Source organism: Tumebacillus avium (genome assembly GCF_002162355.1).
GTDB lineage: Bacteria > Bacillota > Bacilli > Tumebacillales > Tumebacillaceae > Tumebacillus_A > Tumebacillus_A avium.
In genome coordinates, this window is sequence record NZ_CP021434.1 from 1289654 (window position 1) to 1344841 (window position 55188).

The following is a 55188-nucleotide window of genomic DNA, read 5'->3' on the forward strand; positions in this document are numbered from 1 at the left end:
TTCATCACCTTGTTCGCACAGGAAGCGGGCATTGCCAACGTCGGTTGGTTCTTCCTCGCCAATGCGGTGATGCTGATGCTGGTGCGTCCGTTTTCCGGCAAGCTGTTTGACCGCAAAGGGCACCAGTGGGTGCTGTTGCCGGGCGCTGTGTTTACGGCGGCGGGGCTGCTTTTGCTCTCCTACACCGACAGCCTGCCGATGCTGATCCTGTCGGCCGTCTGCTATGGCATCGGTTTTGGCGCGATCCAGCCATCGCTCCAAGCCTGGACGATCAACCGCGTCCCGCCCCACCGCCGGGGTGCGGCCAACGGCACCTACTTCTCCGCCTTCGACCTCGGCATCGGCGCAGGAGCCATCCTGCTCGGCGCGGTGGCGAAACTGACCTCCTATGCGATCATGTACCGCCTCTCCGTGCTGCTGGTCGTCGGGTATCTGGTGGCGTATGTGGTGTATCTGGTGAGGGGAGTGCAAAGATAAAAAAGACCTTGTGCGTAAAATTATGCACAAGGTCTTTTCTTTGATATTCAAACCGTGGACAATGTCCGTTTCTTTTCTTCCAAGTATTGTAGTTGCCTTTTGAATACTTCTTCTCTTGGGACATACTTCAATGTTCCTTTCTTTAGCAGGGCATCAACCTTTTTCACTTTTTTAGTAATTTCCCTCTGTCTCTTTTCATTCTTAATTTCAACTTCAATTCCTTCCACCTCAAACGGATCACCGATAAAATCCTTGTGAACGAAGAACATGTTTTGAATAAGGAGGTAATTATCGTACTTGCTAATTTCCGGTACATGATGCACAAGGTCCTTCTTGGTTCGGGACAACTCTCTGTATTTTCCATTTTTGTCATCATCTTTTGAGATTGGAATACAGCAGTATGAATCCGGGAACTTTTCATCATTCAGTACTAGTAAGAGAGTCGGGCGACCATTCTTGACTGGTATGTTGTACACGCTCCAGTCACATACTTGATAGAATTCTTTTGACAATTTGTACACCTTAAACTTAGTAGCCATTTCGAACAACTTCCTTCCGAATTTTATTTTTCCTACAAACAAAAAAAGAGAAGTAGGTAAGTATCACCTACTTCTCTTTCAGTATACCGCTTTTTTCATGCAAGCACTACAAAAAAATTTGCAAAAGTCATGCAAATTTACCTATCCGTTTTGTTTGAGTTGCATACGGACCAGCAACAAATTTACGCATCCGTTTTGTTTGAGTTGCATACGGACCAGCAACAAATTTACGCATCCGTTTTGTTTGAGTTGCATACGGACCAGCAACAACTTGACACAATAATATCACGTCAGGGCAACTTTCACAAGCACAAGTATTTGGAAACAGCTTCCCTAGTGATGCATCTTGTTCTAAGATAACATGATTACGCTTTAAGTATACACCATTCGAGATCATTATATGCACTCAATATCAAAAGGTGAAACGAACGTTAGGTTTTATACCTCCACTTCATACACATCCACAGTCGGAGACAGGCCAAGTTCGCGGCGCGTTTCGAGGCAGACCTGGATCGCCTCCCTGATGTTGGCCAAAGCGTCTTCGAGCGTTCTCCCTTCTGTGACACAGCCGGGAATCGATGGGCATTCCACGACGTACATCCCTTCTTCATCTTGCGTGACGATCACCTGATATTTGGCCATGAGCGGTTCACCGTCCGTAACATAGAGTCTTGTGTTACGTTTATGATGCACATGTTGCACAGATTCCCAGACATTCAGGTTCATGTTGACCGCACCTTTCGTATCGCTATTTAGTTTTGTATGATCTTTTCGCCAACTGCTACACTTTCCCTGCCGCTATAACCATAATGTTTTGCACTTGGAGCCGCTGCCGAATCGCCTCTGCAAACGTCAGCGCGTGGGGGCCGTCGCCGTGGATGCAGACGGTGTCTGCAAGGACTGTGCCATCGCGCACCAGGCGGATGACTTGGGCGGCGGCGAGGGCCGGGTCGTGGATCAGGGCGCCTGGCTCTGTGCGTGGGGTGAGGGTGCCGTCCGGTTGGTAGGTGCGGTCGGCGAAGACTTCGTGGGCGGTGCGCAGGCCGGTTTGCTCGCCTGCCTTGACGAGCTGGCTGCCGGAGAGTCCATACAGGATCAGCTCCGGGTCCACCGCGTATACCGCTTCGGCGATCGCGCGGGAGAGCTCCGCATCTTTTGCCGCCATGTTGTATAAGGCCCCGTGCGGCTTCACATGCTGCATCTTGCCGCCGGATGCTTTGACAAAAGCGTTCAAGGCACCGATCTGATAAAGGGTCATGTCATATGCTTCCTGTGGCGAGACGGCCATGTTCCGCCGCCCAAAGCCGACGAGATCGGGCAGGCCGGGGTGCGCGCCGATGGCGACTCCTTGGGCCAGCGCCATCTCCACCGTCCGGCGCATCACCGACGGATCGCCCGCATGGAACCCGCAGGCGATGTTCGCCGACGTCACATACGCCAAAATCTCCTCATCCCGCCCCAGCTCATACACGCCAAAACTCTCGCCCATGTCACAGTTCAGATCCACTCGCAGCATCTCTCTGCCCCTCCTTTTTTATCTCCGAAGCGCCAGCCCAACCCGCAGTTGCGCCAAGTCCCGCTCCCTTTGCAAAAGCGCCGCTTGCGCCACCTGCAGCGACACTTCCTGAAAGCGCACCTTTGCGCCCGGCCTGACTCCTGCCAGCACAGGCAAATCCACCATGATCACCTGCGCGATCCTCGGATAGCCGCCCGTCGTCTGGCGGTCGGCCATCAGCACGATCGGATTTCCCTCCACCGGCACTTGCACCGTGCCCATCGTCACCGCTTCCGAGATCATCTCGCGCGGCGCAGACAACTTCAGCGTCTCCCCCTGCAAGCGATACCCCATGCGGTCCGACTGCGGCGAGACGGCAAACTCCGCCTGAAACAGCCGCTCGCGGCTCGACTCCGCAAACCAGTCAAACTCCCGCCCCCGCGTCACGCGCACCACCGGGTGCTCCGCATAGGCCGGCAACAACCCCGCCGCCGGAAAAATCGGCTCCGCTGCCCAAGCCGCATCGCCTGCACAAGCCGAACTGCCTGCCCCACCTGCACCGTCTTCCCCAGTCGCACTTCCTGCCTGCGCCCGCAGCCTTGCCATCCGCACCTTCTGCTGCGTACTCATCTCGCCCACCGGCAACACATCCCCTTCCCGCAGCGCCCGACCCTCCAGACCGCCCAGACCTCCCCGCAAAAAGGTGCTCCGGCTGCCCATCACCTCCGGCACCGCCAAGCCGCCTGCGACCGCCAGATAGGCTCGGCACCCAACGACCGCCCGTTTCAGTTCCAACACGCTCCCCTCCTGCACCCACACCGGCTGCCACGACGGCACTTCCACCCCGTCGACCACAGGCGCAAAATCGCCTCCGCAAATAGCGACCAGCCCTTCCTGCCGAAACAGCAGCTTGGGCCCGGTCAGCGTCACTTCCAGCCCGGCTGCCCGCTCCGCATTCCCGACCAGCAGGTTTGCCACGCGCAAAGCAAACGCGTCCATCGCGCCGCTGACGACCACGCCCTGCTGCTGATACCCGTACCGCCCCAGATCCTGCACCGTCGTCAAAAGCCCGGCCTTCTGCACCTCCAAACTCACCGTCCGTCCACCTCCCACGCCGCAAACTCCTCGTGCGAAACCGCCCGAAAGCGCACCACATCTCCGGCCTGCAGCACGCTTGGCACCTCCCGTTCTGGCCGAAACAGCGGCATCGGCGTCCGCCCGATCAACTGCCAGCCGCCCGGCGTTTCCAGCGGATAGACCCCGGTCTGTTTCCCCGCGATGCCCACACTCCCGGCTGGAATCGCCAGCCTTGGCGTCGCACGGCGCGGTGCCGCGACCTTCTCCGACAGCCCGCCCAAATAAGGAAACCCCGGCGCAAACCCGATCATATACACCAGATACTCACCACTGGTGTGGATCGCGACCACTTCTTTCTCCGTCAGCCCATTATGCGCCGCCACAAACCCCAAGTCCGGCCCCATCTCCCCGCCATAACAGACCGGAATCTCGACCACCTTTGGTGCAAAAGCCACGTCAGCAGGCAGCGACCCCAGCACGTCTTCAATCAACACGCAGACCTGATCATAACCCCCGTTCAAAACAACCGGATTATAATACACCGTCACCGAAGCAAACGCCGGCACGACCTCCACCAGCCACGAAAACGCCCTCGCCTCCAAGCTCCGCGTCAGCACCTGCACCCGCTGATGCGTCGCGCTGTCGATCCCGTCGCCCAGCTTCACTACCACCGCCGCGTCTCCCAGCGGGAACAGCTCATACCTGAAACCCATCCCCACACTGCACCCCCTCCCGTCAACTCAACATCATCCAACCTGCAACCTGCAACCTGCAACCTGCAACCTGCTCCAACCCGCATCCATCCGCACCTATTTCCAAAAATCTTACCACCGAACCGACCGACCTGCATAGCCAGTCCCGAACTCTGTTACAATGAAAAGAACTCACCTCTGAAAGGAGCCGATCCCTATCATCATCAAAGAATTCCGCGAGTTCGCAACCAAAGGCAACATCTTCGACTTGGCCATCGGTGTCGTGATCGGGGCCGCATTTGGCAAAATCGTCACTTCGTTCACCAACGACATCCTGATGCCGCCGATTGGGCTTTTGCTGGGCCAGGTTGATTTTTCCAACCTGTACATCAATCTGTCGTCCACCTCCTACGCCTCGCTCGCCGAAGCGCAAAAAGCGGGAGCGCCGACGATCAACTACGGGCTGTTCATCAACAACGTCCTGGACTTCCTGATCATCGCCTTTACCATCTTCCTCGTCATCCGTCAGCTCAACAAGCTCAAGCGCAAAAAAGACACCCCTGCAGTTGCGGCCGCCGACCCAACGACCAAAGACTGCCCCTACTGCCTCGAAACCATCCCGCTCAAAGCCACCCGCTGCGGCCACTGCACCTCCCTCCTCGAAGACCCCCCTGCTTCTACTCACCCTTGAGACCCAACAAAAAAAGCGGAGCCACCGGCTCCGCACACTCCTTAATAAGAAATCAAAGCCGCCATCAAAATCCCCGAAGCAATGCTCAGCCGCGACGTAAAAATCCCCACTGACACATTGCCCTTTGGAATCTCCGAAACGACCTTAAACGGCGTCACCAACTCAAACAGGTAAAACACCGCCACTTGGAACACCGTCCCCAGCACGCCCCAGATCACCAAGTCGACCAGATTGACCGAATGATACACCGCCGATGCCAGCACGATCGCCAGACCGATCACCTTGCCGCCCAGATCATGCGCCGCCGCCTTCGCCGCGTTCACCTTCCTCGGGTCATTCACATCTGCGCCTTCCGCCACCAAACCGTATTCCTTATAAGGCGTCGTGATCATAAACACGAACAATCCAAAGCCCAGAATCGGCAGCGCCACCCCTAAATAGATCAAAAAGTTCAAAATGCCTTCCCACTGCGACATCAAAAAAGCCTCCTCTCAACAGTCAACTATTCTTTAATACCTACGGGCAAAAAGTACGACAAATTCCCCGTGATCTTCCCGCCAATTCTCGCATTGATCGCCGAAGCCTTACCGCCGATCCAAAACGATCCCCAGAGCAGATGCCCCCGATACAGACCTTTCAGCGTCTGCACCTCGACCGTCTCCATCTCGACCAGCTCCTGATAGATCATCGGCTGCTCCCAATAAAACTCCTCAACGTCCTGCTCAATCGGCTGCCCGTCAGCAGCAAACAGCGACACCGCCCCGCCTTCGCGTCCAAAAATCGGTTTGGCAACAAACGCCTTCTCACCCAAAAACCGATTCTCCAAATACGTCGGCAGCATATACCGCGCAATCACAGCGTGCTCATCCTCCGTAAAAAACTGCCCCTGCTCATGCAAATTCCAGATCAGCGCCTGCAGCGCCTTCGTCTGCGCCACAAACCCGGACGGCGGATTGATAATCGCCAAGCGCCCCTCTGCGATCAACCGCAAAACATGCTCCCCCGTCGGGTAGCCGTCCTCATCGCGGTCTTCCACCAGCTTCTCCAGCGCATGCAGCCGGTACAAAACGTCAACCGGTACCATCTCCTCGCCTTCCAGCGCATACAACAGATCATCCTGCACGCGCAGATCGGCCAAAGCGACAAATTTCCCGGGCAATCCTGATGCATCCAACAGATACTTCGTTGTCCCGGCATCTTCCTCATGCCAGTCCAGCGCCGAAAACCAGATTCGCTCCACCGGCCGCCCTTCCCGCGCATACGCCGCCGTGATCTCGCCAAACGCTTTGGCAAACTGCCCGGCCATGCCTTCGTTCGGATTCTGCACCCCGTAGTGCGCGCAGACCCGCCCGTTCACATGGAACGCTTCCACAATCCCCGTCGGCGTGTCCGCGTTCAGTTCCAGCATCTTCAAGCCGTCTTTCGTCGGCGCAAAGTCAAACCGCCCAACCACCGTCGCGTGCGGCACCGGCATGCTGACCCGCACGGCGGCCAACGCTTCCGGCGGAATGCCCAGCTCCAGCAGCAGCTGATCCTCGCCCTGCTGAATCACCCCAACCATCTTCGTAAAAATCGCCCCGAGCCGCTCCGTCGCCTCTGCCATCTCCTGCCGCTGTTCGGCGGTGATCAGATGCAGACCGGCTAGCGCATACTCTTCTCCGTACATCCAGTCCCACGTAAAAATGCCTTCCGCTTGCAAAGACTGATAGATCTGCTCCCGACGCATTTCGTAGTTCATGCCAGGCTCCGCTTACGACGAGCTCGACTTCGAAGACGACCCGATGCCGCCTTTCGACCCGGAGGAGACCCCGGTATTCGAACCAGATGTCGACTTGCCCGGGGACACGACCGACCCCGTCCCGGAGCTCGACTTCGGCGGGGTCACCGTGCTGCCCGAACCGTTCTTCCCGGTACCGGAGCTGCTGCCCGAATTGGCCCGTTTCGCCGAGCGATACACCTTGCCGTCATTGCCCGGATAATACCCTTTTTTGTAATACTGCTTGTGGCTGCCAATGTAAATAAACCCGTACGAGTGGTCCACCACATTGTCGCTGTCATCGCAGTAGCCGTTGTCATCGTCGTCGTAGCAGATGCCTTCCTGCTGCTGCACGACCGTATCATCGTCACCGCACCCGACAAGCGCCGTGCCCGCGACCAATACCGTCGCTGCAAACAAACTGACCAGCTTGGTCGTTTTCTCCATTATCGCTCCCCCTTCCACTCCGTCGGTGTTCCATAAAACACATACACTTGGCGGTCCTCATCCACTTCGGTCGAGGAGCGCTCCCATTCGCGCCCGCCCAGGTACAGATAATTCGCCTGCAAATGCAGCAGCACATCGTCTTCCGATTTGAACTCATACGTATGAACCAATGGATAAATAACAGTACCATCCTTATATTCTCGAAGCTCCAGACGAATGCCTGCCTGTTGCGCCAGCGGGTGCAGCGTCGAATCGATCACCTGCTCATCATCCGCCGCTTCCACATAGATCACATGCACATCCGCTTCGATCGCTGTCGATGTCTTGTTGTAAATCGTGCGTTCCTTCACAAAATAATCGCAGGCAAAGCGCATCAAGATCTCCCGCTTCTCCACCGCATCATACGCATAAAGCACGGGAAACTCCTGCCGTTCATCAAGCAGCCGATACTCCAGTTTCGCCATCCTTGTTCCCCTCCTCCTGTCTATCTTTCATATACGTACCATCCCCCAAAAGGATGCAAGGAAAAACACGAACATTCAGGGAGCCAATATCTCCTTTTGTTCACTTTCCTCTTGTCAACGCTTGCACACCTGTGTTAAATTGTAAGAGGAAAGAGCACGCAAGACAATAACAAGTACCACCACCTCGTATAATCGTGGGAATCGGCCCACAAGTCTCTACCGGATGACCGGAATCATCCGACTACGAGTGAAAACGCTTCCCCAACTCAGGCTAATTGGCGAACAATAGCCCGGAGGGACAGGTTTCACTTGTGATCACAAGCGGACCTGAACTTTCCGGGCTTTCTTGAAGTTTTACACACCTTTGCTTGTTACTGAGGCCATGCGTCTCATTAACAATATAGATGCATCCCTCCCCAATGTTGGGCCCTTCCTTTGCGAGAGAGGAAGGGCCACTTTTATTTTCTCGCTATGCCCGCATCGCGTTGGTGCTGCTTGTCCCGTTAAACGTGGACGCACCATCCCCCGTCACACCGCCGCCCGAGCCGGACATCGACGTTTCGGTCGAACACGAATTGATGCTCCCGACGTTGCCAAAAATCACATTCCCGCCGGAAATCGTTTCAATCTTGATCGCCATCTTCTATCACCTTCCTTTCTATCAGCATATGAAAAAGCGCTAGACACAGACACGGCTTGTACCGTGATACAATAGCAGTAATCTTGCAAAGACTAGAGGTGAAGCGGATGCAAACACTCAAAGCCTGGTGGCAAGGAATCTACGCCTGGCTGGTCGACCGCCCCTATGCGGCCGGCACGCTGATCCACGGACGCTACCGGATCGAACAGGTGCTGGGCATGGGCAGCTACGGCATCACCTACCTCTGCCTCGATGCGGCGGCCAACACGCGCTGCGTGCTCAAACAAGTGCGCCCAAGCAAGCTTGGCAGCAACAAAGGGCAGCCGGTGTACGAGTATGAGATCGCCGTGCTGGAACAGCTCGACCACCCGCAGATTCCCAAGCTGCTCGACCGCTTCACATACGATCGGCAGCTTTTTTTCGCGATGGAACTTGTGACCGGACCGAACCTGGAAGACCTGATTTTTGAAGAAGGGCGCACGATGTCGGAGCCAGAGGCGCTGCTTGTGATCCTGGAGCTGCTCGACATCGTCGAGTATCTGCACAGCCGCGAGCTGGTGCACCGCGACATCCGCATCCCGAATGTCATTTTGCAAAACGGCAGCCTGCACCTGATCGACTTCGGCCTCGCCCGCTATCTTGGCGATCCGGCGACCTATATCGAAGACAATCTCGATGCCTACGTCTGGGAAAAACAAATCAAGCGCGAAGTTGCATTCAAAAGCGACTATTGGGGCCTCGGACACTTTTTGCTGTTCCTCCTCTACACGACCTTTTCCGCGCCTGAGGTCGAAGATGACACGCGGACATGGGAAGAGGAGCTCGACCTGCACCCGGCGACGCAACGGCTGATCCGGCGCCTGATTCAAATCGATCCACCCTATGAAAATGCGGAAGAGCTGCGCCGGGATCTCGAAGCTGCTTTTTCCCTGTCATCTAAAGTTCACAATTCAGATAGCAAACTGCGCTATAATAAAACTATCTGAATTTTAGGAGGTGGAGTCCCGTTAGCGGGACGATTCGTTGGACAGTACAGTCTTAAGCACGACCCTTAATCTGTTTCTTGTTGTGTTTCTCGTGTTTCTAAATGGATTCTTTGTGGCTGCTGAGTTTGCCATGGTGAAGATCCGGGAGAGCCGGATTCAGCAGTTGGTGATGGAAGGCAACAAACGCGCGCTGGTGGCGCAAAAGCTGGTCTCCAACCTGGACGCCTACCTGTCCGCCTGCCAGCTCGGGATCACGCTGGCCTCGCTGGGTCTCGGCTGGATCGGGGAACCGGCGATCGCGCATCTGATCGAAGGGCCGTTGTCGACAGTCGGCGTGCCGGCGATCGCCATTCACACGGTCGCGTTTATCATCGCCTTTGCGATCATCACCTTCCTGCACATCGTGCTCGGGGAGCTGGCACCGAAGTCCATTGCGATTCAGAAATCGGAAGGAACGGTTTTAAATATTGCGGCGCCTTTGATCTGGTTCCACAAGCTGATGTACCCGTTCATCTGGGTGCTGAACGGGACGGCCAACTGGCTGCTCCAGCTGATCGGCCAGCAGCCGGCATCCGAAGCGGAAGCGGCGCATACGGAAGACGAGATCCGCATCCTCGTCTCACAGAGCCACCGCAGCGGCCTGATCGACCAGACGGAGAAAGTCCTGTTTGAAAATGTATTTGATTTCGCCTCCCGCATCGCCCGCGACATCATGGTGCCGCGCATCGACATCGTGGCGATCAGCGTGGACGATACGCTCGATGAGATTTTGACCAAAGTCGAAGAGGAGCAGCTCACCCGCTATCCGGTCATCGACGGGGACAAAGACAATATCATCGGGTTCCTCAACCTCAAAGACCTGTTCATCCGCTACAAGCGCGCCGACAAGTTCGAACTGCACCGCATCTTGCGCAAAGTCACGTTTATCTCCGAATCGACGGAGATCTCCAGCGTCCTGAAGCAGATGCAGAAGAACCGCACACAGCTCGCCATCGTCGTTGACGAGTATGGCGGCACGGCCGGGATGATCACGATGGAAGACATCATCGAAGAGCTGGTCGGCGAGATTCAAGACGAGTACGACAACGAGCATCCGCCGGTGGTCTATCTGCCGGAGCAGGGTTACTCGGTCGAAGGCCGGCTGATTCTCGAAGAGATCCAAGACTTGCTCGGCACAAAGATCGAGCATGAAGAAGTCGATACGCTCAGCGGTCTGATCTACACCCTGCTTGGCAAAGAGCCGAAAGTTGGGGACACCGTGCAGTACGAAGGCTTCGAGTTCAAAATTGAAAAAATGGAGGCTCACCGCATTGTGCGTGTGAAAATCTGCCCAATTCAGGAAGCGACCTCATAAGAGGTCGCTTTTTTGTTCATTCTATAGACAACAACCTATATGTTCTGGAGGCTTACACATGTCTGACATCATGGAAGCTGTTACGAATGTGCTGAAGTCGCTGATCGACGACGAGCCCAAGCCGCCCTTGCATGTGCTGGAAGTCGGCAATTGCTGGGCCTACCTGGCCTACCTCGGCGATGCGGTGACCGTTTCTCAGCAGGCGTTGAATATGACGACCGATGAAGACCTTAGCGGTGCGATACATGAAGAACTGAAACTGATCGAGATGCAAAAGAGCAAACTGCAGGCCTTTATGATCGATGAAGGCATCCCGCTGCCCCCGATGACCGAACAAGTGCCGAAATGCCGACAGGATGAAATCCCCCTCGGCGTCAAACAGACCGACTATGAGATCGCCAACGCCTTGTCGCTGAAGATCTCCCTCTCGATCGTCGCCTGCGCCAAAGCGATCTCCGAAGCGGTGCGCGTCGACTATGGCATCATGTTCACCCAGTTCCTCGGCCAAAAGATCGTCTACGGCACCAACCTCCGCACGATGATGAAAAAGCGCGGCTGGCTGAAGATCCCGCCTTACTACGTGCCGCCGGGTCGCCCCCAGAACTAAGCATGTGTATCGGGTCGGAAAATAAAAACAAGGGGCCGTTGCGGCACCTTGTTTTTATTTTCTGAGGGATGGGCAATCTAACAGTACAAATGCTCATTCACTAGGAGACGGTATGCACTACTTAGAATGGTCGATCTTAGCTGCTTCTTGGATTGTTGCGATTGGTTTGCTGGTGCGCTTTCTTCCCAAATCCAAACTTCCCGATGCTTGTGTGATCTTTTTAGTCTGTCAAGCTGTGACCTGGGTGGGGGGGCTGATTGCCGGGGAGATGGAGTTGGTTCAATATCCGGTTCGGATCATGAAATCGAATCGAACCAGCGCGGAGTTCGAGTACCTGTTTCTGCCGGTATTCTGTATCGTATTTACCTTGTATTATCCCGCACAGAAAAGCAAAATAGCACAATGGCTGTATTATGTCCTGTATACCTCAGCGATTACCGTCGTTGAGGTGATCTTGGAGCGGTATACCCTGTTGATCAAGTACACAGGTTGGAAGTGGTATTGGACGTTTTTGACGGTGATGGCTACGTTTTATCTGACACGCAAGTATTATCAGTGGTTTGGCAAGAAACCAAACCAGGCGAAATGATAGGTGGCAGCAAACATGGCGCTTGAATGGAAAGTTCTGTTTTGGACATCGGTCGCAATGATTCTCTTGGCGTGGTGGTTGGTGCCTCGCGACAAGATCAGGGATTTTCAAATCCTCTTTTTGTTCGCGCAGGCTTATACCTGGCTGGCACTTTTGATCTTGGTTGAAATCAAATGGATACGCTTTCCGGTGCGTGAGTTTCCTCATGCTTCCGAAACCGGATTTACGATGCATTTTCTCATCTACCCGGTGATGGGGGCCTTGCTCGTTCTTTTTTACCCGGAGAAGAGATCGCGGATGCTGAAAGGCGCCTATTATCTGCTCGGGACAGGCGTGGTGGTGTTGGTCTCCTTCCTGATCCAACGGTATACGAACTATATGGAGTGGATGCAGAGCCGGGTGATTCACTTCGCAGTCTGCTTGCTGTATGTGGTCGGCACGCATGGATTCTACCGTTGGTTTCGCAATGCCTATTGGTCGAAAACGCCAAAAAAAGAGGGAGCCTAGGCTTCCTCTTTTTTCGTGTGCGATGGCAGCGCTCTTAGGAGCTGAAGAAGCCGATCGAGGTGAACTTCTTCTTGTAGTGCTTGTGGCCGTAGCCGCCGTGCTTCTTGTAGTCGGAAGAGCTGTACTTTTTGTAGCCGAACTTGCGCTTGTAATCGGAAGAGCTGTAGTGGCGGTGCTTGCTGGAACCCAGCAAGGAACGGATGATCGCTTTAAACAGACCCATGTCAGGTAGTCCCCTCTCTGATTGTGCGTGCTGGTGTGCGTTCGCTTAGCGTCTCTTCTTCTTTTTCTTGGAGCTGGAGTCGGAGTTGTCGATGATGATGTCATCTTCATCTGCCACCGTCAGCGTGTGGGTGTTGTCAGCTTTGATCACCAGCTGCATCACCGACTGACCCGGCTTCTCCACAATGGTCAGCTGTTTGACGTCGTATTCGCCGTAGCCTTTGACGTTCAACTCGTAGTCATTGTCTTTTACTTCATGCACCGCCTGGGTGACTTCATACGTGCCCGGCTTGAGCTTTTTACCGCCCATGCAGGATGCCAGCGCGATGACAATAATCAGTACAATCAACACGAGGATGATTGTGCTTTTTTTGATTTTCATTTGGTTCGCTCCCGCCTGTTCTTGTTACTAGTTTATAGGTTTCACGTGCATGATAGCACATGTTGCTACCAGAGTTCATAAAAATTTGCGATAATGGGGAATCAGCATTTTAGAGACTTCTCACAGAAAAGGGTGATCATGATGTTCGCTGCTTTGCGGGCTTACCCGCGCATCATCTGGCTGATGTCGCTTGGCGTGGTCGTGTCGGCAGTCGGGGAATCGTTTTTCTGGCCGCTGACGACGACGTATGTACACCAGGCGCTCGGACAGACGCTGGCGATGGCAGGCGTTGTGCTCCTGCTCCAATTTTCGGCCTGCCTGATCGGGAACCTCGCCGGCGGCATGCTGTTCGACCGCTGGAGCGGGCGCAAGACGATGATCCTCGCCGTGCTCACGTCGATCGTGCTCCTGATCCTGATGGGCTCGACGACCAACTTTTACCTCTACATGGCGCTGCAGACCCTGCTTGGCTTTTGCAACGGCATCTACTGGCCGATCCAGCGCGCCGTCGCTTTGGCGGTGTGGCCGGAGGGCGGCCGCCGTGCCGTCAACATTATATACGTGGCAAACAACCTCGGGGTTGCAGTCGGCGCGGCATCGGGCGGACTTTTAGCATCGCTTTCCTTCTCCTACGCCTTCTGGGGCAACGCGCTGACTTATGTGTTCTTCTTGATCTTGTTCATGTCGGTCGTCAAAGATCATCACATGAAGCTGGCGCAGCAGCCGCGCAAGGACGATCCGTCCGCATCCGAGTCAAACGAGACCGCGAAGCTGGGTCCCGAGCGGGTGCCGGCGCAGGTCTGGGTGACGCTGGGCATGCTTGTCCTTGGCCTCACCATCCTGGTCGTCGCCTATATTCAGTGGCAGACAACTATTCCTACGTACATCCAGCTCTTAGGTTTCTCCATGCCGGCATATTCTTTCCTCTGGACGGTCAACGGATTTGTGATCGTGGCGATGCAGCCGGTGCTGGCGTGGGCGATCAAGCGTTTCAACTTGAGCCTGTACGCGCAGATCGTCATCGGCGCCTTGTGGTTTGTGCTGGCGATGCTGCTCGTCACCTACTCCGTCTCCTACGCTGCGCTGGTCGTCGGCATGATGATCCTGACCATCGGCGAAATGCTGGTCTGGCCAGGCGTCCCGTCGTTGGCGAGCGAGCTGGCCGTGCGTGGACGCGAAGGCCTGTTCCAAGGCATTGCGATGAGCGGCCAGTCGATCGGGCGGATGATCGGCCCTCTGCTCGGCGCGTTTCTCTATGAACAGTTGGCGCCAAGCGGCCTGTTGATCTCGATGACTGCGCTGTGCGGCGTTGCGGTGCTCTGCTTTGCCCTGCACAAGAAGACCTTCCGCAAACGATCAAACAACGTCGGCCTCTCCGCCTGATCGGGGAAAAAAAGGGAAGCGATCGATCGCTTCCCTTTTGTTATGAAGGTGAGTGTTCGCTGTGCAGCGCCTGCTCTTTTTCCAGACGGTACTCTTCTTCGCGTTTGCGCAAGATCTCGTTGTCGAGGTCATAGCGGTTCGCCGGATGCTCGCGGCACTCGTCGGAGCAGGAGCGGCGATGGGTGACCTCGCACTCCTCGCAGCAGACGTGCTGCAAGTGGCAGAACGGGTTGGCGCAGTTCACATAGCGGTCTTCCGGCTTGCCGCAGTGGTGGCAATGGGCGATCACTTTGTCTTCTTTTTGGTTGATCGGCACGGCGATGCGTTCGTCAAACACATAGCATTTGCCTTCAAAGAGGTCGCCTTGCACTTCCGGGTCTTTGGAGTATTTGATGATCCCGCCCTCAAGCTGGTTGACGTCTTGGAAGCCTTCCTGCAGCATGAAGCCGGAGAATTTCTCGCAGCGGATGCCGCCGGTGCAGTACATCAGGATCTTCTTGTCCTTGTGCTCCGCCAAGTTCTGGCGCACCCATTCCGGGAACTCCTTGGTCGTCTTCACTTCCGGACGCAATGCGCCTTTGAAATGGCCGATGTCATACTCGTAGTCGTTGCGGCCGTCGATGACGATCACATCATCGCGCTCCAGCGCTTCCTTCCATTCCTTCGGCTTCAGATGGCGGCCGGTCACCTGGCTCGGATCGACGTCGTCTTCGAGACGCCAGGTCACGATCTCCTTGCGGGCCCGCACGAACATCTTGCGGAACACATGGTGCTCCGCCGGGTCGATTTTGAACTCGACGTCGCTAAAGCGCGGATCGCTGGTCAACTGCTTCATGTATGCTTCCGTCTGCGCCACCGTGCCGGACACGGTGCCGTTGAGGCCTTCCTTGGCGATCAGCACGCGGCCGCGCAGACCGTTCTCTTTGCACCAGGCGAGGTGTTCAGCTGCGAACTCCTCCGGATTGTCGATATGGACGTATTTATAAAAGAGCAGGACCCGATAAGGTTGTTTTTCTTGCTGTTCTGTCATCAGCTGTTCCTCCTATCTCCAATCAAAATCAAAATGAAATCGGCAAAATCACGTCGATCGTTGTACCCTTGTTCTCAACGCTGTCTATTTTGACGGCGCCCTGGTGGTATTTGATGATCTTAAACGATACCAACAACCCCAGGCCGGTCCCTTTGTCCTTGGTCGTGTAAAAAGGTTCGCCCAGACGTTCCAGCATCTCGCCCGGAATGCCTTTGCCCTCGTCGACAAAACGAAAGACAAGCTTAGTTTGATCTTGCCGGAATACCTTTATGAATACTTTTCCGCCTTCAGCCATCGCTTCGACCGCATTTTTCAAGAGGTTGAGAAAAACCTGCTTGATCTGCGTCTCTTCGCATTTTACCATAGGAAGGTTGTCTTCGAACTCCGAGAAAATTTGAACATTGTGTAGCAAAGCTTCCGGGCCAAACAAAGCGGTCACATCTTCGACCAGCGTCTGCGGCTGTTTCAGCCGGTAGTGGTCCGCTTGCGGCTTGCCGAGCATCAGCAGTTCGGTGACGATAAAGTTGATGCGGTCGAGCTCCTCGAGCATGATGCCGTAGTAAAGGCTGTGCTTGGACGACTTGTCCTCGTTCATCAGCTGGACAAAGCCGCGCAAAGAGGCCAGCGGATTGCGGATCTCGTGTGCCACTCCGGCAGCCAGCTCGCCGATCAGGGAGAGTTTCTCCGTATTGCGCAGCAGATCTTCCGTCTTCCTGCGCTCGCTGATGTCGCGCAGGATGTTGGCATAGGCGACCACATTGCCGTCCTGGTCGCGGATCGGCGAATAGGAGATCGACACGTCGACCAGCCGCCCGTCCTTGCGTTTGCGCACCGTTTCAAAGCTGGAGATGTCGCCGCCGCTGCGCACATGGCGGTGCATCGCCTGCACCTCTTCGAGGTAGTCGTCACTGGGCAGGGTCTGCACGCGCTTGTTCAACTGCTCTTCGATCGTGTAGCCGAAGATGGCCTCCGAAGCCTTGTTGACGTGCACCAGGTTGCCGTCCAAGTCAAAGACGCCGATCGCGTCGGTCGTGTGGTTGATAAACGATTCCAGATATTCTTTCGCCGTGCGCGACTGCTCTTCCGCCCGCAGCGCCCGCGAGTATAAGATCGATGTCATAAAGCCCAGCAGAATCGCCAGCACCCCTGCGCCCGACAAGACGAGCAGGGAGTTCTGCAAATAGCCGTAGACGATAATAAACAACAATAAGAAAGCGAGTCCAATAGGAATGACTTTGGATTGGATATTGAATTTCAACATTCCATTCACCCAATTTTCACTATGATTGGTAAACAATACTTAAATAATAGCATAAAATCGACAAAAAAGCCCCAATTGCTTGTCGGCAACTGAGGCTTTTTGTCAGGATCCTACTTATTTTGTCGCTGTGAATTCCGGCGCTTTGCGGTGCTGGGTCGCCTGCTCATACGCATACGCCAGCTTGAACAGCAAGGGTTCGCTGTACGCTCCGGCGGAGAAGGTGACGCCGACCGGTTCGCCTGTCGGGGCGTACCCGGCAGGAATGGTGATCGACGGGTATCCGGCGATGGCCGGGTACATCGCGCCCCAGTTGTTCGGAGCGATCCAGGCATCGAGTTGGTGCTCGGCCATCATCGCGTCGAGACCGGCATCTTTCGCCCAGTAGAGGTCACGTTCGCGGGAGAGGATGTAGTCCGGCTCGATCAGCGTGCCGCTGGTCGCTTCCGCTTCGAGCAGATGGGCTTGTCCGTATTTCAGCATCCGCTTCGGGTCAGCGTCGTTGAAGAGGATCAGTTCACGCAAGGAGCGGACCGAGGCGGCCGGGCCCAATTTTTTCAGATAGGCGTTGAGGTCGGACTTGAACTCGTGGAAAAACGTCTTCGAAGCGCTCCAGTCCTGATCGAAGTTGGGCAGCTCCACTTCGAACACGTCCGCACCCAGTTCGCGCAGCACGTCCACCGCTGCTTCGATCAGCGCTTTTTTCTCCGCAGGCAGTTCGTATTTGGTCATGATGTGGGTGGCCACGCCCAAGCGCAGTCCTTTCAGGCTGCCCTTTTGGAGGAACTTGGTGTAGTCGTGCTGCGCGGCTTCCTGCGATGTGCCGGTGATCGGGTCGTTTGCGTCCACGCCGGTCAGCGCGTTCAGCAAGATCGCCGCATCGCGCACAGTCCGCGCCATCGGCCCGGCCATGTCCTGGCTGTGCGCGAGCGGGATGATGCCGCTGCGGGAGATCAGGCCCAAAGTCGGCTTCAGACCGACGATCGAGTTCTGGGAGGCTGGCGACAGGATCGAGCCGGACGTTTCCGTGCCGACCGCCACAGCCGTCAAGTTCGCGCCAACCGCAACGCCGGAACCTGCGGAGGAACCGCCGGTCATGAACTCAGCGCCGTACGGGTTGAGCGACTGGCCGCCGCGCGACGAATAGCCGGTTGGCATGTTCTCTGCCATGAAGTTCGCCCATTCTGTCATGTTTGTTTTCCCGAGCAGCACCGCGCCGGCTGCACGCAGCTGTTTCGCGACAAACGAGTCTTGCGGCGCAATTGAATTCGCCAAGGCGAGCGACCCAGCCGACGTGTGCATTTTGTCGCCGGTGTCGATGTTGTCTTTGAGCAGCACCGGAATCCCGTGCATGAGGCCGCGCGGGCCGTTTTGCTTGCGCTCCGCATCGAGCGCTTCGGCGATCTGCAGCGCGTCCGGGTTGATCTCCAGCACCGATTTTAACGCCGGACCCTGTTGGTCATAGTCGGCGATGCGGCAAAGGTACATCAGCACGAGGTCGCGGGAGGTGATCTTTCCTTCCTCCATCGCTTGCTGCATGTCTTCAATCGTCGCTTCGATCAGCCAGGATGCGCTGAGTTGTTGCAGTCTCGGATTTTTCACAGAAGTTGTCTCCTACCTTTTCTAAATTCTTTAGTTAGATAAAGTATAGTTCCCTTGACATTTTCTCGTCAACTTGCATATACTGTGAGTGTAGAACACAAGTGAATAGCGTCCTCAAAGGGGAGTAGCTGTTACAACAAAAGTCGTCAGTTCGGGACTCTGTCCTCGGCTTTGTTGGCAACGTTTGATTACCACGTTGTTTGCAAGACCTTTGCCATCATCATTGATTTTGGTAAAGGTCTTTTCTGTGTAATAGGACCACAACTCTGGCGACCTTTACCAAGTCATTACGGTGAGGGTCGCTTTTCATTTGGGATATCCTATGAATGAGGAGTGGTATAGCTATGGAATTCTTCTCGGTTGAATTTTTCTCCGCACTGTTATCGATCATCATCATCGACCTGGTGCTGGCAGGTGACAACGCCATCGTGATCGGGCTGGCAGCCCGCAACCTGCCGAAAGAACTGCAAAAGAAAACGATCATCTGGGGCACGGTCGGCGCGATCGTCATCCGCGCCGTCGCCACGCTGCTCGTCGTCTGGCTCTTGGAGATCCCGGGCCTGCTGCTCGGCGGCGGTCTGATCCTGCTCTGGATCGCCTACAAGCTGCTGACCGAAGAAAAAGAGCATGACGTCAAGCCGAGCCAAAACCTGTGGGGCGCGATCCGCACGATCATCATCGCCGATGCGGTGATGGGTCTCGACAACGTGCTGGCCGTAGCCGGCGCTGCACACGGCGACTGGGTGCTCGTCATCCTCGGCCTGCTGATCTCCGTGCCGATCGTCGTCTGGGGCTCCACCGTGATCTTGAAACTGATCGAGCGCTTCCAGTGGATCATCTTCATCGGTGCAGGCGTGCTGGCCTACACCGCAGCGAAGATGATCGTCGACGAGCCGTTCCTGTCCGGCTTCTTCGACAACTCGTGGATCAAATGGGCGGTGATCGCCGTCTCCGTGGTCGGCATTCTCGGTGCAGGTTACCTCAAAAAAAACCGCACCGGTAAAGCTGCCGTCACTAATCATTAATATGCAAAACCACCTCGGTTGGTCCGAGGTGGTTTTGTTTTTAGGATTGCATAAATTGCAGCCCGTCGGCGAGCGCGGTCAGTTTCTTCCCGCGTTCGGTGTATTTGGCGAGGTGGTCGCGGAGCTGGCCCGGGTCTTTCTGCATCAGCTCCGTCGTGCGCTGCACGAAGTTAAAGTTCAGGCAGCCCGACAGCCAGAGCAGCGCCGGGAAGCGTGCATAATCATCGGCGTCCAGCAGCTCATGGGCGCGGTAGCCGTACATCAGCGCCTGCGCGAGATCGCCCGACACGCTGTGCGACTGGATGCCTTCGTTGCGCGAATACCATTTCATCAGCCAGGCGAGGTCCTGCACGCGGTCGGAGTAGGAGATGTGTTCAAAATCGATGATGCCGGTGATCCGTTGACCCTGTTCATCCCAGAGGACGTTGATGGCGTTGATGTCGGATGTGATAATCACGTGATCCAGCTCCGACGGGTCGCGGTGCGCTTCTTTGATCATCGCCTCCGCCTGGTCGAGGTAGGCGTCAAGCAGCGCCAAGTCCTCGGTCGCCAACTGCCCCTCCTGCGCCAAATCCATCGTATTCAACATGTAGGTGTCAAGCAGCGCCCCCCGCTCTTCCGGCTGCGTGAACTTGTCCCGCTCGCTGCGCAGGGAGTTCAGCGTCTCGAGGTAGTTGTCGGTGTGGATCATCCGCGGCAGAACGTCCGACTTGAACCCGTTCGACGCATCGTGATAACGCCGCGCCATCTCCCCCATCCGAAACGCCGTCTCCATCGTCATCGCTGTGATGTGGATGCCGTCCAGCCATTCGAACAGCACAACGCGGCGCAAAATGCCCCCATCGTCCTGCACGGTGACAAAAGCCTCCCCGTTCACCGGCGGCACCCGGCGCATAAACGGAATGCCCTGCCCGGTCAGATGGTCCACGTAGCGCATCTGCTCCCGCAGCACCTCATCGGACAGATTGACAAACGGCGACCCGTCCTCCTGCGACCTTACCTCCGCCAGAAAACGCATCCCGTACGCCTTGCCTTCCGCCGCGATCTTATAGTGCAGATCTCCATGCCAATTGTCGGGCAGCTCTCTGCGCACCACCAGCGTGGCTGGGTCGAGGCCAAAGCCCTGCAGAGCCTCCCGGATAAAATCAAACTTGTCGCTCATGACGACATTCCCCCTTCCCGAAAACGAGTTGTCGTGTTATAACATTGTAAAACCTTGGGAGGGACACGGCAATGACCAATTTGCAACGAGTATCCCGCGAACAGATCGCGGAAGTGGCCGCGCACATCGCCCCGCTGAACGCGCAGCGTGAACATCACGTGGCGTGGCTTGGGATGAGTGCGGCGCAGATCGAAAAGGAACTCCTCGAGCTGCCCTACATCCCGTTTGAAGACTGCTTCCTGCAGGCGGTGGAAGACGGGAGAGTCGTCGGCGTCATCGGCTATTACGGCTTCCCGGAGCGCGGGCATGTGCGTCCGCTGGGGCCATACATCACACATGACGACTACCACCGTGTCGCCCAACTGCTGTGGGACGAGCTGCTGACCCTCGTGCCGGAGAACGTCAACCTCGCCCGCGTGGCGCTCGATGTGAAAAATGAGCAGGGCGTGGCGTTTTACGAGGCCGGACTGGGCTTTGCCGAATACAACGCCGAAGCGATGCTGAAGATGGAGCGCTCCGACTACAACCCGTCTTCTAGACCGCTCCCGGAAGGCATCGTGATCGAAGCGTACCGCCCGGAGCACTGGGACGATTTTAAAGCCCTGCACTTCGGGTCTGGCTATTACACCGCCGAAGAGATCGTCAACCTGACCACCAAAGGCAACCCGCTGTTCATCCTGCGTAATGGCGACCAGTTCGAAGGCTACGGCCAGGTCCTGCAGCTGGTCGGCTCGTTTGACATCGCCTTTCTCCAAGTCCGCGCCGAGTCGCGCGGCAAAGGCTACGGCTCCCTGCTGATCGACGCCATGCTGCACTGGGGCTTCGCGCAGCAGCAGAACACCCGCGCCGAGATCTCCGTCCGCCTGAACAACGAAGGCGCACGCAAGCTGTACGAGCGCTGCGGCTTCGCAGAAGAGCTGGTGATCCGCGCCTTGGAAAAAACGATCTGAGCTAAGAGCTGTAAGCAAAAAAAGACCCGGCGCGAGTACCGGGTCTTTTGCATGTGTTTGCAATTAGTTGGTGATCTCCGCCGCCGTGTCGAGCGCGACTTTGATCATTTGGTTGAAGGTCAGTTGGCGTTCTTCAGACGTCGTCTCTTCCCCGGTGATCAGGTGGTCAGAAACGGTGAGGATCGCCAGCGCTTTGCGGTTAAACTTCGCCGCCAGCGTGTACAGCGCCGCTGTTTCCATCTCCACAGCCAGCACGTTGTACGAAGCCATCATGTTGATCACGTCGCGGGTGTCGTTGTAGAACGTGTCGGACGTAAAGACGTTGCCGACCGCCACCGGCATGTTTTCTTTCTTGGCGTTTTCATACGCGCGGTACAGCAGGTCGAAGCTGGCGTTCGGCGCGTATTCGATGCCGCCGAAGCGGTGTCTGTTCACAGCAGAGTCGGTCGATGCGGCCATGGCGAGAATCATGTCGCGCACTTTGATGTCCTTCTGGTATGCGCCGCAGGTGCCGACGCGGATCAGGTTCTGCACGCCGTAGCCGTTGATCAGCTCATGCGCGTAGATCGAGATCGACGGAATGCCCATCCCGGTGCCTTGCACGGAGATGCGCTTGCCTTTGTACGTGCCGGTGAAGCCGTACATGCCGCGCACTTCGTTGTACAGCTCCGCCCCTTCCAGGAACGTTTCCGCGATGTATTTCGCCCGCAGCGGGTCGCCCGGCAGCAAAATCGTTTCGGCGATCTGTCCTTCTTTCGCCCCGATATGTACAGTCATGTTGTAAATCCTCCCGTCAATGTTGTTCTGGCTTTAGAAAAATATGTCTCGTTCTAATCTACCACACAGGGCAGACCATTGATACATCGTATGCGCAGAATGCAAAAAACCCCGCCATGAAAGCGGGGTTTTTATAAAACCTACGGCCAGTAGTAGCCTGCTGCGCCGTAAGACGGATATTCTACGCGGCTGTCCACGTGGGTGAAGGTGCTGTAGATGATGACGCCGGAGAAACCGGAGGATTTCGCGATGTTCGCAACGCCCGTCGGGGAGTACCCGTTGATTACGATATCGGAAGCGATGCCGTAGGTGTGCTGGGAGTTGGAAGCGCCGCCCACTGCCGCGTTGTGCGAGATGGAGCGGAAGCCGGAGTTAACGGTGATTGCGTTGTTGCCCGCTTTTTTGCGAACAGCTTCCAGCTTGTACATCATGCGGCGAACGTTTGCTTTAACGGTGGTTGCGCCAACGTTACCGCCGGAGAAACCGCTGCCATCTTTGGAATAGAATTCGCTGAATTCGAAGTTCAGGGTCGAACCGTCGCCAGCGTCTTCCAGAGCGTTCAGTTTGGATTGCGTAGCCGGACCAACGATCCCGTCAGCAGTCAGGCCGTACGCGCGTTGGAAGCGGATAACCGCTGCCTTGGTGCCCGGACCAAATGCACCATCGGTTGCCACGTAGGTTTTCGCAGCGCCGTCAGCTGCCCAACCGGCAACACGAATTTGGAGTTCTTTTACGTCTGCACCGGATGCGCCCTCAGACAGGGTGCGGGTCCAGGTGTAAGCGGATGCGTCGCCCGTGCTGAGAACCGGAACGATCACTGCCATTGCCAGCATTGCTGCTGCGATTTTGGTCATGATTTTCATTACATCTCTCCCTTTCTAGTCTACGATATAAGCGGGTCCGAATTATCGTTCCCTTGGGAATAGTCTACTAGATTATAATATAATATGCAAGAATTTTTAGTAAAAGTTTGATTAATTATTCTATAAGTTACTGAAATTTCATCTGACTTGTCTAGAGCAGTCTCTAAATTAAACAAACCCGCCCTGAATAGGGCGGGTTTGTTTGGACGATCCGCTGAGTATGCAAAATAGCGCCGTGCTACATATCCTGTACTAGCAAGGACAAGGAGGTGACCGTCTCTTGACTCCGAAGGAAAAGACGGCGGCGTACATCGCCCGCCGCCAAGCTGTAATCGAGCAGCTTGAGCAGCATTTGGACAAAGTCCCCCCGGCCCAGCGCCCTGTGCAGCAAACGGTGCTGCGCCTTTTGAAAAAGCAGGTCGAGATTCTCTCGCAACAATAAAAAGAAGCTGTGCGTCGCGATGACGGCACAGCCTCTTTTTTGCAGCTTAGAACTCCAGCTTGGACTCGATGAACGCCTTCAGCTCGGCGATCGGCATGCGCACCTGCTCCATCGAATCGCGGTGGCGAACGGTCACTTGGCCGTCCTCTTGGGATTCGAAGTCGTAGGTGATGCAGAACGGGGTGCCGATCTCGTCGTGGCGGCGGTAGCGCTTGCCGATCGAACCGGCATCGTCGTAGTCGACCATGAAGTGCTTCGCGAGGTCGCCAAACACCGCTTGCGCCGGCTCAGCCAGCTTTTTGGAGAGCGGGAGGATCGCCGCTTTGAACGGTGCCAGCGCCGGGTGGAAGCGCAGCACGGTGCGGGAGTCGCCGCCTTCGAGCTGCTCTTCGTCGTACGCGTCGATCAGGAACGCCAAGGTCACGCGGTCTGCGCCGAGGGACGGCTCGATGACGTGCGGGATGAAGCGCTCGTTCGTTTCCGGGTCGAGGTAGTTGAAGTCTTCGCCGGAATGCTCCATGTGCTGCTTGAGGTCAAAGTTGGTGCGGTTCGCGATGCCCCACAGCTCGCCCCAGCCGAACGGGAACTTGTACTCGAAGTCGGTGGTCGCCGTCGAGTAGTGGGACAGTTCGTCTTGGTCATGGTCGCGCAGGCGGAGGTTGTCGTCCTTCACGCCGAGGCCGATCAGCCACTTGTGCGCGTATTCGCGCCAGTAGGAAAACCACTTGTCATCTTCGCCCGGCTTGAAGAAGAACTCCATCTCCAGCTGTTCGAATTCGCGGGTGCGGAACGTGAAGTTGCCCGGCGTGATCTCGTTGCGGAACGATTTGCCGACTTGGCAGATGCCGAAGGGCAGCTTTTTGCGCATCGTGCGCTGGACGTTCTTGAAGTTGACGAAGATGCCTTGCGCCGTTTCCGGGCGCAGGTAGATCTCGTTGGAAGACGATTCGGTAACGCCTTGGAACGTTTTGAACATCAGGTTGAACTGGCGGATGTCGGTGAAATCATGGCTGCCGCATTCGGAGCAGGCGATGTTGTGCTCTTTGATCAGGCCGGCCATCTCGTCGAAGGAGAGGCCGTCGACGATCATCTCGATGCCTTTTTCCTGCAGAGCGTCTTCGATCAGCTTGTCGGCGCGGTGGCGGGCTTTGCAGTTTTTGCAGTCGATCATCGGGTCGTTGAAGTTGCCGATGTGGCCGGACGCGACCCACGTCTTCGGGTTCATCAGGATCGCCGCGTCGAGGCCGACGTTGTAAGGGGATTCCTGCACGAACTTCTTCCACCATGCTTTCTTGACGTTGTTTTTCAGTTCCACGCCCAGCGGGCCGTAGTCCCAGGTGTTCGCGAGGCCGCCGTAGATCTCGGAGCCCGGGAAGATAAAGCCGCGGTGTTTGGCCAGCGCTACGACTTGTTCCATTGTGATGCTCATCGTTCATCATCCTCTTTCTTAAAGTCTAAAAATATAAAAAGCTCCCGTCCTCATAGGCACGGAATCATGCCTAGGGACGAGAGCGTTATGCACCCGCGGTTCCACCCTAGTTGATGCGGGAGCTGTATGTACTGCGCCGCATCCTCTTTTTTCGGTCAGGCAGCTCCGAATCGCCTTTTCCCTGCACCTTGCTCCGGGCTCGCACCATCTCCGGATCGCTGAATCAGTGGGCTGACAGGTACTATTCATTCCTCATCGCTGCTATTAACCACTATCTTATGCAAATGCTCCCCTGAAAGTCAAGGGTTCATTCACAGGGTGACCGATTTCTCTGCCAGCACCTTGCCGTCCTGATCATAAAACACAAACTTCACATTCCCGTGCGGCAAGTCGCTTTTTTTCAGCTTCAAAAGCGTCACTCGGTACGATGACATGTCGGCCGCCGCGCCTTTTGGTTGGGTGACATTGGCCAGTACGCTCACCTGTTGCCCCTGCTTCTCGATCCGCTCCACTTCCACCCAATATTCCTGAAATCCTTTGTGGCCCTGGGTTAGATAGACCCCGACCTCTTGATCAAATTCGATCTGCTTCAGCTCTGCGGGCGGAAACGGAGTTTCCTTCTGCCGCTCTTCAATCCCTGTCACATACGATGCCAGATCTTCTTTACTCGCTAACGGCACATATAGTGCGCCCGGGTCCGCTGTATCCTGAAACCAGACAGCACGGTCGACCCCATTTAACAAGATCTCAAATGGAACCTGCTCCCCTTGGTTCGAACACCCGCTCACAGTTGTCGCACACAGCAAAAACACAACGATCAAAAAACGTTTTCGTCTCACCACCTTCATCCCCCGCGAATCACCAAACATGCTTTGCCCCCATGACAGACACCCTTTCAAATTGATGACTCAAGCCCTCTTTGCCAGTCCCATCCTCGCCCAGACCCAATATGCCGCTGTGATCACCAGCGTCAGCCCGGCAGCCACGTAGAATCCCATCCGGAAGTCGGCCACCCGCAGGCTCATCCCGGCGAGCACCGCAATCGCCGCCAGTGTCAGGTACGCCCCCGGCCGCCCGAAGACCAGCGCGGAGTGGTGCGTCTCCTCCGTCTCCCTTTTCTTCAGCCAGACCAGATAGGTCAGCAGATTCAGCGCCCACATCGCAAAGGAAAAATACGATGACGCTGCGACCAGATAATGAAACAGCTTCGGCGGCAGCACAAACGACAGTCCCATGATCAAGAGCCCCGCCCCGCCGACGATCAGCCACGCGATGCGGTATAGCCCAAGCTTCCCCGATTTTTTCGCACAGAACTTGGGCGCTTCACCCGCTTCGGACAGCGAGACGAGCATCTGCATGCAGGCAAAATACGTCGCCGCCATCACCGAAAACGCCGCGATCAAGATGATCAGGTTCATCCCCGTCGAGGCCCAGCCCAGCCGCAGCGAGTCAAACGCCTGCACAAACGGCGACTCCTTCACATCGACCCCGCTCCACGGCGTGACAAACATCAGCACCGCCATCGCCGCGACATACAGAAAAATCACCGCGATCGCCATATACCACGTCGCCTTCGGAATGTCCCGCTCCGGGTCCCGCGCCTCCGTCCCGGCCATCGCGACCGCCCCGATGCCTGAGTAGCAGAAGATCACGATCAGCATCGACTCCAGCATCCCGCTCCAGCCTTTAGGAAACATCGCCCCAAAGCCCGCGATTGGCGACGGCGACACCAGCGCCTTGCCTGCCGTCAGTATTGCAAATCCCCCGAGCAGGATAAATGCCAGCAAGGCGCCGACCTTGACCACCGTCATCCACGTCTCGATCTTGCTGAAATTCTTCACGTCAAACGCGTTGATCCCGATCACGACCAGCATAAACACCGTCGCCAAAATCGCAAGCGGCATCCCCGGCAGCCAGTAGCGCGAGAAAATCCCCATCGCCAGCGCCTCCGAGCCCAAGCCTAAAATGCCCGATGCAAACGCCATCCAGCCCATCAAAAAGCCGCTGTACCGGCCCAGCATCTGCTCCGTATGCACCCGAAACGACCCCGGCACCACGCGGTTGACGGCGACCGATGTCATCGCCCCCAGCACCTGCATCATCACCAAGCCCCCGAGCAGAAACGCCAGCACCACCGACGGCCCGGCCTGCTGCACCGCCAACCCCGACCCAAGCAAAAATCCAGCGCCCACCACCCCGCCGATCCCGACGCCGGCCAAGCTAAACGCGCTGATCCCTTTTAAATGTTTCGGCTGCCTCTCCCGCTCCCCTGTGAAGACGCGCGCCTTCCGTTGCTTCAGCATGTTCCAATCCCCTTCAGCCGTTTTTCTTACTATGAGGTTCCCTCAGGAAAAACATGCCTACTCATTCCCCCTTCTTTCCTGTATCTTGGAATCACAAAGGAGTGATCGTCATGAACTTCCCCAACATCCTGACCCGCGAAGAGGAGCTTCGCGAACTGCTTGGCCAGCCCAGCGCCCTCGTACAGAACAAAGTGGTAGACCATCTCGACACGCACATCCGCGACTTCCTTGCCAAGTCGCCATTTGTTCTCATCTCCACCGCCGACGCTGAGGGCTGCTGTGACGTGTCGCCGCGCGGTGACCAGCCCGGATTTGTCACTGTGCTTAATGACAATCGCCTGCTCATCCCCGAACGCCCGGGCAACAAGCGGGCCGATACGCTGCGCAACATTCTGGCGACCGGCCAGATCGGCCTGCTCTTTCTCATCCCCGGCCTCGAAGAGACGCTGCGCGTCAACGGACGCGCCTGCATCGTGCAAGATGAGGAGCTCTTGAAAGGTCTCGAAGCGAACGGAAAAGCCCCGCTTCTCGCCATCGGCGTCGAAGTGGAAGAGGCATTCGTCCACTGCGCCAAAGCCTTGAAACGCTCCAAGCTCTGGCAGCCCGACACCTGGCTCCCATCGGAAGAACTGCCCGTCCCGGCACGGATACTCGCCGCCCACGTCAACCTCCCCGACGTCAACGAGCAGAAAATCACCGCAGCTCTCCAAGACAGCTACACCAATCGCCTTTACTAAAACACCTCAAAAAAGCCTCCACAAGCAGTCCGATCCGCGCGTCCCGACCACTCAGCCACATCGGCCACAAAAAAACAGGCACCCTGCAAGGGTGCCCGTCTCTACTTCTTCTCGTCATAAAATACATGCCGTACCGTCAGCCCGTCGCCAATTTCGATCAGCCCGTACGAAAACTGCGCCTGCCTGCGTTTATCGGTCGCCGAGCCCGGATTAAACAAAATCGTCCCGTCCTCCAGCACCTGATACAGCGGAAGATGCGAGTGACCAAATACGATCACATCCACCTTCTCCCCCGCAAACGCCGCCACCGCTCGCTGCTCCGTCGTCTTGCCTTTGCCGTCGCCGTGCACGAGGCCGATTTTGTATCCCCCAAGGGTCAGCACCTTCTGCCGCCCAAAACGAGCCGCAATCTCCGCCCCGTCCACATTCCCCGCGACGCCGTTCACCGGGGCAAACTGCTCAAACATCTCCACCACATCAAGCGTCTGCCAGTCTCCGGCATGCAAAATCAAGTCCACATCCCGCAGCCCTTCCACCAGCTTAGGCGGCACCTGCTTCGCCATCTTCGGCATGTGCGTGTCGGAAATCACGGCGATCTTCATCGCGGATCAGCCTTTCCAGTTGTCATTGAGGATCGAGTGCTGAATGTGATCCTGCCATTTCCCGTTGATGAACAGATTCTTGCGCTCCGTTCCTTCCTGCTCAAACCCGGCCTTCACCAGCACCCGGGACGAAGCCGGATTCTCCGGTGCGGTGCCGGCCTGCAGACGATGCAGGTTCAGATCTTCAAAGCCAAACTCCACCAGCAGCTTCAACGCTTCGGTCGTATAGCCTTTTCCATTGTGCTCCTCATCGAGCGAATACCCGACAAACGCGCTCTGGAACGGCCCGCGCATGATCATATGAATCCCAATATCGCCGATCAGCTGGTCATTCTCCTTCAAAAATACGCCGAAAAAGTAGCCTTGGTCTTTCACCCACTCCGCACGCATCTTCTCCAGATTGCGGCGTTGGTACTCCACCGTGTATTCATCATCGTCGCGAGTCGTTTCATACTGTCCCCAAAACGCGCGGTTCTTGACCATCAGCGCGGCAAACTCCTCCGCGTCGCTGACCTCAAAATTGCGGATGTACACGCGCTCCCCCACTTTTTTCGCACCAAAAGGAGCTTCCTCGCCCGCTTCAAACACAATCTCCTCACTCAAGACGGACATCGAGTAGTTCTCCAGATTATCCAGCCCGTGCAGATTGCGATTGTGATGCGCGATGATCTGTTCAGCGGTGAACACGCCATTATCGGTCGTCGAGTGTGCATCTTTCGCCACGATCACCTGATAGCCAAGCGTTGTCGCCCGACGCGTCGCCGTGTCGACACAGTAGTCCGTTTTGCAGCCGCAGACGACAAGCGTTTTCACCCCGTTTGCCGTCAAAAACGCATGCAGATCTGTGCCGTAAAACGCATCGGTCGCCTTCTTGCGAACCCGGCGTTCCGTCTCCAAAGGCGCGATCGCCGGATGCACCTGCCACCCGTCCGAGCCCGGCTCGCTCACGTCATCATCCTGCACAAACACGACCGGCACGCCGGCCGCCCGTGCCCGCTCCAGCAGCCCGGCGATGTTTTTCAACACCCGTTCCGGTTCAAACACTTTTTCCACCAGCGCAGTTTGCGCGTCAATCACAACCAAAGCCATGTTCCCCATCAAGCAACTTCCTCCTCAGTACTGACTCACACACGCGTGCCAGCTCGTTCTCTCTCCAAACAGTCCCCAGCCCGTAAACGGCCGTCACCTGTCAATCAAAGCGTTTTACGCTCCGACCCGCTCCAGCAACTCCTGCAGCAGCCCGACCGTCTCGTGCGACCCGCGCTGCGGGTCGGACGTCACGACCAGCGTCAGATCCTGTCCGGGCAGAATGCGCAGATATTGCCCGGCCGCACCGGCCGCCATAAATCCTTCCTCCGCCACCCACCACGCATATCCATACGTGCCAAAGCGCGGATCATGCCCGCTCTGCGCCATCGTCGCCTGCTCTACCCAAGCTTCCGGGACCACCTGCTTCCCGTCCCAGCGGCCCTTTTGCAAAAACAGCCGCCCGAGCTTGGCCAAGTCGCCGGTCGTCATCTTCAACCCCGTCGAGCCGTTCGAATGTCCCTGCGGATCACACGGCCAGAAGCACGTCTCGATCCCCAGCGGCCCAAACAGTTTTTCCTCCGCATATTTCAAGGCATTGCGCCCGGTCACTTTCGTCAAAATCACAGAGAGCAAATGCATGTCCACGGCCTTATAGCGGAACCCCTTCTCCGCGTCGACCCGCTGGCGCAGCATCACATCGGTCCAGTTCGGCTCCGTCCCCAGCAGCTCGGGAATCTGCCTATCGTCAAAATCAATCCCCGACGTCATCGTCAGCAGCTCCCGCAGCGTCACGTCCGCCTCATAGCCCGGAAAAAACTCCGCGACAGGCTGCTCCACACTCCGCAAATACCCCTCCGCCATCGCGATGCCAATCAGTGTTGTTGTCACCACTTTCGTCATCGACCGCAGTTCGCGCAACACGTCAGCCTCGGTGCCTTCCTCATACCACTCCAGCACCGTTTCCCCGCCGCGCACCGCCAGCATGCTCGTAACCCCCGGATACGTCATGGTCATCTCCTCTTCCCCCGTCTTTTCAGAAGATTATGAACGGTGTTATCTATGGTAGTTATTTACACCCCGGCACTTACAAATCCCTTCTCTTGCACTTAAAAACTAAAATTGTCCGGGTCCGATCCAAACCGCTGCTCCCGGTTCAATCCGTCCAGTGTCGCCATGTCTTCCGCCGACAGCTCAAAATCAAACAGCTGCGCATTCTCGATCACCCGTTCCCGGCGCACCGATTTCGGAATCGTCACCACGCCATGCTGCAAGTCCCAGCGCAAAACGATCTGCGCCGGCGTCTTGCCGTACTTTTCCGCCAATTGCACGATGACCGGCTCATCGTTGACCCGCCCGCGCATGATCGGGCTCCACGCTTCAAACTGAATCCCTTCCTGCTTGCAAAACGCGAGCAGTTCTTTTTGCGTCAGGTAGGGGTGGTATTCGACTTGATTGACCATCGGCTTCACGTTCGCCGTCGCCATCAGGTCCTGCAGATGATGCACTTGAAAGTTCGAGACCCCGATCGCCCGCACCAGCCCATCCTTGTACAGCTTCTCCAGTGCGCGCCATGTTTCTTTGTACTTCTCCTTCACCGCCCAGTGGATCAGATACAAGTCCACATACTCCAAGCCCAGCTTCTGTCTGCTCTCTTCAAAAGCGGCCAGGGTCGTCTCATAGCCCTGTTCCGTGTTCCAGACTTTCGTGGTGATAAACAGCTCTTCACGCGCAATCCCCGAAGCCTGCACCGCGCGGCCAACGCCTTCTTCGTTGCGGTAGATCGCAGCGGTGTCGATGTGCCGGTATCCTGCTTCGAGTGCGTACCGGACCGAATTTTCCACCTCTTCGCCTTCCTGGGTCTTAAACACGCCAAGGCCCAGCCACGGCATGTGTACGCCATTGGCCAGCACAGTGGAGTCGTTGATGCTTTTGATCATATATGGATCGCCCTTTCTCTTGCGGTTTTTGGTACAATAGCCTTAGCATTCTCTAAATAGCAGGAGTGAAACTGATGGCACAAGAAACTGTCACCCCGTCCAAACCGGCTAAACCGGCCAAAGAAGCGCCCGTCTTCCCCACCCGCTGGCAGGAAGAGCGGCATTATGCAGGCCGCCAGTTTATCAAAGCAATCACGATCGTCATTGTGCTTGCGATCATCTTGTATATCACGCATTTCCTCTCCAGCGGGTTTACCCTGCTCTTCGCGTTTATCGGCCTGATCCTGTTCCTGGCGACGGCGACGTATTCGGTGGGGCATTTTGTCCGCTATTTGATTTTCAAGTCCAGAGGGCAATAGACAAAAAGGCAGCCGGTGTGGCTGCCTTACTTCTTTTCTGCATAGAGCTTCTTGACGCGTTCCACTTCGGCGCCCATCTGGCCGGAGATCGTCAGGAAATACATGTGAAAGTCGCCGCGCAACGACCACACCGGGTGGCCAAACGTCGCGGGCTTGTTGCCTTCGATGAAAAAGTGCGAGAACCAGGCCAAGCCGTATGCGATCACCGGAATCAGCAAGAGCAGCCACCACTTGCCCGTAAATCCGGTCAGGATCAACAGCAGGAACACAAAGCTCGTCCCCACTGCATGCCACAGGCGTGTGGCCAGCTTGGAATGCTGCAGCACGTAAAACGGCCAAAACTCCCGATACGAACGAAATTCCACGGTTCCTCACCTCAAATCGAATCATTCGGCCAATCGCCATTCTCTCTACCCATTTTCTCATAAAACTGCTGTGCGCGGTATGAAAAAAAGTGGAGGTTTCCCTCCACTAAGCACTTACCCCAGGCGAACATTTCCCCGAAAGAACAGACCCAGATAAATTTTAAGCTGTTCAAAGCTGGTCACCGTCTCGATCGCCTCAATATGGCCGGAGCTATGAATCAAAAAGACGGTTGGTACTGCTTGTACCATGTAGCTCTGAAACAGCTCATCAGACTTTACATGGTGCGTCGCCGGGTTCAGTGGTTTATCAAACGAAAGCGATGCTTTTGAAACGGTGATCGTGCGCAGATCATATACCTTTTGCAATTCATGCAGCTTCGGCAAAATCGCATCACAGATGCTGCAAGTTCCGCTGACGAACATGAGCAATGTATACGCAGTATTGGGTTCGGCCAAGCGAATCATGTCACCATCTTGATTCTGCTCGCGGAAGGACGGCGCCTTTTCGCCCACTTTTAACGTGGCATTTTCGATTTGTTGACCTGTAATGCGGAAGCGGTTCATAAATTCAGCTGTCATCCTGGCTAAGAAGTAAATGATGATGCATTGGACGATAACGACAACCCACAACGCAATATTGGATACCAGCATCGCAGTTCCCATACTTACACCCCTTTAATAAGCTCAGTTTTTAACGACTTCCGTATCAAGAGCAGCTTGCTTGCCGCCGACCAGATCACCAGTGTCACGAGCGCTTCAAATATCGTGAGGAAGTACGACGCATTGATGATGTCCCCCCATGGTTGCCCATGAAACGCCGCTTCAAAATTGCCCAGCGTGGTATTCGTTGTCATGATCACCGATGAGCAGGCGATCAAGAGAACATTGCGAATGATCAGACCCCAGGAGAGCTGGTGGTTGCCAACGATCCCTCCGCACCCGCAGCTTATCTCCGTCCGGCCCTTTAGAAGATTCATGCTGACCGCGATACTGTACATTGCAAGCAGAATCGCAGAGAGCATGCCCGCAACTGGCAGAAAGATGCCCAGATACAGAAGTGCAGCGGTCAAAAGCTGAAGTCCTACTTCGATAGCTGAAAAATACGGGACGATCCGGTCTGGCAAAATTCGATAATCTCGAATGATAGACTTGTGTTCCTCATACTTTCTGATCTTCTCCAGAAAAGAGCTTACAAAAATGGTGCCTAACAAGATACGCAAGAACCAGATCATCTCTTCCACGGGAACTCTCCTCTCTGAACCATTACCATTACTTTTACCGGTACCACTCGGCTTGCAGTTCAAACATTTCTCGGTAAACGCCATTTCTTTCGATTAATTCCTGGTGCGTCCCAACCTCGGCCACCTTTCCTGCTTGCATGACGACGATACGATCCGCCAGTTTGGCAGCAGCCATGCGATGCGAAATAAAAATGGTCGTACGGTTGCGAGTGAGCTTTTCGAACTCTTTGTAAATCTCCATTTCCGCATACGGGTCGAGTGCAGCTGTCGGCTCATCGAGAATCATGATTTCGCTGTCTCGAAATAAAGCGCGCGCGAAAGCAATCTTCTGCCATTGGCCGCCGGACAACTCTTCTCCATCCGCCAACAAACGGCCTAATGCAGTATCGTAACCGTCTGCAAAATGTTGTACAAACTGATGCACCCCGGATTTTTCAGCCGCCGCGACTAGCAGCTCCCGGTCACGGTACTTTTGAATATCGCCAAATGCGATGTTATCGTGTGCAGAAAATGCGTATTTCGTAAAATCCTGAAAGACAACGGTCATCAGTTCCTGCAGGTTTTGCGGGCTGACCTCATGCAAAGAGACCCCGTCAATCGTGATGTTTCCCTCCCGGATCGGGTACAGGCCCAGCAGACATTTGATCAGGGTTGTTTTTCCTGAGCCATTGGTGCCGACGATCGCAATCTTCTCGCCTTTCTTGATCTGAAAAGACACATCTTTCAGCGCTTCGGCGTCGCTGTTCACATACCGGTACGACACGCTGTCAAACTCAATGCTGTCCTGAAACTGCACAGCTGCGGTCGGTGGCGATTCAGCAGCCGCAGCAGCGGCCGCTTCCGCAAAGGCAGGGTCGCCATATTCGATGAACTCATAAAAGTCTTGAATATAGAGCGTCTCCTCATAGATAGATCCGGTTAAATAACTGAGCTGTGTGAAGGAGTTCTGCACGTTTTGAATCATTTGTGTGATGGTATAGAAATCACCGACTTGCGTCACTTTGCTGTTCTTGCCAAACAGGATGAAGAAAGAAATGCCTGTGAAAAACAATGTCGTACCGGTTTGAAGACCGAAATCGATCCATTGTTGCTTTCTGGCCAACGTGAGAATCTGGCCGCTTACGATGCGGAAACGTTGCGACCACCTTTCATTCAGGTGATTGCTTAGATTGAAGATCTTAATTTCTTTGATCGAAGCTTTATCGGAAAAGAGGTTGGCGATGTAGCCGATCTCTCTTGAGTCACGCGACTGAAGATAGGAGACGAGATACCGGTTCTTGCTTAACTTCAGCTGTGTGATCGTAAGCGGAATAAAAACTACGATACAAAGCACCGCGAAGATCCAGTGCACCGAGATCAAGTACCCTATGACGGACAATAAAGTCACGATATGTTGAAAGATTTGGAACATGTTCATGATCGGATGTAGAAATTTACTGCTTACTGAACCCCGCACCCGATTCAGTTGATTGTAGAATTCCGGGATATCAAAGTAGCTAAGCGGACTTTTGGCCACCTTTTGATTGGTCAGAAACTTCAGGTCATGATCCAAATCAAATTCAAACTTTTTCATAAAATAAGCCTGGAACATTCGGATCAAATACGAGAACTGAGCCAGGCACAACTGCAGGATCAGGAGATAAAAGACTTGGTAGACTCCCGATTCACGGTCTTGAAAATAATGAATCAAATGATTGATCATGGCACCATATAACAAAGCGCTTACGAAAGGGGTAACCCCGTTATAAGCCGCTTGAATCAGCGAGAGCAGAAACCACAACTTCCCTTTTTTCCTGATAAAAGGGGAAATTTTGGCGATGTTTTTGATTGATTGGCCGAAGTTATTCAAGTTACTCGACTCCAATTGATCGGATAAAGTGCATGGCAGCAAGCGAAGAGGATCTTAGATCCTGAATCACTCCGCTGTCATCCAAGAAGATAAAAGTCGGAAACGAAAAGATGTACAGGTTCATCATCGTCTGTCTGGGAGCCGTGATGATCGGCACGACCGATTGGTATTTTTCAAGAAAGCTTTCAAACCCTGGTTCACCTTCGGTGAGCAGGACCATAAATCGGACCGTGCTCTGCGTTTCCAGCGCTTCGAGCACTTCTTCCAATTGGCTGTGGCAAGATGCGCATGTCGGCATCGAAGCCATGACAAGCAGCGGCTTGCCGGGCGGCTGGTTTGCTGCAGGCACATAGTCTCGAAGATTGATACCCAATGCAGGATGCCTGTTCTTTACTCCATGCTGGCTTTTCTGAGGCAGCAGCGCGATGGCGCTGTTATATTTCTTGAGCTGCAGAACCACCACCACAACAAGGATGATCCAAAAACAAATGTTGGCTGCTAACAAGATCACGAATGAACACCTCTCGTAACTTCTGAAATATGCACCTCACGGGTACGTACGAATTTGTTCCTTTGACTTCAGGCTCCAAGAGTTAAAGAGAGAGCACCTTCTAGAAGGTGCTCTTTTCCAGTTCGCAGTTATTGCACGCAGCAACCGGATTTATAGGAAGATCCGCATTCTTGGCCGGTGTAAATGTCGACTTTTACACACCATTTGTCTTCACCCGTGAGGTTGGAGGCCGGGTCTAATCCTTTGTAATTCAGACACTGCGAAAGCCATTCCACGTAGCAATTGCAGCTTACCCGCGTATCAACACACGTCGGGTTGGTCGGCAGCGTGCCATCCGGAGTAACCCCCATCAGCTTCGTAAACGAATTAAACATTTTCAAACCACCTCTGATAAATTATTTTTATTTCGGCGCCGTGTAAGACCGATTATAGTAGGGTGTTTTGACATGGTCAATATTATATAAACAAAATATAATTTAATTATTTTACATTGATTTTCCCGTATTTCATTGAATCAATTTCCAGAATTCGAGCCGTTTGATTATCAATAAAAAAACCTGAGTACGGTCGATTCCCGCACTCAGGTTTTTACATTTAACTCAAATCACATAATGCAGTCCATCGCCTAACTGTCCACCCATTTTCTCATAAAACCGCTGTGCGCGGCTATTCTCTTGATTCGTTTCCCATTGCATAATGGCAAATCCGTGCTCCCTCGTAAACGCCACACACGCCTTGAACAGCTTTTCCGCCACACCAGACCCGCGGTACGCTTCCAGCACGTACAGGTCGTTCATGGTCACGATGCGATCCGCCCGCAGCGTGCTGTAGGTGAAATACAGGGTCGCAAACCCCTGGTACACCCCGTCCTCTTCCGCCACGAGCTGGAGCCCGTTGTCGCCTTGGAGCAGCATCGCCTGCAGACGGTCCAGCTTTTCTGCCGCGGGTTCTGGCCGCTGATAGAAATCCACAATGTATTCGAGCATCATCTCCCGCAATGCGGTTTGATCTGCTGCTTGTGCCTTGCGTACTGCCATTCTACTCATCCCCTTTGTTTTCATACAGCGCCGGATTGTATCGTTGCGCCAAAAATCCGCTCGCCTGCTCCGGGTGAATCTCCGCGACGAGCAAGCCTTCTGCTCCCAGCGGCAAAGCGGCGATCCGCGTGCCGTCCGGGGCGATCAGCGAGGTGCTGGACGCTGCCTGATCTTCCAGCGCGTAGTTGACGCTGGCAAAATAGATCGTGTTCTCCATGCTCCGGCAGACCATCGCCCCTTCATAAAAAGCGGCCATGTCGCCAGCTTCGGCGGTGTCGGTATACTGCGGATGGAACACCACTTTTGCCCCGCGCACTGCCGCCCAGCGCACCGTCTCCGGGTAACGCCACGCTTCGTGGCAGGTCGCGATGCCAACCGGCACATCCTGCACGGTGAACACCTGCCGTTTTCCGTCCGGCCGGTAGTAAGGCTCTTCGGAGGGTGCGATCTGGTTTTTGGCCTGATAGCCAAGCACCTGTCCCGCTGCGTCGATCACCATGCCGACCAGCTGCCCGTCCCACTCCATCGACAGAACCACCGCTGTTTTGGCGTCTGCAGCAGCCTGGCGCACTTCCTCCAGCGCCGCTGCCTGCGCCTCTTGATCAACCGGGTCCACGTGCCGTCCCACGCCGCGCAGCCCAGGGACAAATGCCTCCGGAAAACACACCACGGCACAGCCCCGTTCGCCCGCCGCCCGAATCCACTTTTTCGCGCTCTCGACCGCGTCTTGGCGCGAAGCAGGAAACGTGGCCTGCACCAGTCCGAGTTTCATCGACGTCTCACCTCTGTTTTTCTTCTAGTTCGTGCCTTTCCGTTTACGTGCAAAGAACAGCAGACATCCGATGAGGACGAGCACCGCTCCGCCCCAAAGGTGGCGGTTGTCACATTCCAAATGTAGGGCGGAGTCAAGTTGATCACCGTCTCCATTCGGTTGGACGGCGACTTGATGGTGACTGCGAGGTACAGGAGGACTTTTTCCAGCCCCGCAAGACCGAGAAGCATATTACCGGACAGAATGAGCGTTCTTCCCAGCTTCCGCAATGAAGTCGACCTCCCAGCTTTGAATAGGAAAAAGTTTACACCCATTAGAGTCAGGTGTAAACAAAAAGGCATCAAATGCAGTTCGCACTTGATGCCTCGATGCTTTGGAAGCAACTCCTACCAGTGACCGTTGCCAGCCGGAGTGGTCCAGCCTTGGGGGTAGATCAGGTAGGTGGTGCCGTTGGAGTTGTCCAGCCATGCTTTTTCGAGCTGGGCGCGGTTGTAGGTGATCGTGACTGCTTCGTCACTGGCCGCAGCCGGGTCGTTGGTCAGGACGTTGCCTGCCGCATCGAAGCCGCGGATGACGAGCAGATGACCGTCGGTGCTGGGGATCGGCGAGTTGTCGAGCGCGCCTTTTTTGTAGGCGATCGAGGCGATGACCGGAACGCCTGCTGCCGTCCACTGCTGGACTTCTGCGAGCGAGCTCATGCGCACAACTTTGCCGTCCAACCCAAAACTCGACGCATACGCCGTGTTAAACGGCCAGTTGCCTGCACCGTCATAGCGGTAGTCCCACACGCCATCGACGACGGTCGGCACCGGGATGTTCCAAGCGCTGTTGCCGGTGACGTTCGCCCAGTAGGCCATGACCATCGACGTCGAAGTCGGCGAGCACCAGACTTCGCCGCCGTCCGGGAAGACCATCTGCGAACGCTTCGGCACGTCCAGCGCACTGGTCTGGCCGTTGCTCGGCACCACGCCAGCTTTGTCGGTGCCGTTGGAGAAGGTGATGCCGAACTTGCGCAGAGTCGGCGTGATAGCCGGATCGTTGGTGTACAGGTTGACGCGTGCTTTCACCGCCGTTGCCGATTTGTCGAGGATCAGCGTGTCGGTCGCGACATATCCGTCAGCGTCGCTTTGTCCAACGATGGAGTGGCGTTCGAATGGCTGGTTGCCTTCCATCCAGGCGCCGAGGGTGTACCATTTCGTCCACACGCCGTTGACCAGCGCGGACATCTCAATCTCCGTCCACGTCCCCGGCGGCGTGTTCGCCTGCCAGGAGGGGATCGCTTCGGTAAACGCCACCGGGATCACATCGGTCGTGTAGCTGCCGTAATAATACGCCCCGCCGTTGTAGCGGCCGAGCGAGTCAAAGCCTGCGTAGAGCTTCGTGCTGTCCAGTTGCAGCGCCGAAGCGCTGACTTTCGTGCCGTCGAGCTGCCCGCCGCTGAAGGAGAACGGAGACTGCCAATACGATTTGACGCTCGTTTCGACGCCAGATTTTTTAAGATTCAGATTATTCTCAGCCAGTGAAATGTTCATCGCAAGCAGCAAACACCCCACACCGAGCACTGCCGTTGCCATCATTTTTAAAAATTTGGATTGAAGCATATGACCACCCTTTCACATTTACTTTACACTACTTCATTATAAAACAAAAAGCCGGTGCTGTATGCACCGGCTTGGATTATTCACCCAATTTTTTCAATTCGGCTCCGAGAAATTCGGCGACCGCTTTCATCCCGTAGATGTCGGAAACTGCTTCCGCGTCGGAGTTGTAGTTGGTGTTGGTGTTGATGTCATAGGTGAAGATCTCCCCGTCGCGGTTGCGGATAAACTCGATGCCGGCTACGTTGATGCCGTTGGCGGCGAGCACCGCCGCGTATTTTTCGAGGATCGGGTCGTTGAAGTCCTTGAGGATCTGGAACTTCGGCTTGGCCGGCGTCTCAACACCTACCGGGCAGAACAGGTCGCCGATCTGGCACGCGTCGGCCGGGCAGAGCTCAAAGCCTTCCGAAGTGTCGACTTGCACCGCGTAGAGGAACTTGCCGCCGACAAATTCGCAGCGCGTGATGAACGGCTCCGGAGCCTGGATGTATTCCTGGATCAACGTGATGCCGTCGACCGGAACTTCGAAGTCCGGCGAGTTGAGGTATTGTTCGAGCGCTTCCACGGTGTGGAACAGTTGCACGCCGAGGCCTTTGCCGGCGCGGTTGTGTTTGGTGATGAACGGCTGACCTGCGAATTTCTTCGCCGCTTCGATGATGTTCTGCGTGCCGACAGCCGCGACCGTCTTCGGCGTGCGGACGCCGTGTGCGTTCAGGGCCATGTATTGGGCGACTTTGGAGACTTCCAGCTGCAGCGCGCGGGTGCCGTTAAACACGGTGCGGCCGTGCTGTTCCAGCCACGCCAGCACGCCCGAAGTAAACTCCGGCGCATAGCGGTGGTCGCGCGTGTGCGACGATGCGCTCATCCGCGAGTAAAACACCCCTTGCGGCGGTTCGGCCGACAGATCGACCAGCCCTTCGTCGAGGTGCCATTCTTCATACGGCAGCCCCAGCTCTTCCAAACGATTGGTCAGATGTACAGTCCACTCACTATTTTCATGGATCACATAAATTTTCGCCATGCGAATCCCCTTTTTCCAAGTTTTTCGATCATTATACCACTCTTTAGCGGGGTGAAGGAAGCACCGTTATTACAAACGGCGATTTCGCCGCTGAAACGGTTTTGTCCAAATTTGTGTCGAAATTGCGCCTCATCCACTCTTTGGTGTTTGTAATCGGTTACGAGCCGCACTAATGTTCCCATCCCGGTTCTAAAATCTTAATTCTACTTTTCAACGCATTGATAAGGGGGCCACTCCCTGCAAAACCTGTAAACCTCTTTTCGAAACTATATCTCCAATTAATAAACGCACTACTCATCCCTTTTAAGACTGAATCCAAATCAAGGTTTGTCTCTGGCACCTTTTCCTTCATAGCCATATCTGTTCCGCTCTGAATTATTAAAACATTATAAATAACTTCAATAACAGCCTTGCTTTCATCACTCAATCCTTTATAAAGCTTATCCAATTGATGAATGTTGGGAGCTGGTTTCTTGTTTTCAATCAAGTATATACATTTCAAATACAGTTCAATACTAAACGCGGCATTTGTAATAATTGGTGCGATATAAGTTCCAACATCATTAGTTTCAGACAATTTTTGATTTAATGCGTTTGATGCAGCCAGAAAGCTATTTGCAGTGTTATAAATATCCTTAGCCTCATATTTCATAGATCTGTCCTTCCTATATTCGATTAAAGTGATTTGAAATTTAGAAATAGATCGCCCTTTAAGATTCCGGACTCAGCAATCTATTTCTGCCGGATAAGAAATGGGACTAGCAATTGTGTTGTCCCATTTATTTGTAAGAAGCTCTTGATGGATTTAATCTAAAACATCTGTTTTATCGAGCCTTGCTTCCTTCTGCTTTTGATAAGCTCCGATCAGTTCGATTACATATTCATCACCAGAAAGTGGATAGTAATAATCCATAATGTCAGCACATGTTTGTGCCAGTCGGCTGAACAGGCGCTGTGTGACGATCAGGGCTGACCAGACTTCTTGGAGATCGTAGCGGGCGTAGGCGGTTTGTAGCTCTGTGAGCACGTCCGTCTCAGCCCACGTGTCCAAGAAGCGGCCACTGTGCCAGGTGTCAACTTCGGGGCGGCTGAGATGGGTGTGCCACTCGATCATTTTCAGCAAATGCCATTTCAAACCGGAATCACAGGCCATCTTACCCATCCACAGCTCGCCGCGCCCAAGTTTCTTCGCCGCCCATACTACATGGTAGAGAAAATCGTTCACGATTTGCGAAAACTCCGCTTCCGAAGGCATCCTTTGCCCTTTTTCCGCCACCATCCCCCTCGGGATGTCAGCTCCCAGACCTTCCTTGTCGACCAGAACCCAGTAGCCACGCCCCAAAACACCCGAAGCGGTGATCCCCTTCGGCCAGCCCCCTGCGACCATCTCATAAGGCAGCGGAATGAAATCCACATCCAGCCCGCCTTCAAACAGCACGCGGCGCTCGACCAACTCCCCGACTGCCGTGCCTTCCAGAAAAGTCAGCTTCGGCTCAGCCAGTTCCTGCAGCCACTCCGCCGATTCGATATATAGTTCCGGCCGCTTCGTGACGATGACCAGATCCAAATCAGACCACTCATCGGACGGTACATTCATTCGCGCCCGCGACCCGATGATCATTACTAGCCGGATGTCTTCTCGTGCTTCAGCCCATGGGGTTACGCGCTCTAGAAACATTTCATAGGTCATCTCTTCGCCCCCTCTCACCATTTGGAAATTTGAGGGATAGATTCTACACCGATGGGATGATTTCCTCTGACCGCGAATGCCCGGGAATTCGATTTGTTGCGCAATCCCAGGTGTTCGCTTATAATAAAGATACCAAGTAGGGCAAAGCGAAAAGGGTCCTGTGTGACCACCTGCTTCTTGTCTCAAGAGGATAGCTTGTCCAACCACCCATTTTATGGGTGTTTTTTTATGTTCAATTGGCATACTGTATACTACCGTCGCCGTATCAGTGAATTGTCATTTGCATGGCGTGCCGCAGAAACTGTGTGCTAACTGATACGGCATTACTCCTTTACAAAGATCAGATGTCGGGTACGATGTGCAACAGGTTTGAAAAAGTCATCCTGACCCCGTTCGAACTTCCGAAAAACAGCTCCCGAAATCATGTCAGCCACCTGCACAAGCGAATTTTGGCGCCAGTCTTTAAATTTAATATCTTTGATCGTGACCCCGAACTTTTTAGCCGTTTTTCGCATGTGTACCTTAAGTTGGTCTTGAAAAGCACTGTCGGAAGATCGATCTACAATGATTACCGAGTTTTCGAGGTGGACAGGTTCATCAGTTAGTAAAAGCTCTATCACTTTTTTGTAGAACTCCTTTTTACTTCCCGGCGCAAATTCTTTTCCAACTTGCTCCTTGTCGATGACAATTGCCCGAACATAGAATTCTCCTTGATCTATGACCTTCAAGAATCCGTGTTTGAGTTTATCCGGGATCGCTTTAAAATGAAACTCCTTATACCAATCCACGGTTTCCCGATACTTGGCCAGGAGACTGGCTACGGTTTCAGCATGCAAGGTCTCACGAAAACACACCATCGTTACAACAAAATGGCGACTGGACCCTTTGCCAAATTTGAATCCTGTACACCCCGACTCATCGACGAATACCAGCATATGACTTCCCCCGTTCTCCTACTCCAATCACCGTACAGCTTACTCTTCGTCATCCTCTTCTTCGGTTAACTCCATCGCTGCTTCTTCCGATTCCAGTACATCCTCGATATTTCCGTAACTTACTCGCGGCATTTCCTGCAACTGTTCCTCGGATACAGCAACTAAATCGCGGGCCAGTTCCATCAAGTAAGCTTGATACTCCCCCTTCACATTCACAGGTACGCCATGTTCAACTGCAATCCCGATTACAGGTTTCCCCAGATAAGTAAAATGGCTTTCAAAAAGAGAAGGCTCATCAACAAACAATTCGCTGACTCCCTGATCGCTTAACTTTCTGAGAATGCGATAATGACAGATCAGCACGTCATCCTCTCTTTTGGTGATGATAAGCAGCAGGTGATACGTTTTTCGCGCATCTGGCATTGCTTTTTTCCTTCCCCAGTGAAAGAGATGTACAATTCGCACCACCGTGCCGTAGACAGATTGCATATCAAGGAGTACTGAGAGAATATCTTCGAGCATCTCTTGTCCGTCCTGCTCATGATTTTTCCTTGGCTTTTGCTTAAGCAATGTGTCGCTGTAGGGAACTAAGAAGGTTGTATGCGATTTTTTATCCGTCCGGTCACGATAAATTAACCCTCGATCCACCAACACTTTCATCCAGCTATCGATCGTCCGCGTCTGTGTACCGAAAAAATCAGCAATCGTGGCAATGCTCGGCCAACTGTGCCCATAGGAGTTGTTCGCATAGAACCCGAAGAGCAAGTATAATTTAAGCGGACCGCCTTCCAAATCGGCAAGATGCTCTTTTTTAAATCGTTCATAGATCGCGAAAAAGCCTTCTTTCGTATCCCGATTGAATTTCCGCCAAGAAGAGTAATATTCTTTCAGAACCACCGATTGCTCAACCGGCGACTTCAGACCTTTCAAAACACGCAAGATTCGCTGACGCTCCATCGTTTTTCCTCCTGGATCTCTTCTGCGGTGATCGTACCACGAAACAGATCGCATTAACAAATGCAAAACAGCGCACAGTATTAGTAAAATCTAAGCGCATAATCGCGTAGAAATTGATTCTACACATCGTACAAATTAGAAGGAACAGGAGAATGTTAAATTATACGGAACCCTAGAAGCCGGGAGCGAAGGATACCCAGTAGAGGGGCACGAATGAAAACAGCGCATCGCCATACTTTTTTTGTTTATAAAAAAAGAACCTTTGCCCATTGGGAGCAAAGGTCTTTTTTTGCGCTAATCCTACAAAACCTCGTGCAAATGCCGCGCCACATGCACCCCGGCTGCTGACGCTTGGGCCAGGCCGCGGGTGATTCCTGCGCCGTCGCCTACCGTAAACAGGCCGTGGATTTCCGTCTCGAACTTGTCGGTCAAACGCGGGCGCGAGGAGTAGAATTTCGCCTCCACGCCGTAGAACAGCGTATGCTCTGAAGCGATGCCCGGCGTGACTTTGTCGAGCGCTTCCATCATCTCGATCAGGGACTTCATCGTGTTGTACGGCAGCACCAGCCCAAGGTCGCCCGGCACCGCTTCTTTCAGGGTCGGCTCGAGGAAGCCTTCCTTGATCCGCTTCTCCGTTGAACGGCGGCCTTTCAGAATGTCGCCGTACTTCTGGATGATCACCGAACCGTTGGACAGGTCATTCGCCCGGCGCGAGATCTCTTTCGCATACTCGATCGGCTTGTCGAACGGATCGGTAAACGTATGCGACACGAGCAAAGCAAAGTTGGTGTTTTTGCTGCCCAGCTTCGGGTCTTTGTAGGAGTGCCCGTTGGCCGTCATCACGCCGGAGTGGTTCTCGACCACCACATGCCCCGACGGGTTGGAGCAGAACGTGCGCACCGTTGTCCCGACGCTCGTGTTGAACACAAACTTCGCTTCATACAGATGTTCGTTGATCTCCGCCATGATCACATCGGACGTCTCGACGCGCACTCCGATGTCGACTTGGTTGTTCATCATCTGCAAACCATGCTTTTTCAAAATCTCACCCAGCCACTGCGAGCCGTCCCGCCCCGGGCCGATGATGACTTTCTTCGCCTGAATTCCTTCCCCGTTTTTCAACACGACGCCCGTCACGTTCAGCCCGTCCGCCGTCTTTTCCACGAGGATGTCTTCCACAAACGTCTTAAAGCGCGTCTCGATCCGACCCTCCAAGGTGCGGAAAATGTTGGCGAGGATCTTCAAGTTCTCCTCGGTGCCCAGATGGCGCACTCTTGCTTTGAGCAGCTTGAGTCCCGCCGCCGCAGCCTGCCGCTCGATCGAGGCCACATCGCGCGTCGTCGGGTCGGTGATCTGCAAGGTCCCGCCGTGGGCGATGTTGATCTCATCGGCATATTCGATCAGCTTCAGCACGTCGGACGGCGGCAGATAATCCTGCATCCAGCCGCCAAATTCGGTGGTCAGGTTAAACTTCCCGTCGCTGTACGCCCCTGCGCCGCCCCAGCCTGCGGTGATCGAGCAGGCGGGCAGGCAACCGGCATATTCCTTCTTCTGATGCGCCGGCGGGCACTTAGTCAGCTTTTCTTCTAAGATCGGGCAGTTGCGCCGGAAAATATCATGACCTTTATCGATCAGGAGCACCTTCTTGTTCGGATCGAGGTGCGTCAGTTCATACGCTGCAAAAATACCGCTAGGACCGGCTCCGACAATGACCACATCATACAACATTGTTCGGGTATCCCCTTTCTGCTTGTAAATTCAGAGAATATCTTGGAAATAAAAAAGGCTCCCGTTAAGCATCTGACCACTGCTGCCTGCACGTGCCGCTTTTGCCACACGTGTCAGACATCGTAGTCAGCTCTTCTCGGGAGCCGGTAGAAACGCTGAGCCATATCCTCAGCCTATACGAGCCGTTCAACGACTCTTATCATACAAGAAAACACGAACATTCGTCAATACCCTTTCACTTTTGTTCGTATTCGTACTTCAGCATTCCATACACCATCAGGTCGCGAAATTCACCGAAAACAAAGGTGTAGTCGCGCAGCACGCCTTCTTGTGTAAAGCCGACCTTCTCGAACAGTCTGCGGCTGGCGATGTTTCCCGGCTCGACCATGCCTTGGATGCGGTGCAGGCCCATCTCCTCGAAGCCGTACGAAATCATTCGATGTAACGCTTCGGTCATGATGCCCTGCTGCCAATACTCTTTGCGCAGCACGACGACCATCTCCGCATTGAACTGATCGGGCATCCAGTTATAAAAGCCGCAGTTGCCGATCAATTTGCCGCTTTCCTTCCATTCGATCCCGAGGCGCAGACCCCGTTGCTCGCGGAACATGGTGTCATACTTCTCGATCGCCTGATCGACCCGCTCGATGTTTTCAAACGGCTCCGTGCCATAATATTTCATCACTTCAAAATCGGACAGATACACAAACAGATCTTCCGCATCCGATGGCACCACCTGCCGGAGCACCAGCCGCTCCGTTTCCAGTCTCGGAAAGACCAATTTCATCGCGTTCCACTCTCCTTTATCAGCAGTATAAGGGGCGAAGAACCAATTGCCAACCGCTATGAAATCGTCTATACTTTTTCCAATTCCAATTCATGAAACGGGGGCCTAATCTTATGGCAATACGCACTAATCTGTTTCAGTAGAAACAGAAGAATCGTATACCCAATTCATTCTTCTGTTTCTGCTCTCGTCGTGTTCCACCAATCTAACGAGAAGAAACAGGAGGTACTTCCCCATGACACAAGAACAAACGATGGTGCCGTTTCTGCACCCCTACCAGGCCAATTTTATCCGCCACCAACTGCTGCAACTGATCGGCGCTTTCTATTTTGCAGGTGACCACCGCGTGCTGGCGGCGTCCCGCGAAGGCGTGGAAGACACGATTCTTTCCACCTTCCCCGGCGCGACCCCGGAACAGCGTGCCCTGCTGCAAGATGCGAAGAACGTCCGTGACAAAGATGAGCTGAAAGTGTACATGAGCCGTCTGGAACCGCACGTGATCCCGTTCCCGGAAATCACGGCGCCAGAGATCCGCAAGCTGTTCCCGAAGGTGAAGAAGCTCGTCCTGCCCGACCTGCAGTCGATCGACCGCTCCAAGCTGACCTACCTCGGCTGGCGCGACATCGCAACGAGCAGCCTCTATCTGGTCTATCGCAACGGCGACAAGTGGGCCGGCAAAGAGTTCAAATTCGTGCCGGGACCGAAAAACCGCACGATGATCTGCACCTGGTGCCATACGACCGGTTCGGGCGATGATGTGGCATTGGTTACATCGCGGGTAAAAACCAAGGTTGTGGACGGGTACAAGACGCTGGGCAACCATCTGTGCCTGGACAGTGCCGTATGCAATTCACGCATCACCTCGACAACGGAGATGGAAGCGATGTTGGCTTCCTTGCGATAACCCATCACACCCGGGAGCATATTTTCATGCTCCCTTTTTGTATAGGAGGACATACGATGTTACCCACGATGCAGCACACCATCGACGTAAGCGGCACCCGCCTCGCCGTCTATGAATGGAGCCAGACTGGCGACCCGGTCGTCTTTTTGCATTTTCTAAACGGCAATGCCTCGACTTGGAACGGCGTGATCCCCTTTTTTGAAAAAGAGTACCGGGCAATCGGCATCGACTTGCGCGGTCACGGACGGTCCGATCAGCCGGAGAGCGGCTACGACCTGCCCACGCTCGCTGCCGATGTGGCGGGCGTGCTGGACGCGCTGGGCATCGACAGCGCCCATTTTGTCGGCTCCTCGCTGGGCTGCCATGTCGCGTTGCAACTGGCCTCCGAGTATCCGGAGCGCGTGCGCTCGCTGGCTTTTTCCGACGGGGCGCTGTCCGATGCGTCCTGCCCGAACGGCGAGGAAGTCACGCTGGAAGAGGTTGTCCAACCGTACATGGCACAACCGCTGCCCGTGTTTGACAGCGTGGATGACTACTTGATCCACGCCCGCGAGCGTTACGGAGAGCTGTGGAACGAGACGCGGGAACGGGCGGTGCGCGATGGATATCTGGCTTCGCTGCGTCGCTTGCCGGATGGGAAACTGACTTTCAAGACGAGCAAAGAGACGGAGCTGCAGGTGATCGAGGGGATCTACCGGGTCTGCGTCGCCGACCTCTATGCCCGCGTGCAGTGCCCCGTCCTGTTTTTGCCGGCTGCGATTCACAGATTTTATGACTTCAAGCTGGAGCATATCGCCCGCCTGCAGCAAGTGCTCACCGCGCACAGCAAAGTCGTGGTCATCCCAAACACGATGCATGTGATGGTCTATGACTTCGCGGAGGAACTCAGTCGGGAAATCCTCGCTTTCTACCAAGAGATCGGCGCATAAAAAAGCGGAGCAGCCACATGTGCTGCTTCGCTTTTCTGCTTATACGCTTGTTTACGTCCCGCGCGGTTTCGCCCGGTTGGTCGGCACGGCGCTGTATGGGTCGTCCGGCCAGTGGTGCTTGGGGTAGCGGCCTTTGAGGTCTTTTTTCACCTCGAAGTAAGCGTTTTGCCAAAAGCTGGCCAGATCGCGCGTCACCTGTACCGGACGATGCGCCGGAGAGAGCAGATGCAAGGTCAGCGGCACGCGTCCGTGCGCGATGCGCGGCGTCTCTTTCAGGCCAAACATCTCCTGCAGGCGGACGGCCAGCACCGGCGCGTCCCCGTCGCTGTAGTCGATCGGGATGCGCGAACCGCTTGGCACCGTCAAATGAGTCGGCGCATGATCGTCCAGTTCGCGGCGCTGGTCCCACGAGAGCATGTTTTCCAAAATGGAGATCAGGTGCAGCCGCTGCAGGTCATCGCGATTTTTCAACCCATAGAGGTGCGGGGCCAGCCAGTCTTCCAAGGTTTCGGTCAGCCCTGCCCGCGACACATCCGGCCAGGACGGGTCGTGGCGGTGCATGAAGGCGAGGCGCTCTTGGAACTGCCGGGCCGCTTTTGTCCACGGCAGGATGTCCAGGCCTTCCGCCGCGACCCCTTTGATCAGTGCCGCCAGCACCTCTTCCGCGCCGGGGTTGTGCAGAGGGGATTCCTTCAGCAAAAGCGCCCCGAGCTTCTCCCGATTGCGTGACCGCACCGCTTGTGCGGCGGGCTCCCACTCGATGATGTGCTCAGTGCGGATCTGCTCGGGGAAATGTTCTCTCAGTTGCGACTCCTCGATTTCTGCGGCGAGGAAAATCCGGCTTTCTGCCCCGTGGTCGTCCAGTTCGGCCGCGACGAGGTACGGGACAAACGACAGGGGTTGGGCATCGACAAACGCCGCCCCGCGCCCGTTGCGCAGCAGAAAGCGCCCGTTCCCGCGCCGCTGCGCGATCCGGTCGGGGTAGGCAAACGCGAGCAGGAGTCCGAGGTGTGCCAGATTCGCTTTTTCCTCCGCTTTCAGGCCAAGCGTGCGCTTCCACTGGTTCGCTTCGGCAACCATGCGGCGGTCAGCATGCCCGGCACGCAGCGCTTCGATGCGCAGGCGCAGGTCGGCGTCTCGGTCTTTGAGAAAATCCCGCTCCTTCAGCACCGCCGCCAGTTCGCAGGCCAGCCCGCCAAGCTGCAACGGCACCGCCTTCAGCACCATGTGCGCCAGGCGCGGGTGCAAGCCAAACTCCGCCATTCTTTTGCCGTGTTCGGTCAGCGCCCCCGTTTCGGTCAGCGCGCCGAGCTGGACGAGCAGTTCCCGCGCTTGCGAAAAAGCCGCTGCGGGCGGCGCATCCATCCACGCCAGATCGGCCGGATCGGTCACGCCCCACACCGCCAGTTCCAAAGCCAGCGGAGCGAGGTCCGCCTCCAGAATCTCCGGCGTGCTGCGTACGGGGAGCCCTTTGTCCTCATGCTCCGTCCACAAGCGGAAGCACACGCCCGGAGCCACGCGTCCGGCCCGGCCGCGCCGCTGTTCGGCCGACGCACGCGACACCGTGACCGTCTCCAGCCGTGCCATGCCTGTCCGAGGTGAAAAGCGCGGCACGCGCATCAATCCGCTGTCGATGACAACTCGCACGCCTTCCACCGTCAAGCTCGTCTCGGCGATTGAGGTAGCCAGCACGATTTTGCGCTCGCCGGGGATGCTCGGCGCGATCGCCGCATCCTGCGCCTCCCGCGCCAAAGTGCCGTGGAGCGGCATGATCTTCACGCCGCGCCCAAGCCCTTGCTCGTGCAGCAGCGACTCGACGCGCCGAATCTCGCCCGCTCCCGGCAAAAAGACGAGCAGGTCGCCTTCTTCCGCCGCCAGCGCTTCTTTGATCGTCCGCACCGCGACCGGTTCGATCCGCCCTTCGGCGCGGCGTTCGAGAAACCGCGTTTCCACCGGGAAGGCGCGACCTTCGCTTTTCAACACCGGCGCGTCGCCAAGCAGCGCGGCGACCGGTTCCGCTTCCAGCGTCGCCGACATCACCAGCACGCGGAGGTCTTCGCGCAGCAGTTGCTGCGATTGCAGGCACAGAGCCAGTCCGAGATCGCCGTGTAGGTTGCGCTCATGGAACTCGTCAAAGATCACGATGCCGACGTCTTCCAGCGCCGGGTCGTTTTGCAGCATTCGGGTCAAGACGCCTTCGGTGATCACTTCGATCCGCGTTTTCGGCCCGACTTTCGTATCCATCCGCACCCGGTAGCCGACCGTTTCCCCCGCTTGTTCGCCAAGCTGACGCGCCATAAACGCCGCCGCAGCCCGCGCGGCCAGACGGCGCGGTTCAAGCATGACGATCTTTTTCCCTTGCAGCCAAGCTTCCCCGAGCAGCGCCAGCGGCACCCGCGTCGTCTTCCCCGCCCCAGGCGCTGCGACCAGCACGGCATTTTCCCGCGTGCGCAGGGTCGCTTGAAGTGCAGGGAGCACTGCATCTATTGGTAAGGTGAGCATGTTGTGCGTCACTCCATTCTCCCGTTGACAATACTTCCCTCTGCCATCTATAGTGGTGTTGTAAGAACATTCTAACGAACTTGGAGGTGAGGTCAAATGAAAACGACAATCTCATGTTTTTCATTTGTTGCCCCCTCGACACCGGTATGCACTTTACGCCGCGGGTAACGACCTGCGGCTTTTTTTATTGCTTCGAGGGGGTTGGTCGGATTTGATCAACCATAAAGGGGTATGATGTATGACAAACTTTCGGATTCAGGAAATACTGATTTTTACGCCAGAAGAGACAGCAGACGTGGCGCGGCTGGAACAGCTCTGCAACGACGCGGAAAATATGAACCTGCGCATCGGCACCGAATACTTTTCCGACCGGCCGGGTGATAAGCCGTTTGACTTCCTCTATTACGAAGACGGGCACTTGCTTGGCTACCTATGCTGGTTCACGCTGGACGGCAAGGAAGCGGAGATCATGGGCATGGTGCATCCTGATCACCGCAGGCGGGGCATTTTCACCAAGCTCTTGCAGGCGGCCGACCAAGAGATGCGTTTGCATGGTATCGAGAGCTTGCTGTATGTGGTGAATGCCAAGTCCCGCTCCGGAGAGGCGTTTGCCGAACACCTCGGGGCGGCGTACCGCAATGCGGAATACTCGATGACCTTACGAGACTTCCAGCCGCCGACAACACGCCATGACGCGCTGCATCTGCGGACGGCGACCTCTGCGGACTTTGAATTTATGGTCGCCTGCTCGTCCCAGGCGTTTGGCGATCCTGAAGACTGGACACGCGACCTGCTGACCCGCACCGCCGGGCCGAAGCGCACCGCCTACATCGCCGAGCGGGACGGCACGCCAATCGCCATGATCCGCGTCCTCCGCTCCGAAGCTGCCATCGCCGACATTCACGGTTTTGCCGTCCTGCCTGCCGTTCAAGGGCATGGCTATGGTCGCCAGATTCTCGCCGATACGGTGCAGTTACTTTTGCAAGAAGGGCGCACGGGGATCAACCTCGATGTTGTCACCGAAAACGAGCGCGCCTTGCGCCTTTATGAAAGCGTCGGCTTCGAAGTCTCCTCGGCGTTTCGCTATTATGCACGTTAAACCGCAACCCCTTTTGCCGCTGGCAGAAGGGGTTCTTGCTTGCGATACCAAAAAGTGTATCGATTCTCAACTAAATTCTCAACAAAAATGCTGAAGAGATGGTATGATGTTGAACTAGATGTATTCTTATGATGATCCCGGAGGAGAAAACTACAATGAGTATCCTAAACGTTGAAAATATCGGTCATGGCTTTGGTGCCCGCCACCTGTTTTCCGGCGTGTCGTTCCGTCTGCTGAATGGCGAACACGTCGGTCTGGTCGGCGCGAACGGCACCGGCAAGACCACTTTGATGAGCATTTTGACCGGCCAATTGCAGGCTGACCAAGGCAAGCTGGAATGGTCGAACCGTGCGACGATCGGCTATCTCGACCAGCATGCTGCGCTGACGCCGGGCAAGACGATCCGCGAGATCCTGAGCGACGCGTTCAAACCGCTATTCGACATGGAAGCGGAGATCGGCGTGATTGCCGAGCAAATGGCTGATCCGGATGCCGACTTGGAAAAATTGCTCGAAGACATGGGCGAGATCCAAGACCGTCTGGAGAACAGCGGTTTCTACATGATCGACGCGAAAGTCGAAGAGATCGCCAAAGGTCTCGGTCTGACTGCGGTCGGACTCGAGCGCGAAGTGCAGGACCTGTCCGGCGGTCAGCGCACGAAAGTACTGCTGGCGAAACTGTTGCTGGAACAGCCAAACGTCTTGCTGCTGGACGAGCCGACCAACTATTTGGACGTGGAGCATATCGATTGGCTGACCACGTACCTGCAGAACTATCCGTATGCGTTTATGCTGATCTCCCATGACGTGGAGTTTATGAATGCGGTCGTCAACATCATCTACCACCTCGAAGGCGGCAAGCTGTCCCGTTACGCGGGCGACTATGAGAAGTTCGTCGAAGTCTACCTCGCCAAGCGTTCGCAGCAGGAAGATGCGTTCGAGCGCCAGCAGGAAGAGATCAAGCGCATGGAGATGTTTATCGCGAAAAACAAAGCCCGCGCCTCGACCTCGACCCGTGCGAAGTCGCGTCAAAAGATGCTCGACAAGATGGAGCGTCTGGAAAAGCCGGTCACCTATCCGCGCCCGAGCTTCCGTTTCCAGGAGACGCGTCTGTCCTCCAAGCTGGTGTTTGAAGCGACCGACCTGCAGATCGGGTACAACCACCCGCTGTTGCCGCCGCTGAACTTCAAGCTGGAGCGCGGCGAGAAGGTGGCGATCACCGGCATGAACGGGATGGGTAAATCGACGCTGATGAAAACCATCCTCGGCCTGATCAAACCGCTCGACGGCAGCATCGAACGCGGTGACTATTTGGAGCCGGTGTATTTCGAGCAGGAAGTATCGGACCGTCCGAACGTGACGGCGCTGGATGATGTCTGGAACTCCTTCCCGCACATGCAGAACCAGGATGTGCGCGCCAACCTCGCCCGCTGCGGCCTGGGCAACGAGCATATCACCTCGAAGCTGACCGCCCTCTCCGGCGGCGAGCATGCCAAAGTACGCCTGTGCAAGCTGATGCTCACCCCGTCGAACTGGATCCTTTTCGACGAGCCGACCAACCACTTGGATGTCGCGGCGAAGGAAGAGCTCGCTTTGACCTTGAAAAACTACAAAGGCACCGTCCTGTTAGTCTGCCACGAACCGGAATTCTACAAAGACTGGGTCACCAGCGTCTGGAATGTGGAAGACTGGGCGAAGCAACTGCAGCGGTAAATTGAAATAGCAAAGGGAAGCCGAGATGGCTTCCCTTTTTCTTATCCTGTTTTATCCGAGGACCGTTTTGACGCGGCCGACTTGGCCGTCTTGGAGACGGACTTTGATGCCGCGGGTGTGGGTGGGTGAACTGGTCAGGATGTCTTTGACGATCCCGCGCGTGGTTTTGCCGGTGCGCTGGTCTTGTTTCAGGATGATATCCACCTCGAGACCCGGATGGATGTCTTTGCGATTCTGTCCACTTTTCATAGCTTAAGCTCCCATCTCTTCAAAACTACCGCCCGTTCCGGCCTCTCCCGCCGCCGCCACCGCGAGTGTCAGATCTTCCGCCACCACGGGTGTCAGGTCTTCCGCCACCACGAGTGTCGGGTTTGCCACCACCACGGTTGTCAGGACGGCCTCCTCCACGTGTATCAGGTCTGCCGCCGGAACGGTTGTCATTTCTGTCGCCGCCCCATTTTCCGCCTCCACCACCACGGTTGTCCGGTCTTCCACCGGCGCGGTTTTCATTTCTGTCACCGCCCCAGTTTCCTCCACCGCCACCACGGGTGTCCGGTCTTCCGCCGGAACGGTTGTCATTTCTGTCGCCGCCCCAGTTTCCTCCACCGCCACCACGGGTGTCCGGTCTGCCACCGGAACGGTTGTCATTCCGGTCGCCGCCCCAGTTTCCGCCTCCGCCACCACGGGTGTCGGGTCTGCCTCCGCCACGGTTATCCGGTCTGCCACCGGAACGGTTGTCATTCCGGTCGCCGCCCCAGTTTCCGCCTCCGCCACCACGGGTGTCGGGTCTGCCTCCGCCACGGTTATCCGGTCTGCCACCGGAACGGTTGTCATTCCGGTCGCCGCCCCAGTTTCCGCCTCCGCCGCCACGGGTGTCGGGTCTACCTCCACCACGGTTGTCCGGTCTGCCACCAGCGCGGTTGTCATTTCTGTCACCGCCCCAGTTTCCACCGCCGCCGCCACGGGTGTCGGGTCTGCCTCCGCCACGGTTATCTGGTCTGCCACCGGAACGGTTGTCATTCCGGTCGCCGCCCCAGTTTCCGCCTCCGCCGCCACGGGTGTCGGGTCTACCTCCACCACGGTTGTCCGGTCTGCCACCAGCGCGGTTGTCATTTCTGTCACCGCCCCAGTTTCCACCGCCGCCACCACGGGTGTCGGGTCTGCCTCCGCCACGGTTATCTGGTCTGCCGCCGGAACGGTTGTCATTTCGGTTACCGCCACGGTTGTCAGGACGGCCGCCGCGACCTTCGTTTCTGCTGCCGCCGTCACGCCCGCCGCCGCCTTGGCGCTTTTCGCGGGGGACGAACTCTTCGCCGCCTTTGCCTGGCCACGCCTCGCCGTGCGGGCGGCGGAGGCCTTCGCCCATCTGGCGCTCCATCTTCATGCCGATGCCGTTCTCGATCATCGCCAGCTCCTGACGGTCGTTCGGCGCCACGATCGTAAAGGCGATGCCTTTTTCCCCGGCGCGGCCCGTCCGGCCGATGCGGTGGATGTAGCTCTCGACGTCCTGCGGGATGTCATAGTTGAACACATGCGTGACACCTTCCACATCCAACCCTCTCGCCGCCACATCGGTCGCCACCAAGAGCTGAATCTTCGCATCGCGGAACGCCTTCATCACCTTCTCCCGCTTCGCTTGCGACAGATCGCCGTGCAGTTCGTCCGACTGATACCCGGCCGCCTGCAGCGCCTCATTCAGCGTGCTCGCCCGGCGCTTGGTCCGGCAGAAGATGATCGC

Annotated in this window: 60 protein-coding genes and 2 riboswitches (2 of these 62 only partly in view); of the genes, 17 read left to right on the forward strand and 43 right to left on the reverse strand. The window is 55.5% G+C overall.

Annotated elements, in window-relative coordinates:
• A protein-coding gene (locus tag CBW65_RS05885; protein WP_232463449.1) for an MFS transporter crosses the window boundary here: on the forward strand, nucleotides 1-477 show its 3' end. 708 nt of this gene lie to the left of the window's left edge; the window shows 477 of its 1185 coding nt (coding positions 709-1185); its start codon lies off the left edge, out of view; the stop codon is at nucleotides 475-477.
• Between the two features lie 47 nt (nucleotides 478-524).
• On the opposite strand, the gene CBW65_RS05890 is transcribed toward CBW65_RS05885, so the two are convergent.
• The 5 genes from CBW65_RS05890 to pxpB form a co-directional block, all read right to left on the reverse strand.
• Complete coding sequence (locus CBW65_RS05890; RefSeq protein WP_087456054.1) at nucleotides 525-1016, reverse strand: hypothetical protein; 492 nt, start codon at nucleotides 1014-1016, stop codon at nucleotides 525-527.
• Between the two features lie 438 nt (nucleotides 1017-1454).
• Nucleotides 1455-1658 carry a type II toxin-antitoxin system HicB family antitoxin gene (locus CBW65_RS05900; RefSeq protein ID WP_087459137.1) on the reverse strand — a complete coding sequence of 68 codons (204 nt, stop codon included), beginning with the start codon at nucleotides 1656-1658 and terminating at the stop codon, nucleotides 1455-1457.
• 139 nt (nucleotides 1659-1797) lie between these two features.
• Complete coding sequence (locus tag CBW65_RS05905) at nucleotides 1798-2532, reverse strand: LamB/YcsF family protein (RefSeq protein ID WP_087456056.1); 735 nt, start codon at nucleotides 2530-2532, stop codon at nucleotides 1798-1800.
• Nucleotides 2533-2550: 18 nt separating this feature from the next.
• Nucleotides 2551-3606 (reverse strand): 5-oxoprolinase subunit C family protein, encoded by a 1056-nt coding sequence (locus CBW65_RS05910; RefSeq protein ID WP_087456057.1) that lies wholly within the window; start codon nucleotides 3604-3606, stop codon nucleotides 2551-2553.
• On the reverse strand, nucleotides 3603-4301 hold the full coding sequence (gene pxpB, locus CBW65_RS05915; protein WP_087456058.1) for a 5-oxoprolinase subunit PxpB: 699 nt from the start codon (nucleotides 4299-4301) through the stop codon (nucleotides 3603-3605). Before pxpB ends, CBW65_RS05910 begins: the two co-directional genes overlap by 4 nt.
• Before the next feature lie 199 nt (nucleotides 4302-4500).
• Between pxpB and mscL the strand changes: the two genes are divergently transcribed.
• Nucleotides 4501-4971 (forward strand): large-conductance mechanosensitive channel protein MscL, encoded by a 471-nt coding sequence (gene mscL / locus CBW65_RS05920; protein ID WP_087456059.1) that lies wholly within the window; start codon nucleotides 4501-4503, stop codon nucleotides 4969-4971.
• A gap of 41 nt (nucleotides 4972-5012) precedes the next feature.
• Here the strand turns inward: mscL and CBW65_RS05925 are convergent, their stop codons facing one another.
• From CBW65_RS05925 to CBW65_RS05945, 5 genes are all read right to left on the reverse strand, one after another.
• Nucleotides 5013-5447, reverse strand: coding sequence for a DUF350 domain-containing protein (locus CBW65_RS05925; protein ID WP_198299762.1), 435 nt, complete (start codon nucleotides 5445-5447; stop codon nucleotides 5013-5015).
• Nucleotides 5448-5473: 26 nt separating this feature from the next.
• The gene (locus CBW65_RS05930; RefSeq protein ID WP_087456061.1) at nucleotides 5474-6709 is read right to left on the reverse strand and encodes a glutathionylspermidine synthase family protein; all 1236 of its coding nucleotides are present in this window, start codon (nucleotides 6707-6709) and stop codon (nucleotides 5474-5476) included.
• A gap of 12 nt (nucleotides 6710-6721) precedes the next feature.
• Nucleotides 6722-7174, reverse strand: coding sequence for a hypothetical protein (locus tag CBW65_RS05935; protein WP_087456062.1), 453 nt, complete (start codon nucleotides 7172-7174; stop codon nucleotides 6722-6724).
• The gene (locus CBW65_RS05940; protein WP_087456063.1) at nucleotides 7174-7638 is read right to left on the reverse strand and encodes a hypothetical protein; all 465 of its coding nucleotides are present in this window, start codon (nucleotides 7636-7638) and stop codon (nucleotides 7174-7176) included. Before CBW65_RS05940 ends, CBW65_RS05935 begins: the two co-directional genes overlap by 1 nt.
• A 164-nt stretch (nucleotides 7639-7802) precedes the next feature.
• A riboswitch (purine riboswitch) is annotated at nucleotides 7803-7902 on the forward strand.
• Nucleotides 7903-8107: 205 nt separating this feature from the next.
• Entirely contained in the window at nucleotides 8108-8278 is a 171-nt protein-coding gene (locus tag CBW65_RS05945; RefSeq protein ID WP_087456064.1) for a spore germination protein, read from the reverse strand.
• 107 nt (nucleotides 8279-8385) lie between these two features.
• Here CBW65_RS05945 and CBW65_RS05950 point away from each other — a divergent pair, with 107 nt between their 5' ends.
• The 5 genes from CBW65_RS05950 (at nucleotide 8386) to CBW65_RS05970 (ending at nucleotide 12321) form a co-directional block, all read left to right on the forward strand.
• Nucleotides 8386-9264, forward strand: coding sequence for a serine/threonine protein kinase (locus CBW65_RS05950; protein WP_087456065.1), 879 nt, complete (start codon nucleotides 8386-8388; stop codon nucleotides 9262-9264).
• 37 nt (nucleotides 9265-9301) lie between these two features.
• Complete coding sequence (locus CBW65_RS05955; RefSeq protein ID WP_232463450.1) at nucleotides 9302-10618, forward strand: hemolysin family protein; 1317 nt, start codon at nucleotides 9302-9304, stop codon at nucleotides 10616-10618.
• Between the two features lie 58 nt (nucleotides 10619-10676).
• Nucleotides 10677-11225 carry a DUF3231 family protein gene (locus tag CBW65_RS05960; protein WP_087456066.1) on the forward strand — a complete coding sequence of 183 codons (549 nt, stop codon included), beginning with the start codon at nucleotides 10677-10679 and terminating at the stop codon, nucleotides 11223-11225.
• A 112-nt stretch (nucleotides 11226-11337) separates the two neighbouring features.
• The gene (locus tag CBW65_RS05965; protein ID WP_087456067.1) at nucleotides 11338-11814 is read left to right on the forward strand and encodes a CBO0543 family protein; all 477 of its coding nucleotides are present in this window, start codon (nucleotides 11338-11340) and stop codon (nucleotides 11812-11814) included.
• Between the two features lie 15 nt (nucleotides 11815-11829).
• On the forward strand, nucleotides 11830-12321 hold the full coding sequence (locus CBW65_RS05970; RefSeq protein WP_087456068.1) for a CBO0543 family protein: 492 nt from the start codon (nucleotides 11830-11832) through the stop codon (nucleotides 12319-12321).
• Between the two features lie 34 nt (nucleotides 12322-12355).
• Here the strand turns inward: CBW65_RS05970 and CBW65_RS05975 are convergent, their stop codons facing one another.
• Both CBW65_RS05975 and CBW65_RS05980 read right to left on the reverse strand, forming a co-directional pair.
• Nucleotides 12356-12538 carry a hypothetical protein gene (locus CBW65_RS05975; protein WP_157722167.1) on the reverse strand — a complete coding sequence of 61 codons (183 nt, stop codon included), beginning with the start codon at nucleotides 12536-12538 and terminating at the stop codon, nucleotides 12356-12358.
• A 51-nt stretch (nucleotides 12539-12589) separates the two neighbouring features.
• Nucleotides 12590-12925, reverse strand: a complete 336-nt coding sequence (locus CBW65_RS05980) for a hypothetical protein (protein WP_087456070.1) — start codon at nucleotides 12923-12925, stop codon at nucleotides 12590-12592.
• Nucleotides 12926-13063: 138 nt separating this feature from the next.
• On the opposite strand from CBW65_RS05980, the gene CBW65_RS05985 reads away from it, so the two are divergent.
• Nucleotides 13064-14308 carry an MDR family MFS transporter gene (locus tag CBW65_RS05985; protein ID WP_157721801.1) on the forward strand — a complete coding sequence of 415 codons (1245 nt, stop codon included), beginning with the start codon at nucleotides 13064-13066 and terminating at the stop codon, nucleotides 14306-14308.
• 40 nt (nucleotides 14309-14348) lie between these two features.
• Here the strand turns inward: CBW65_RS05985 and trhO are convergent, their stop codons facing one another.
• The 3 genes from trhO to CBW65_RS06000 all read right to left on the reverse strand — a co-directional run bounded on the left by trhO (nucleotide 14349) and on the right by CBW65_RS06000 (nucleotide 18198).
• The gene (gene trhO / locus CBW65_RS05990; protein ID WP_087456072.1) at nucleotides 14349-15338 is read right to left on the reverse strand and encodes an oxygen-dependent tRNA uridine(34) hydroxylase TrhO; all 990 of its coding nucleotides are present in this window, start codon (nucleotides 15336-15338) and stop codon (nucleotides 14349-14351) included.
• A 28-nt stretch (nucleotides 15339-15366) separates the two neighbouring features.
• Nucleotides 15367-16599, reverse strand: coding sequence for a PAS domain-containing sensor histidine kinase (locus tag CBW65_RS05995; protein WP_087456073.1), 1233 nt, complete (start codon nucleotides 16597-16599; stop codon nucleotides 15367-15369).
• Between the two features lie 114 nt (nucleotides 16600-16713).
• Nucleotides 16714-18198 carry an amidase family protein gene (locus tag CBW65_RS06000; protein WP_087456074.1) on the reverse strand — a complete coding sequence of 495 codons (1485 nt, stop codon included), beginning with the start codon at nucleotides 18196-18198 and terminating at the stop codon, nucleotides 16714-16716.
• A 344-nt stretch (nucleotides 18199-18542) separates the two neighbouring features.
• Between CBW65_RS06000 and CBW65_RS06005 the strand changes: the two genes are divergently transcribed.
• Nucleotides 18543-19223, forward strand: a complete 681-nt coding sequence (locus CBW65_RS06005) for a TerC family protein (RefSeq protein ID WP_087456075.1) — start codon at nucleotides 18543-18545, stop codon at nucleotides 19221-19223.
• Between the two features lie 40 nt (nucleotides 19224-19263).
• Here CBW65_RS06005 and CBW65_RS06010 read toward each other — a convergent pair whose 3' ends face one another.
• A complete protein-coding gene (locus tag CBW65_RS06010) occupies nucleotides 19264-20385 on the reverse strand; it encodes a phosphotransferase enzyme family protein (protein WP_087456076.1) in 1122 nt (373 codons plus the stop codon).
• A gap of 71 nt (nucleotides 20386-20456) precedes the next feature.
• Here CBW65_RS06010 and CBW65_RS06015 point away from each other — a divergent pair, with 71 nt between their 5' ends.
• On the forward strand, nucleotides 20457-21335 hold the full coding sequence (locus tag CBW65_RS06015) for a GNAT family N-acetyltransferase (RefSeq protein ID WP_087456077.1): 879 nt from the start codon (nucleotides 20457-20459) through the stop codon (nucleotides 21333-21335).
• A gap of 63 nt (nucleotides 21336-21398) precedes the next feature.
• On the opposite strand, the gene deoD is transcribed toward CBW65_RS06015, so the two are convergent.
• Complete coding sequence (gene deoD / locus CBW65_RS06020; protein WP_087456078.1) at nucleotides 21399-22112, reverse strand: purine-nucleoside phosphorylase; 714 nt, start codon at nucleotides 22110-22112, stop codon at nucleotides 21399-21401.
• A gap of 140 nt (nucleotides 22113-22252) precedes the next feature.
• The gene (locus CBW65_RS25040; RefSeq protein ID WP_087456079.1) at nucleotides 22253-22975 is read right to left on the reverse strand and encodes a D-Ala-D-Ala carboxypeptidase family metallohydrolase; all 723 of its coding nucleotides are present in this window, start codon (nucleotides 22973-22975) and stop codon (nucleotides 22253-22255) included.
• Nucleotides 22976-23255: 280 nt separating this feature from the next.
• On the opposite strand from CBW65_RS25040, the gene CBW65_RS24110 reads away from it, so the two are divergent.
• Nucleotides 23256-23417: a hypothetical protein gene (locus CBW65_RS24110; protein WP_157721802.1), complete on the forward strand. Its 162-nt coding sequence runs from the start codon at nucleotides 23256-23258 to the stop codon at nucleotides 23415-23417.
• A 46-nt stretch (nucleotides 23418-23463) separates the two neighbouring features.
• On the opposite strand, the gene CBW65_RS06030 is transcribed toward CBW65_RS24110, so the two are convergent.
• From CBW65_RS06030 to CBW65_RS06040, 3 genes are all read right to left on the reverse strand, one after another.
• Nucleotides 23464-24846: a glycine--tRNA ligase gene (locus CBW65_RS06030; RefSeq protein ID WP_087456080.1), complete on the reverse strand. Its 1383-nt coding sequence runs from the start codon at nucleotides 24844-24846 to the stop codon at nucleotides 23464-23466.
• A 311-nt stretch (nucleotides 24847-25157) separates the two neighbouring features.
• Entirely contained in the window at nucleotides 25158-25685 is a 528-nt protein-coding gene (locus CBW65_RS06035; RefSeq protein WP_157721803.1) for a hypothetical protein, read from the reverse strand.
• 69 nt (nucleotides 25686-25754) lie between these two features.
• Nucleotides 25755-27149, reverse strand: a complete 1395-nt coding sequence (locus tag CBW65_RS06040) for an amino acid permease (protein ID WP_087456082.1) — start codon at nucleotides 27147-27149, stop codon at nucleotides 25755-25757.
• Between the two features lie 110 nt (nucleotides 27150-27259).
• Here CBW65_RS06040 and CBW65_RS06045 point away from each other — a divergent pair, with 110 nt between their 5' ends.
• Entirely contained in the window at nucleotides 27260-27886 is a 627-nt protein-coding gene (locus CBW65_RS06045) for a pyridoxamine 5'-phosphate oxidase family protein (protein WP_087456083.1), read from the forward strand.
• 101 nt (nucleotides 27887-27987) lie between these two features.
• On the opposite strand, the gene CBW65_RS06050 is transcribed toward CBW65_RS06045, so the two are convergent.
• From CBW65_RS06050 to CBW65_RS06065, 4 genes are all read right to left on the reverse strand, one after another.
• The gene (locus CBW65_RS06050; RefSeq protein WP_087456084.1) at nucleotides 27988-28488 is read right to left on the reverse strand and encodes a metallophosphoesterase family protein; all 501 of its coding nucleotides are present in this window, start codon (nucleotides 28486-28488) and stop codon (nucleotides 27988-27990) included.
• A gap of 6 nt (nucleotides 28489-28494) precedes the next feature.
• Nucleotides 28495-29586 (reverse strand): isochorismatase family protein, encoded by a 1092-nt coding sequence (locus CBW65_RS24770; RefSeq protein ID WP_232463451.1) that lies wholly within the window; start codon nucleotides 29584-29586, stop codon nucleotides 28495-28497.
• A gap of 105 nt (nucleotides 29587-29691) precedes the next feature.
• Nucleotides 29692-30531, reverse strand: coding sequence for a serine hydrolase domain-containing protein (locus CBW65_RS06060; RefSeq protein ID WP_087456085.1), 840 nt, complete (start codon nucleotides 30529-30531; stop codon nucleotides 29692-29694).
• A gap of 92 nt (nucleotides 30532-30623) precedes the next feature.
• Nucleotides 30624-31454 carry an aldo/keto reductase gene (locus CBW65_RS06065; protein ID WP_087456086.1) on the reverse strand — a complete coding sequence of 277 codons (831 nt, stop codon included), beginning with the start codon at nucleotides 31452-31454 and terminating at the stop codon, nucleotides 30624-30626.
• A gap of 74 nt (nucleotides 31455-31528) precedes the next feature.
• On the opposite strand from CBW65_RS06065, the gene CBW65_RS06070 reads away from it, so the two are divergent.
• Complete coding sequence (locus CBW65_RS06070) at nucleotides 31529-31813, forward strand: hypothetical protein (protein WP_087456087.1); 285 nt, start codon at nucleotides 31529-31531, stop codon at nucleotides 31811-31813.
• A 26-nt stretch (nucleotides 31814-31839) separates the two neighbouring features.
• Here CBW65_RS06070 and CBW65_RS06075 read toward each other — a convergent pair whose 3' ends face one another.
• The 15 genes from CBW65_RS06075 to CBW65_RS06145 all read right to left on the reverse strand — a co-directional run bounded on the left by CBW65_RS06075 (nucleotide 31840) and on the right by CBW65_RS06145 (nucleotide 46304).
• Nucleotides 31840-32178 carry an Mpo1-like protein gene (locus tag CBW65_RS06075; protein WP_087456088.1) on the reverse strand — a complete coding sequence of 113 codons (339 nt, stop codon included), beginning with the start codon at nucleotides 32176-32178 and terminating at the stop codon, nucleotides 31840-31842.
• Nucleotides 32179-32292: 114 nt separating this feature from the next.
• Nucleotides 32293-32841: a conjugal transfer protein TraF gene (traF, locus tag CBW65_RS06080; protein ID WP_087456089.1), complete on the reverse strand. Its 549-nt coding sequence runs from the start codon at nucleotides 32839-32841 to the stop codon at nucleotides 32293-32295.
• A 2-nt stretch (nucleotides 32842-32843) separates the two neighbouring features.
• Nucleotides 32844-33410 carry a MauE/DoxX family redox-associated membrane protein gene (locus tag CBW65_RS06085; RefSeq protein ID WP_232463517.1) on the reverse strand — a complete coding sequence of 189 codons (567 nt, stop codon included), beginning with the start codon at nucleotides 33408-33410 and terminating at the stop codon, nucleotides 32844-32846.
• A gap of 43 nt (nucleotides 33411-33453) precedes the next feature.
• On the reverse strand, nucleotides 33454-35268 hold the full coding sequence (locus CBW65_RS06090; RefSeq protein WP_087456091.1) for an ABC transporter ATP-binding protein: 1815 nt from the start codon (nucleotides 35266-35268) through the stop codon (nucleotides 33454-33456).
• Nucleotide 35269: 1 nt separating this feature from the next.
• Nucleotides 35270-35779, reverse strand: a complete 510-nt coding sequence (locus CBW65_RS06095; protein WP_087456092.1) for a TlpA family protein disulfide reductase — start codon at nucleotides 35777-35779, stop codon at nucleotides 35270-35272.
• A 599-nt stretch (nucleotides 35780-36378) separates the two neighbouring features.
• Nucleotides 36379-36816, reverse strand: a complete 438-nt coding sequence (locus tag CBW65_RS06100) for a GNAT family N-acetyltransferase (RefSeq protein ID WP_198299763.1) — start codon at nucleotides 36814-36816, stop codon at nucleotides 36379-36381.
• A 1-nt stretch (nucleotide 36817) separates the two neighbouring features.
• Nucleotides 36818-37588: a carbon-nitrogen hydrolase family protein gene (locus tag CBW65_RS06105; protein ID WP_087456094.1), complete on the reverse strand. Its 771-nt coding sequence runs from the start codon at nucleotides 37586-37588 to the stop codon at nucleotides 36818-36820.
• Between the two features lie 386 nt (nucleotides 37589-37974).
• Entirely contained in the window at nucleotides 37975-39189 is a 1215-nt protein-coding gene (locus tag CBW65_RS06110; RefSeq protein ID WP_087456095.1) for a C39 family peptidase, read from the reverse strand.
• 76 nt (nucleotides 39190-39265) lie between these two features.
• Nucleotides 39266-40207, reverse strand: a complete 942-nt coding sequence (locus tag CBW65_RS06115; RefSeq protein WP_087456096.1) for an ATP-grasp domain-containing protein — start codon at nucleotides 40205-40207, stop codon at nucleotides 39266-39268.
• A 169-nt stretch (nucleotides 40208-40376) separates the two neighbouring features.
• Nucleotides 40377-40859 (reverse strand): hypothetical protein, encoded by a 483-nt coding sequence (locus CBW65_RS06120; protein WP_087456097.1) that lies wholly within the window; start codon nucleotides 40857-40859, stop codon nucleotides 40377-40379.
• A gap of 153 nt (nucleotides 40860-41012) precedes the next feature.
• Nucleotides 41013-41897 (reverse strand): aminoglycoside 6-adenylyltransferase, encoded by an 885-nt coding sequence (locus CBW65_RS06125; protein WP_157721805.1) that lies wholly within the window; start codon nucleotides 41895-41897, stop codon nucleotides 41013-41015.
• 323 nt (nucleotides 41898-42220) lie between these two features.
• The gene (locus CBW65_RS06130; RefSeq protein WP_087456099.1) at nucleotides 42221-42832 is read right to left on the reverse strand and encodes a DUF3800 domain-containing protein; all 612 of its coding nucleotides are present in this window, start codon (nucleotides 42830-42832) and stop codon (nucleotides 42221-42223) included.
• Between the two features lie 39 nt (nucleotides 42833-42871).
• A complete protein-coding gene (locus tag CBW65_RS06135; RefSeq protein WP_087456100.1) occupies nucleotides 42872-43789 on the reverse strand; it encodes a helix-turn-helix domain-containing protein in 918 nt (305 codons plus the stop codon).
• Nucleotides 43790-44089: 300 nt separating this feature from the next.
• Nucleotides 44090-45517, reverse strand: a complete 1428-nt coding sequence (locus CBW65_RS06140) for an NAD(P)/FAD-dependent oxidoreductase (RefSeq protein WP_087456101.1) — start codon at nucleotides 45515-45517, stop codon at nucleotides 44090-44092.
• A 103-nt stretch (nucleotides 45518-45620) separates the two neighbouring features.
• Nucleotides 45621-45718, reverse strand: a riboswitch (purine riboswitch).
• 34 nt (nucleotides 45719-45752) lie between these two features.
• Nucleotides 45753-46304, reverse strand: coding sequence for a GNAT family N-acetyltransferase (locus tag CBW65_RS06145; protein ID WP_087456102.1), 552 nt, complete (start codon nucleotides 46302-46304; stop codon nucleotides 45753-45755).
• Between the two features lie 235 nt (nucleotides 46305-46539).
• On the opposite strand from CBW65_RS06145, the gene CBW65_RS06150 reads away from it, so the two are divergent.
• Nucleotides 46540-47208 (forward strand): FusB/FusC family EF-G-binding protein, encoded by a 669-nt coding sequence (locus CBW65_RS06150; protein WP_087456103.1) that lies wholly within the window; start codon nucleotides 46540-46542, stop codon nucleotides 47206-47208.
• 56 nt (nucleotides 47209-47264) lie between these two features.
• The gene (locus CBW65_RS06155; RefSeq protein ID WP_157721806.1) at nucleotides 47265-48137 is read left to right on the forward strand and encodes an alpha/beta fold hydrolase; all 873 of its coding nucleotides are present in this window, start codon (nucleotides 47265-47267) and stop codon (nucleotides 48135-48137) included.
• Between the two features lie 51 nt (nucleotides 48138-48188).
• Here CBW65_RS06155 and hrpB read toward each other — a convergent pair whose 3' ends face one another.
• Nucleotides 48189-50639, reverse strand: coding sequence for an ATP-dependent helicase HrpB (gene hrpB / locus CBW65_RS06160; RefSeq protein ID WP_087456105.1), 2451 nt, complete (start codon nucleotides 50637-50639; stop codon nucleotides 48189-48191).
• Between the two features lie 238 nt (nucleotides 50640-50877).
• Here hrpB and CBW65_RS06165 point away from each other — a divergent pair, with 238 nt between their 5' ends.
• Nucleotides 50878-51738, forward strand: a complete 861-nt coding sequence (locus CBW65_RS06165; RefSeq protein ID WP_087456106.1) for a GNAT family N-acetyltransferase — start codon at nucleotides 50878-50880, stop codon at nucleotides 51736-51738.
• 155 nt (nucleotides 51739-51893) lie between these two features.
• Entirely contained in the window at nucleotides 51894-53450 is a 1557-nt protein-coding gene (locus CBW65_RS06170) for an ABC-F family ATP-binding cassette domain-containing protein (RefSeq protein ID WP_087456107.1), read from the forward strand.
• 51 nt (nucleotides 53451-53501) lie between these two features.
• On the opposite strand, the gene CBW65_RS06175 is transcribed toward CBW65_RS06170, so the two are convergent.
• Complete coding sequence (locus tag CBW65_RS06175) at nucleotides 53502-53699, reverse strand: YwbE family protein (protein WP_087456108.1); 198 nt, start codon at nucleotides 53697-53699, stop codon at nucleotides 53502-53504.
• 25 nt (nucleotides 53700-53724) lie between these two features.
• Nucleotides 53725-55188, reverse strand: partial view of a DEAD/DEAH box helicase gene (locus tag CBW65_RS06180; RefSeq protein ID WP_087456109.1) — the 3' portion only. It continues 729 nt past the right edge of the window; 1464 of the gene's 2193 nt are visible here — the last part of the coding sequence; its start codon lies beyond the right edge, outside the window; the stop codon is at nucleotides 53725-53727.

What these genes read in the sequence shown, in the direction of transcription:
- CBW65_RS05890 (WP_087456054.1), bottom strand. Translation starts at nt 1,016, where the DNA reads ATGGCTACTAAGTTTAAGGTGTACAAATTGTCAAAAGAATTCTATCAA.
- CBW65_RS05900 (WP_087459137.1), bottom strand. Translation starts at nt 1,658, where the DNA reads ATGGCCAAATATCAGGTGATCGTCACGCAAGATGAAGAAGGGATGTAC.
- CBW65_RS05905 (WP_087456056.1), bottom strand. Translation starts at nt 2,532, where the DNA reads ATGCTGCGAGTGGATCTGAACTGTGACATGGGCGAGAGTTTTGGCGTG.
- pxpB (WP_087456058.1), bottom strand. Translation starts at nt 4,301, where the DNA reads ATGGGTTTCAGGTATGAGCTGTTCCCGCTGGGAGACGCGGCGGTGGTA.
- CBW65_RS05925 (WP_198299762.1), bottom strand. Translation starts at nt 5,447, where the DNA reads ATGTCGCAGTGGGAAGGCATTTTGAACTTTTTGATCTATTTAGGGGTG.
- CBW65_RS05930 (WP_087456061.1), bottom strand. Translation starts at nt 6,709, where the DNA reads ATGAACTACGAAATGCGTCGGGAGCAGATCTATCAGTCTTTGCAAGCG.
- CBW65_RS05935 (WP_087456062.1), bottom strand. Translation starts at nt 7,174, where the DNA reads ATGGAGAAAACGACCAAGCTGGTCAGTTTGTTTGCAGCGACGGTATTG.
- CBW65_RS05940 (WP_087456063.1), bottom strand. Translation starts at nt 7,638, where the DNA reads ATGGCGAAACTGGAGTATCGGCTGCTTGATGAACGGCAGGAGTTTCCC.
- CBW65_RS05945 (WP_087456064.1), bottom strand. Translation starts at nt 8,278, where the DNA reads ATGGCGATCAAGATTGAAACGATTTCCGGCGGGAATGTGATTTTTGGC.
- CBW65_RS05950 (WP_087456065.1), top strand. Translation starts at nt 8,386, where the DNA reads ATGCAAACACTCAAAGCCTGGTGGCAAGGAATCTACGCCTGGCTGGTC.
- CBW65_RS05960 (WP_087456066.1), top strand. Translation starts at nt 10,677, where the DNA reads ATGTCTGACATCATGGAAGCTGTTACGAATGTGCTGAAGTCGCTGATC.
- CBW65_RS05965 (WP_087456067.1), top strand. Translation starts at nt 11,338, where the DNA reads ATGCACTACTTAGAATGGTCGATCTTAGCTGCTTCTTGGATTGTTGCG.
- CBW65_RS05970 (WP_087456068.1), top strand. Translation starts at nt 11,830, where the DNA reads ATGGCGCTTGAATGGAAAGTTCTGTTTTGGACATCGGTCGCAATGATT.
- CBW65_RS05980 (WP_087456070.1), bottom strand. Translation starts at nt 12,925, where the DNA reads ATGAAAATCAAAAAAAGCACAATCATCCTCGTGTTGATTGTACTGATT.
- CBW65_RS05985 (WP_157721801.1), top strand. Translation starts at nt 13,064, where the DNA reads ATGATGTTCGCTGCTTTGCGGGCTTACCCGCGCATCATCTGGCTGATG.
- trhO (WP_087456072.1), bottom strand. Translation starts at nt 15,338, where the DNA reads ATGACAGAACAGCAAGAAAAACAACCTTATCGGGTCCTGCTCTTTTAT.
- CBW65_RS05995 (WP_087456073.1), bottom strand. Translation starts at nt 16,599, where the DNA reads ATGTTGAAATTCAATATCCAATCCAAAGTCATTCCTATTGGACTCGCT.
- CBW65_RS06005 (WP_087456075.1), top strand. Translation starts at nt 18,543, where the DNA reads ATGGAATTCTTCTCGGTTGAATTTTTCTCCGCACTGTTATCGATCATC.
- CBW65_RS06010 (WP_087456076.1), bottom strand. Translation starts at nt 20,385, where the DNA reads ATGAGCGACAAGTTTGATTTTATCCGGGAGGCTCTGCAGGGCTTTGGC.
- CBW65_RS06015 (WP_087456077.1), top strand. Translation starts at nt 20,457, where the DNA reads ATGACCAATTTGCAACGAGTATCCCGCGAACAGATCGCGGAAGTGGCC.
- deoD (WP_087456078.1), bottom strand. Translation starts at nt 22,112, where the DNA reads ATGACTGTACATATCGGGGCGAAAGAAGGACAGATCGCCGAAACGATT.
- CBW65_RS25040 (WP_087456079.1), bottom strand. Translation starts at nt 22,975, where the DNA reads ATGAAAATCATGACCAAAATCGCAGCAGCAATGCTGGCAATGGCAGTG.
- CBW65_RS06030 (WP_087456080.1), bottom strand. Translation starts at nt 24,846, where the DNA reads ATGAGCATCACAATGGAACAAGTCGTAGCGCTGGCCAAACACCGCGGC.
- CBW65_RS06040 (WP_087456082.1), bottom strand. Translation starts at nt 27,149, where the DNA reads ATGCTGAAGCAACGGAAGGCGCGCGTCTTCACAGGGGAGCGGGAGAGG.
- CBW65_RS06045 (WP_087456083.1), top strand. Translation starts at nt 27,260, where the DNA reads ATGAACTTCCCCAACATCCTGACCCGCGAAGAGGAGCTTCGCGAACTG.
- CBW65_RS06050 (WP_087456084.1), bottom strand. Translation starts at nt 28,488, where the DNA reads ATGAAGATCGCCGTGATTTCCGACACGCACATGCCGAAGATGGCGAAG.
- CBW65_RS24770 (WP_232463451.1), bottom strand. Translation starts at nt 29,586, where the DNA reads ATGGGGAACATGGCTTTGGTTGTGATTGACGCGCAAACTGCGCTGGTG.
- CBW65_RS06060 (WP_087456085.1), bottom strand. Translation starts at nt 30,531, where the DNA reads ATGACCATGACGTATCCGGGGGTTACGAGCATGCTGGCGGTGCGCGGC.
- CBW65_RS06065 (WP_087456086.1), bottom strand. Translation starts at nt 31,454, where the DNA reads ATGATCAAAAGCATCAACGACTCCACTGTGCTGGCCAATGGCGTACAC.
- CBW65_RS06070 (WP_087456087.1), top strand. Translation starts at nt 31,529, where the DNA reads ATGGCACAAGAAACTGTCACCCCGTCCAAACCGGCTAAACCGGCCAAA.
- traF (WP_087456089.1), bottom strand. Translation starts at nt 32,841, where the DNA reads ATGGGAACTGCGATGCTGGTATCCAATATTGCGTTGTGGGTTGTCGTT.
- CBW65_RS06085 (WP_232463517.1), bottom strand. Translation starts at nt 33,410, where the DNA reads ATGATCTGGTTCTTGCGTATCTTGTTAGGCACCATTTTTGTAAGCTCT.
- CBW65_RS06100 (WP_198299763.1), bottom strand. Translation starts at nt 36,816, where the DNA reads ATGGCAGTACGCAAGGCACAAGCAGCAGATCAAACCGCATTGCGGGAG.
- CBW65_RS06105 (WP_087456094.1), bottom strand. Translation starts at nt 37,588, where the DNA reads ATGAAACTCGGACTGGTGCAGGCCACGTTTCCTGCTTCGCGCCAAGAC.
- CBW65_RS06110 (WP_087456095.1), bottom strand. Translation starts at nt 39,189, where the DNA reads ATGCTTCAATCCAAATTTTTAAAAATGATGGCAACGGCAGTGCTCGGT.
- CBW65_RS06115 (WP_087456096.1), bottom strand. Translation starts at nt 40,207, where the DNA reads ATGGCGAAAATTTATGTGATCCATGAAAATAGTGAGTGGACTGTACAT.
- CBW65_RS06120 (WP_087456097.1), bottom strand. Translation starts at nt 40,859, where the DNA reads ATGAAATATGAGGCTAAGGATATTTATAACACTGCAAATAGCTTTCTG.
- CBW65_RS06125 (WP_157721805.1), bottom strand. Translation starts at nt 41,897, where the DNA reads ATGACCTATGAAATGTTTCTAGAGCGCGTAACCCCATGGGCTGAAGCA.
- CBW65_RS06130 (WP_087456099.1), bottom strand. Translation starts at nt 42,832, where the DNA reads ATGCTGGTATTCGTCGATGAGTCGGGGTGTACAGGATTCAAATTTGGC.
- CBW65_RS06135 (WP_087456100.1), bottom strand. Translation starts at nt 43,789, where the DNA reads ATGGAGCGTCAGCGAATCTTGCGTGTTTTGAAAGGTCTGAAGTCGCCG.
- CBW65_RS06140 (WP_087456101.1), bottom strand. Translation starts at nt 45,517, where the DNA reads ATGTTGTATGATGTGGTCATTGTCGGAGCCGGTCCTAGCGGTATTTTT.
- CBW65_RS06145 (WP_087456102.1), bottom strand. Translation starts at nt 46,304, where the DNA reads ATGAAATTGGTCTTTCCGAGACTGGAAACGGAGCGGCTGGTGCTCCGG.
- CBW65_RS06150 (WP_087456103.1), top strand. Translation starts at nt 46,540, where the DNA reads ATGACACAAGAACAAACGATGGTGCCGTTTCTGCACCCCTACCAGGCC.
- CBW65_RS06155 (WP_157721806.1), top strand. Translation starts at nt 47,265, where the DNA reads ATGTTACCCACGATGCAGCACACCATCGACGTAAGCGGCACCCGCCTC.
- hrpB (WP_087456105.1), bottom strand. Translation starts at nt 50,639, where the DNA reads ATGCTCACCTTACCAATAGATGCAGTGCTCCCTGCACTTCAAGCGACC.
- CBW65_RS06165 (WP_087456106.1), top strand. Translation starts at nt 50,878, where the DNA reads ATGACAAACTTTCGGATTCAGGAAATACTGATTTTTACGCCAGAAGAG.
- CBW65_RS06170 (WP_087456107.1), top strand. Translation starts at nt 51,894, where the DNA reads ATGAGTATCCTAAACGTTGAAAATATCGGTCATGGCTTTGGTGCCCGC.
- CBW65_RS06175 (WP_087456108.1), bottom strand. Translation starts at nt 53,699, where the DNA reads ATGAAAAGTGGACAGAATCGCAAAGACATCCATCCGGGTCTCGAGGTG.